General features: G+C 41.5%; 48 protein-coding genes and 1 pseudogene. 36 read left to right on the forward strand and 13 right to left on the reverse strand.

The annotated features are described in order from the left end of the window. Positions 1–66 precede the first annotated feature (66 nt). Positions 67–873, forward strand: a complete 807-nt coding sequence (locus VF06_RS33445; RefSeq protein ID WP_099070497.1) for a Uma2 family endonuclease — start codon at positions 67–69, stop codon at positions 871–873. 92 nt (positions 874–965) lie between these two features. Here the strand turns inward: VF06_RS33445 and VF06_RS33450 are convergent, their stop codons facing one another. Next, the gene (locus VF06_RS33450) at positions 966–2,300 is read right to left on the reverse strand and encodes an AAA-like domain-containing protein (protein WP_099070498.1); all 1,335 of its coding nucleotides are present in this window, start codon (positions 2,298–2,300) and stop codon (positions 966–968) included. Between the two features lie 634 nt (positions 2,301–2,934). Here VF06_RS33450 and VF06_RS33455 point away from each other — a divergent pair. The 8 genes from VF06_RS33455 (at position 2,935) to VF06_RS33490 (ending at position 13,131) form a co-directional block, all read left to right on the forward strand. After that, on the forward strand, positions 2,935–4,518 hold the full coding sequence (locus tag VF06_RS33455) for a mechanosensitive ion channel family protein (RefSeq protein WP_099070499.1): 1,584 nt from the start codon (positions 2,935–2,937) through the stop codon (positions 4,516–4,518). Positions 4,519–4,640: 122 nt separating this feature from the next. After that, on the forward strand, positions 4,641–6,296 hold the full coding sequence (locus VF06_RS33460; RefSeq protein ID WP_244918087.1) for a mechanosensitive ion channel family protein: 1,656 nt from the start codon (positions 4,641–4,643) through the stop codon (positions 6,294–6,296). A 443-nt stretch (positions 6,297–6,739) separates the two neighbouring features. Then, a complete protein-coding gene (locus VF06_RS33465) occupies positions 6,740–7,825 on the forward strand; it encodes an ABC exporter membrane fusion protein (RefSeq protein ID WP_099070500.1) in 1,086 nt (361 codons plus the stop codon). After that, positions 7,822–9,030 carry an ABC transporter permease DevC gene (devC, locus tag VF06_RS33470; RefSeq protein ID WP_099070501.1) on the forward strand — a complete coding sequence of 403 codons (1,209 nt, stop codon included), beginning with the start codon at positions 7,822–7,824 and terminating at the stop codon, positions 9,028–9,030. Before VF06_RS33465 ends, devC (VF06_RS33470) begins: the two co-directional genes overlap by 4 nt. Before the next feature lie 6 nt (positions 9,031–9,036). Then, a complete protein-coding gene (locus tag VF06_RS43435) occupies positions 9,037–10,152 on the forward strand; it encodes an ATP-binding cassette domain-containing protein (RefSeq protein ID WP_099070502.1) in 1,116 nt (371 codons plus the stop codon). Positions 10,153–10,634: 482 nt separating this feature from the next. Next, entirely contained in the window at positions 10,635–11,132 is a 498-nt protein-coding gene (locus VF06_RS33480) for an LptA/OstA family protein (protein ID WP_099070503.1), read from the forward strand. Positions 11,133–11,159: 27 nt separating this feature from the next. Next, entirely contained in the window at positions 11,160–11,888 is a 729-nt protein-coding gene (gene lptB / locus VF06_RS33485) for an LPS export ABC transporter ATP-binding protein (protein ID WP_099070504.1), read from the forward strand. A gap of 127 nt (positions 11,889–12,015) precedes the next feature. Next, positions 12,016–13,131, forward strand: a complete 1,116-nt coding sequence (locus tag VF06_RS33490) for an LptF/LptG family permease (RefSeq protein ID WP_099070505.1) — start codon at positions 12,016–12,018, stop codon at positions 13,129–13,131. Here VF06_RS33490 and VF06_RS41620 read toward each other — a convergent pair. Both VF06_RS41620 and VF06_RS33495 read right to left on the reverse strand, forming a co-directional pair. Next, entirely contained in the window at positions 13,121–13,276 is a 156-nt protein-coding gene (locus VF06_RS41620; protein ID WP_180269961.1) for a hypothetical protein, read from the reverse strand. The genes VF06_RS33490 and VF06_RS41620 overlap by 11 nt on opposite strands. Beyond that, the gene (locus VF06_RS33495) at positions 13,273–13,893 is read right to left on the reverse strand and encodes a CP12 domain-containing protein (protein WP_180267485.1); all 621 of its coding nucleotides are present in this window, start codon (positions 13,891–13,893) and stop codon (positions 13,273–13,275) included. Before VF06_RS33495 ends, VF06_RS41620 begins: the two co-directional genes overlap by 4 nt. Positions 13,894–14,515: 622 nt before the next feature. Between VF06_RS33495 and bchD the strand changes: the two genes are divergently transcribed. Then, positions 14,516–16,549, forward strand: coding sequence for a magnesium chelatase ATPase subunit D (gene bchD / locus VF06_RS33500; RefSeq protein ID WP_099070506.1), 2,034 nt, complete (start codon positions 14,516–14,518; stop codon positions 16,547–16,549). Positions 16,550–16,719: 170 nt separating this feature from the next. Here the strand turns inward: bchD and VF06_RS33505 are convergent, their stop codons facing one another. After that, entirely contained in the window at positions 16,720–17,505 is a 786-nt protein-coding gene (locus VF06_RS33505) for an RNA polymerase sigma factor SigF (protein WP_099070507.1), read from the reverse strand. A 658-nt stretch (positions 17,506–18,163) separates the two neighbouring features. On the opposite strand from VF06_RS33505, the gene VF06_RS33510 reads away from it, so the two are divergent. The 9 genes from VF06_RS33510 (at position 18,164) to VF06_RS33550 (ending at position 24,897) form a co-directional block, all read left to right on the forward strand. Next, positions 18,164–18,892 (forward strand): Bax inhibitor-1/YccA family protein, encoded by a 729-nt coding sequence (locus VF06_RS33510; protein WP_099070509.1) that lies wholly within the window; start codon positions 18,164–18,166, stop codon positions 18,890–18,892. 232 nt (positions 18,893–19,124) lie between these two features. Beyond that, positions 19,125–19,598: a PCRF domain-containing protein gene (locus tag VF06_RS33515; RefSeq protein ID WP_257207633.1), complete on the forward strand. Its 474-nt coding sequence runs from the start codon at positions 19,125–19,127 to the stop codon at positions 19,596–19,598. A 33-nt stretch (positions 19,599–19,631) separates the two neighbouring features. Beyond that, positions 19,632–20,123 carry a peptide chain release factor-like protein gene (locus VF06_RS33520; RefSeq protein ID WP_143861827.1) on the forward strand — a complete coding sequence of 164 codons (492 nt, stop codon included), beginning with the start codon at positions 19,632–19,634 and terminating at the stop codon, positions 20,121–20,123. 137 nt (positions 20,124–20,260) lie between these two features. Beyond that, positions 20,261–21,383 (forward strand): peptide chain release factor 2 gene (gene prfB / locus VF06_RS33525; protein ID WP_099070533.1). Its coding sequence is split into 2 segments (ribosomal slippage): positions 20,261–20,332 and positions 20,334–21,383, totalling 1,122 coding nucleotides; the frame shifts between segments, so codons are not numbered across the junction. A gap of 457 nt (positions 21,384–21,840) precedes the next feature. Beyond that, on the forward strand, positions 21,841–21,996 hold the full coding sequence (locus VF06_RS33530; protein WP_099070512.1) for a DUF3285 domain-containing protein: 156 nt from the start codon (positions 21,841–21,843) through the stop codon (positions 21,994–21,996). Between the two features lie 37 nt (positions 21,997–22,033). Further along, on the forward strand, positions 22,034–22,561 hold the full coding sequence (gene ybeY / locus VF06_RS33535) for an rRNA maturation RNase YbeY (protein WP_099070534.1): 528 nt from the start codon (positions 22,034–22,036) through the stop codon (positions 22,559–22,561). 151 nt (positions 22,562–22,712) lie between these two features. Beyond that, positions 22,713–23,168, forward strand: a complete 456-nt coding sequence (locus tag VF06_RS33540) for a diacylglycerol kinase family protein (RefSeq protein WP_099070513.1) — start codon at positions 22,713–22,715, stop codon at positions 23,166–23,168. Between the two features lie 358 nt (positions 23,169–23,526). After that, positions 23,527–24,126, forward strand: coding sequence for an anthranilate synthase component II (locus VF06_RS33545; RefSeq protein WP_099070514.1), 600 nt, complete (start codon positions 23,527–23,529; stop codon positions 24,124–24,126). Between the two features lie 3 nt (positions 24,127–24,129). Beyond that, entirely contained in the window at positions 24,130–24,897 is a 768-nt protein-coding gene (locus tag VF06_RS33550; protein WP_099070515.1) for an MBL fold metallo-hydrolase, read from the forward strand. Between the two features lie 130 nt (positions 24,898–25,027). Here VF06_RS33550 and VF06_RS33555 read toward each other — a convergent pair whose 3' ends face one another. Next, positions 25,028–26,260 carry an FG-GAP repeat domain-containing protein gene (locus tag VF06_RS33555; RefSeq protein ID WP_099070516.1) on the reverse strand — a complete coding sequence of 411 codons (1,233 nt, stop codon included), beginning with the start codon at positions 26,258–26,260 and terminating at the stop codon, positions 25,028–25,030. A gap of 586 nt (positions 26,261–26,846) precedes the next feature. On the opposite strand from VF06_RS33555, the gene VF06_RS33560 reads away from it, so the two are divergent. Next, positions 26,847–28,157 carry an aminopeptidase P N-terminal domain-containing protein gene (locus tag VF06_RS33560; RefSeq protein ID WP_099070517.1) on the forward strand — a complete coding sequence of 437 codons (1,311 nt, stop codon included), beginning with the start codon at positions 26,847–26,849 and terminating at the stop codon, positions 28,155–28,157. A 380-nt stretch (positions 28,158–28,537) separates the two neighbouring features. On the opposite strand, the gene VF06_RS33565 is transcribed toward VF06_RS33560, so the two are convergent. After that, positions 28,538–29,083, reverse strand: coding sequence for a hypothetical protein (locus VF06_RS33565; RefSeq protein WP_099070518.1), 546 nt, complete (start codon positions 29,081–29,083; stop codon positions 28,538–28,540). A 359-nt stretch (positions 29,084–29,442) separates the two neighbouring features. Here VF06_RS33565 and VF06_RS33570 point away from each other — a divergent pair, with 359 nt between their 5' ends. Further along, positions 29,443–29,844: a nuclease A inhibitor family protein gene (locus VF06_RS33570; RefSeq protein WP_099070519.1), complete on the forward strand. Its 402-nt coding sequence runs from the start codon at positions 29,443–29,445 to the stop codon at positions 29,842–29,844. Between the two features lie 198 nt (positions 29,845–30,042). Here the strand turns inward: VF06_RS33570 and VF06_RS33575 are convergent, their stop codons facing one another. The 4 genes from VF06_RS33575 to VF06_RS33590 form a co-directional block, all read right to left on the reverse strand. Further along, positions 30,043–30,888, reverse strand: a complete 846-nt coding sequence (locus VF06_RS33575; RefSeq protein ID WP_099070520.1) for a DNA/RNA non-specific endonuclease — start codon at positions 30,886–30,888, stop codon at positions 30,043–30,045. A 449-nt stretch (positions 30,889–31,337) separates the two neighbouring features. Further along, a complete protein-coding gene (locus VF06_RS33580) occupies positions 31,338–31,520 on the reverse strand; it encodes a hypothetical protein (protein WP_099070521.1) in 183 nt (60 codons plus the stop codon). A 139-nt stretch (positions 31,521–31,659) separates the two neighbouring features. Next, a complete protein-coding gene (locus tag VF06_RS33585; protein WP_099070522.1) occupies positions 31,660–32,481 on the reverse strand; it encodes a hypothetical protein in 822 nt (273 codons plus the stop codon). Beyond that, positions 32,478–32,723, reverse strand: coding sequence for a hypothetical protein (locus VF06_RS33590; RefSeq protein ID WP_244918088.1), 246 nt, complete (start codon positions 32,721–32,723; stop codon positions 32,478–32,480). The genes VF06_RS33585 and VF06_RS33590 overlap by 4 nt, the downstream gene beginning before the upstream one ends. A 371-nt stretch (positions 32,724–33,094) precedes the next feature. Here VF06_RS33590 and VF06_RS33595 point away from each other — a divergent pair. Both VF06_RS33595 and hemF (VF06_RS33600) read left to right on the forward strand, forming a co-directional pair. Continuing rightward, positions 33,095–33,632 (forward strand): annotated as a pseudogene (locus VF06_RS33595) (hypothetical protein); the annotation flags it as partial. 750 nt (positions 33,633–34,382) lie between these two features. Continuing rightward, positions 34,383–35,387, forward strand: coding sequence for an oxygen-dependent coproporphyrinogen oxidase (hemF, locus tag VF06_RS33600; protein WP_099070525.1), 1,005 nt, complete (start codon positions 34,383–34,385; stop codon positions 35,385–35,387). Positions 35,388–36,049: 662 nt separating this feature from the next. On the opposite strand, the gene VF06_RS41630 is transcribed toward hemF (VF06_RS33600), so the two are convergent. Further along, the gene (locus tag VF06_RS41630; protein ID WP_180267483.1) at positions 36,050–36,208 is read right to left on the reverse strand and encodes a hypothetical protein; all 159 of its coding nucleotides are present in this window, start codon (positions 36,206–36,208) and stop codon (positions 36,050–36,052) included. On the opposite strand from VF06_RS41630, the gene VF06_RS33610 reads away from it, so the two are divergent. From VF06_RS33610 to hemL, 13 genes are all read left to right on the forward strand, one after another. Continuing rightward, positions 36,209–36,784: an L-2-amino-thiazoline-4-carboxylic acid hydrolase gene (locus tag VF06_RS33610; RefSeq protein ID WP_257207632.1), complete on the forward strand. Its 576-nt coding sequence runs from the start codon at positions 36,209–36,211 to the stop codon at positions 36,782–36,784. Positions 36,785–36,789: 5 nt separating this feature from the next. Beyond that, positions 36,790–38,211 carry an FAD-binding protein gene (locus VF06_RS33615; protein ID WP_099070528.1) on the forward strand — a complete coding sequence of 474 codons (1,422 nt, stop codon included), beginning with the start codon at positions 36,790–36,792 and terminating at the stop codon, positions 38,209–38,211. Positions 38,212–38,487: 276 nt separating this feature from the next. Next, positions 38,488–39,915: a glutamyl-tRNA reductase gene (locus tag VF06_RS33620; protein ID WP_099070529.1), complete on the forward strand. Its 1,428-nt coding sequence runs from the start codon at positions 38,488–38,490 to the stop codon at positions 39,913–39,915. Between the two features lie 211 nt (positions 39,916–40,126). Continuing rightward, positions 40,127–41,215, forward strand: a complete 1,089-nt coding sequence (locus VF06_RS33625; RefSeq protein WP_099070530.1) for an aromatic ring-hydroxylating dioxygenase subunit alpha — start codon at positions 40,127–40,129, stop codon at positions 41,213–41,215. Positions 41,216–41,408: 193 nt separating this feature from the next. Further along, the gene (gene hemE / locus VF06_RS33630) at positions 41,409–42,452 is read left to right on the forward strand and encodes a uroporphyrinogen decarboxylase (protein ID WP_099072086.1); all 1,044 of its coding nucleotides are present in this window, start codon (positions 41,409–41,411) and stop codon (positions 42,450–42,452) included. Between the two features lie 27 nt (positions 42,453–42,479). Beyond that, complete coding sequence (hemC, locus tag VF06_RS33635) at positions 42,480–43,466, forward strand: hydroxymethylbilane synthase (RefSeq protein ID WP_099072085.1); 987 nt, start codon at positions 42,480–42,482, stop codon at positions 43,464–43,466. 236 nt (positions 43,467–43,702) lie between these two features. Next, positions 43,703–44,602: an alpha/beta fold hydrolase gene (locus tag VF06_RS33645; RefSeq protein ID WP_099072083.1), complete on the forward strand. Its 900-nt coding sequence runs from the start codon at positions 43,703–43,705 to the stop codon at positions 44,600–44,602. 78 nt (positions 44,603–44,680) lie between these two features. After that, positions 44,681–45,709, forward strand: coding sequence for an oxygen-dependent coproporphyrinogen oxidase (gene hemF / locus VF06_RS33650; RefSeq protein ID WP_099072082.1), 1,029 nt, complete (start codon positions 44,681–44,683; stop codon positions 45,707–45,709). A gap of 131 nt (positions 45,710–45,840) precedes the next feature. Next, a complete protein-coding gene (locus VF06_RS33655; RefSeq protein WP_099072081.1) occupies positions 45,841–47,061 on the forward strand; it encodes an ABC exporter membrane fusion protein in 1,221 nt (406 codons plus the stop codon). A 193-nt stretch (positions 47,062–47,254) separates the two neighbouring features. Then, entirely contained in the window at positions 47,255–48,421 is a 1,167-nt protein-coding gene (gene devC / locus VF06_RS33660; RefSeq protein WP_099072088.1) for an ABC transporter permease DevC, read from the forward strand. 129 nt (positions 48,422–48,550) lie between these two features. Beyond that, a complete protein-coding gene (locus VF06_RS33665) occupies positions 48,551–49,297 on the forward strand; it encodes a DevA family ABC transporter ATP-binding protein (protein WP_099072080.1) in 747 nt (248 codons plus the stop codon). Between the two features lie 110 nt (positions 49,298–49,407). After that, entirely contained in the window at positions 49,408–49,980 is a 573-nt protein-coding gene (locus tag VF06_RS33670) for an SOUL family heme-binding protein (RefSeq protein WP_099072079.1), read from the forward strand. A 346-nt stretch (positions 49,981–50,326) separates the two neighbouring features. Continuing rightward, positions 50,327–51,631, forward strand: a complete 1,305-nt coding sequence (gene hemL / locus VF06_RS33675) for a glutamate-1-semialdehyde 2,1-aminomutase (protein ID WP_371411466.1) — start codon at positions 50,327–50,329, stop codon at positions 51,629–51,631. 280 nt (positions 51,632–51,911) lie between these two features. Here the strand turns inward: hemL and VF06_RS33680 are convergent, their stop codons facing one another. Together VF06_RS33680 and ftsH2 are read right to left on the reverse strand one after the other, a co-directional pair. Continuing rightward, the gene (locus VF06_RS33680) at positions 51,912–55,445 is read right to left on the reverse strand and encodes a WD40 domain-containing protein (RefSeq protein ID WP_099072078.1); all 3,534 of its coding nucleotides are present in this window, start codon (positions 55,443–55,445) and stop codon (positions 51,912–51,914) included. 183 nt (positions 55,446–55,628) lie between these two features. After that, complete coding sequence (gene ftsH2, locus VF06_RS33685) at positions 55,629–57,515, reverse strand: ATP-dependent zinc metalloprotease FtsH2 (protein ID WP_099072077.1); 1,887 nt, start codon at positions 57,513–57,515, stop codon at positions 55,629–55,631. Positions 57,516–57,671 lie beyond the last annotated feature (156 nt).

Genomic DNA, 57,671 nt, shown 5'->3' on the forward strand with positions numbered 1-57,671 from the left:
TTCCCCCTTCCCCTTTCCCCTTTAAAGAGCTAAGTCACGAAAGCGAACTACTAGTGATTAACAGCCATGTCAGAAACCACCCTACCTGCACCTCTAATTGAAATTCCACCCACCCAAGCAGAACTCCCTTATGATGATGGTGTCCCAATGGAAAGCGCACGGCACAAAGTCCAGATAGACTTGCTGATAGATGGCTTAATCCCTTGGCTTTCACACCGAGAAGATGGATTTGTCGGCGGTAATATGTTTGTCTACTACAGTCTGGCGCAGGTGAGAAACCAAGACTTTAGAGGGCCGGACTTTTTTGTGGTGTTGGGTGTCCCTCAAGGCGAACGTAAAAGTTGGGTGGTTTGGGAAGAAGGAAAAGCCCCGGATGTTGTCATTGAGTTACTTTCCGAAAGTACAGCCACCACAGACAAAAACGAGAAAAAGCTGATTTATCAAAATCAAATGCGCGTGCCAGAATATTTCTGGTATGACCCATTTAACCCAGATGATTGGGCGGGTTTTTCTATCCAACAAAGAGTTTACCAACCACTGGTGATTAACGATCGCCATCAATTGGTAAGTGAATCCTTAGGGTTAGCCTTGCAGCGTTGGCAAGGAAATTACAAAGGAATTGACGCCACTTGGCTACGCTGGGCAACTTTGGAGGGAGAATTACTGCCAACACCCGAAGAACAAGAACGCCAACGAGCCGAACAAGAACGCCAACGAGCCGAACAAGAACGCCAACGAGCCGAAAAAGCAGAATCCCAATTATTACAAACAGCACGCAACTTACTAGCCACTGGTATGACAGTGGAACAGGTAGTTAATATCACAGGTTTGGATGCATTGGCGATCGCACCATTACTCCCTACGTCTGACTAGTGACTGGAGATGAGGGAGCAGGGAAGCAGGGGGGATTAGTTTTTCCCCTGGAGCCTCTTCTGCCCCATGCCCCATGCCCCATGCCCTATTCCCTATTCCCTATTCCCTACTATTTTATGTAAATTTGCTGATTCACAATACAAACGATACAATTCACAGGAAAATTTAGCGCGATCGCACTCAAGTTTCACCAGCCCAAGACTTTCTAATTTATAAGCAAGCATAGATTCTAATTTTATATCTTGTGCAGCAATTAACTTCTTAACCGCAGCAGCTAAGTCTGGCTCCTCCTGGAGTGCTGCTAATAGCCGTCGTAAATGGTCGTTATAAATTCCTGATTCTGTGGCTGCTTGTTGTAATAACTGTTTTAAGGTCACTTTTTCCTGAGAAATGTGATACAAAGCTAGGCGCACTAAATAGGGATGTCCCCCTACCATTGACATCAATTGCTTGGCTTCTTTACCATCTCTCCAATCTAGCCCGTGACGCTGTGCTAAATCCTGTACTTGCTTGATTGTAAACGCAGGCAACTTTAGCGGTAATCCGATATTAAAGGGCGATTGATTGAGCTTTAAAGGAATATAAATTTCTGTTGAATAAACTACAAGCAGCCGGAGTTTTTGCCAATTTTCTGTTTGCTTAGCTTGTTCGTGCCAAGAACGCAACAAAGGTAAAAATTCTTGAGCGATGGCCGGATACTCAAACACCCGATTCACTTCCTTCAATGCCAAAACTAAGGGACAAGTAAGATGTTTTAGCAAATACCTTTGAAAATAGTTGGTGCAGCTAACTTTGCTGCCGATATCTTCATCCCAATATTCATCAAGTCTCGATTCTAGCTCTAACTTACTACTGATGTTGGCACAAAACCAACGTAAAAATTTATCCAGGTTGCCAAATACTGTTGAGTCTGCTTGCTGAAAATCCAAGTTAACACTGCGATAGCCAACGGACGCAGCGTAATTAATAATGCGTAGCATCAGAGAACTTTTCCCCATCTGGCTAGAGCCTTTGATGCGAATAACACAACCAGGTTCAGTAATTTCTCTATAAGCAAATTCCTCAATCGGCGGACGAGGGATATAAAAGCGAGAGGATAACATTACTGGGCCGCTGGGAAATTCTAGGGTAGGAACGGTAATGGTGGCGTGTTTTTCAATCTGTTGCTGTTGCACTTTAGTGAGGGGGCGCACTTCTAAAGTGTGGCGGAAGTTGGCTTTGCTAATTGGTTGCTCAAAAATTTTACTAAGTAATTGCCACAGCTGCGAAGCCACTTCTCTGATGCTTTGTGCCCCATAGTGAATTTCGGCTGCCATGTGGTTGTAAGTTTTTCCTTCCCAGGACAAACGCAATACTAATTCTTGTAGAGGTGTTAAAGGTTTTTTTTGGCTGACTGATAGAACTTGCAGCACTTGATCGATATTCATTTTCTGGATGTGTAGGTCGCTTTTCACCTTCATTGAGATCTAGGCAACTCCAACAACCCAAAATGTAGTCAATGTTCGGCTATGTTCTGGAGTTAACAGTAGTATATTTTTTAAAAAACCTACAAAGCAAGTATTTACATTTATTTTGTTGTGTGGTAACCTACAATTGCTTAATATATAGCAATTAACTTGATTTTAACAATTAGCTTTCAAGTTAACAAACAAAATTATGTTAGTTTTTATACTAAAAAATAATTTTGTTTATACAGTTATAAGATACAAAATGTAGGTAATTTTTGTACCTCGAAGCATATCTTGACGGAAATTAAACAACAATTTTCTCTTTACTTAATTTCTGGTTTCATTCAAAAATACTTTTAATACAAAATAACTAGTAACCAAATATCCAGATATTCTACTTTGCTTGTCGCAAAACATATCTAATTTGAATGAATTTAATAATTGCAGACATGAAATATTTTCATCATGTCTAGCGACAGCAAGACTTATTAACATAAATAAAATTAATAAAAATGGATTAAATTTTAAAAGATTGACAAAATAAAATTATATGAAATAATTAACATCTGTCCATTTGGATGTTGTGGAAAATTATTTAAATGTATGCTCAAAAATGAACATATTAATTATTGTTGCTGAAGTTATCCTGATAATCTTTGTTTTCTTACTCATTAACTGGCTTGTAGGTAAAGCATTCAAGCTGTTTTTTAAATCCTCTATATTTAGAAATGACGATCGGAGTATCAAAACCCTACGACGCAACATTACAGGGTTACTTTTACTTACTTGTTTGGTATTGTCGATTTTAATTGTTGGTGGCAATGGTTATTTAATTTATCGTGGTGAAAATCTACAAGAATACACGCTCAACATAATTCGCCGTATTCCCTTAGAATTTTGGATAGATCTAGGAATTGGTATAGCCAAAAGCGCCGCCCTATTGATTGTAGTGGCGATCGCAGTGAAATTCGTCAATTATTCCTTGAAGATCGCTAACATTAGCGCCAAGAATTTAGAAAGAAGTACTGCTGATGATGAAAGTATTGATGCTTTCTTCAAGGCCCTCAATCAAAGAGTCACTGGTGGAATTTGGTTGTGGGCTGCTATTTTGTGTGCGGAATTTCTGAAATTACCACCAGTAGTTTCCCAATATCTCTACATTGCACTGCGGATTTATTTAATTATCGCCGTGGGTTTGCTGATACTTAAAGCAGTAGCGGTGGTAGTTGATAGTCTAGATGCTTTGAGTCTTAGATACTCTAGCCCTGATAACCTCCTGAGGTTTTACGATCGCCTCCGACATCTGATACCCTTTTTAAAGCGATGTTTAGAATTTGTAATTTATGTCTGCATGGCGACATTGGTAATTCAACAAGTGCAGTTAATTGCCAACGTCGCAGTTTTTGGCCCGCGAATCATCAAAATCATCGCCATCATCTTTATTAGTCGTGTATTGTTTGAGGTCGTCTACTTATTTGTTGAAGAGGTACTGTTTAAAAACCAGAATCTCAGTGAAATTCAAATAAGTAGGCGTCTGACTCTCGTTCCTCTGTTTCGTAGTTTCTTACAATACTTTATTTATTTCGGTGCCATTGTTTCCATTCTTTATATCTTGGACATCGATCCTACTCCCATACTTGCAGGTGCAGGTATTGTGGGTATAGCTGTGGGTTTAGGGGCACAAACACTAATTAACGATATTGTCTGCGGCTTCTTTATTCTGTTTGAAAATTACTACTTAGTGGGAGACTATATTGAGGCCGGAAAATCTGAAGAGAGAATCGTTGAAGGTATTGTGGAAGCAATTGAACTGAGAACTACCCGTGTCAGACACCCCAACGGTCAATTACAGATTATTCAAAATGGCAATATTGGGTCAATTACTAATTACTCCAAACAGTACATCTATGCAGTAGTAGAAGTTGGCCTTCCCTATGATTCCAACTTAACTCATGTCTATAAAGTAATTGAGGAGGTAGGACAGCAGTTAAAAGCAGATTATCCAGATGTACTCGAAGCTACACAAGTGGATGGCATCGAAAGCCTTGGAGAGTCTAACTTGTTGTTGCGGACATTGACGAAAGTCAAGCCAGGAAAACATCTGCAAATCCAGCGTATTCTCCGCAAGATTTTTACAGATACTCTATTGAGCGAAGGAATTGTGATTCCCAGTGGTGTTGCAAGTACAGAAGATTAATTTACCAATAATTCCAGAGTCATTTAATTTTAGATTTTACATTGCAGGAAAAATCCCAAATTTCAATCATCCTTTAACAACAACAAACTTTCAAATTACTGAAGATTTGAGGTAAACACCAAATGATTTATACCCTCATTGCCCAAGCGGCAGAATCTACATCAAAAACCCCGATACCACCAGCACCCCCCACTATGCCAACAGCAACACAAATCAATGCTTTTTTATATACATTTGCGGCATCTGTAATTGTTTTTTTTGTCATCTATGTATTAATCTTTTATATACTACGATCCTTTTTTAGGCGTACAGAACAAGATACAGCCCTGCTCATTCTTGCGATTTCACAAACTCCATCCATCGCAATTTTTATATTTGCTAGTCTCAAGGTTTCTCTATTCCAATTAGGTTCAGGAGGAATTATAGATTGGATTGACCGAGGACTCACAGCTTTGCTAATTGCTGCTTTTACTTACTTAGTAACTGTATTTTTTACAGAAGCAGCAGTTTCCTATTTAAAAGACTACGCCCGCAAAACTGAAGCTGTCTGGGATGATGTATTAATTCCACTACTGCAAAACTTTATTCCAGTAATCACATACATAATTGGCATCTCTCTGTTTTTCAGCACCCTTGGAGTAGATTTAAGTGGCATTGGTTTAGCAATAGGTAGTATTACCGTAGTTTTGGGATTGGCAATCAAAGATATTTTAAGCGATTTTTTCAGCGGGTTGGTATTGTTAGTTGATACACCATTTAAATTTGGAGATGTTATCTCCATGCCAGATGGGTCAATTGCAATTATCAAACAAATTGGTATCCGAGTGACCAAACTATATTTGATTAACGAGCATTGCGAGGTTTATGTACCAAACACATCATTGGGTAATCAAAATATAGTCAATCTCAGTCGCCCTACAACCCACTATGCTTATACAATCAAAGTCTCAGTCAGAGTTGATGCCGATGCAGTAATAGCAACAAAAATTTTGCAAGAAATCATCATTGGGCATCCAGATACTTTAGGTGACATTGATGAAAAACTGCAATATTTAGATAGTTTCGCAGCATTAAGAGAAGCAGAGGGTGATAAACTCTCCAAAAAAGAAGCAGGACGGCTGCGTTTATTAATTGAGAAAGATGTTAACGAACAACTGCAAACCCTTGAGCAAGCATTTGAATATTTTGCCTTGGAAATTAAACAATTAGAAAAGGGAGGCTTAAATTCAGAAGAATTGAGAAGTATCCAGAAAAACTATCTAGAAATATTGAACATTGTCGGTCTGGCTGTGATTACAGAACGTAAAGGAAAACGAGTGCGATCGCGCCTAGAAGAACAACAACTGGCTGGAAAACCAACTTTGATTAGTTTGATTCGCAAATGGTATCAAACTTGGCTTCAAGACCCTGATTTAGTCTTTGAAGACCAAAGTATTTTACCTGAAGAATGGGAACAAAAAATTGAACTTTTGAAAATCAAACTCAATAAGATTTTTCAAAAAATTTCCAATCCTGGAGTAGATGAAACTAGATTAGATGACTACTCATTAAAATTTGTTGAATGGTTACATGATAGTTTTAAAGAATCTAATACCGCTTGGAAAGAGCCACAAGTTCAACTAACTGATATCCAAGGCGCTGGTATGCAATTTTCTGTGAGATTCTACGTTGATAATATTCAATTAGAACACTGGCGGCGTGGTAACCGCGTCCAAAATGAGGTGCGCCGAGAAATGGTACGGCGTTTAAGACAAGCTTATATTTACACACTAGGATGATGAAATCTAGTAGTTCGCCAATTTCACTTGGCTCTTTAAAGGGGAAAGGGAAAAGGGTAAAGGGGAAGGGGGAAAAAATCAAAACCTTTTCCCTTTACCCCTTACCCTTTACCCTCCAAAGTTGACTTGCCAGACTACTAGGTGTACACAGACCCAATTTCAGATTTATCCCACACCTTCGTTTGAAATTTTTGTTCTGTTTTAGGTCATTTCATTAAAAATCAGTGGTAAACTCGCTGGCTAAAGCAAGGGAGACGAATTCCTCACTCTAGCCAGCGATTTTTTTGTTTTCAGTATATTCCTGTAGCAAATAATTTGCAGTAACAGTATTTAAAGCATATATTAGAAAGATAAAATTTTTACTAAAAGTTTTGTTTTTATCTACCGATAAACAGGAGATAAAAGCATATATATCTACCATTAAAACCCAAATAGTAGGAATTATGACGCCTTTTTTTATCGCCGATCGCAATCGCAAATATACTAATTTTACAGCAAAAATAATTACAATTTTAATTAGTATAATTACTATCATTGGGTTGATAACATATCGAATCAAAGAGACGAATGAAACAACCAAACCCCAGCCAGAAGTTGTAAATCCGGCGATGGTAGCGGTGACGGCTTTGGGGCGTATAGAACCGGAAGGAGAAGTAATTCAAGTATTTCCACCTGCTTCAACGGAATCAGCTCGCATCCAACAACTATGGGTGAAGCAAGGCGATTGGGTGAAGGCTGGACAAGCGCTAGCAATGTTAGATAATTACCCTCGTCGTCTGGCGGCTGTGAAAACGGCACAAGAAGATGTGAAAGTAGCTCAGGCACAGTTGATGCAGGTACAAGCAGGGGCAAAGCAGGGAGATTTACAAGCCCAGCAAGCGGAAATTGCTCGTCTGGTAGCAGAATTGCAAAATGCCCAAGTAGAAGAATCACGATATCGCAGTTTGTACGCACAAGGAGCGATTTCAGCTTCCCAATACGATCGCCAGCGCTTGCAAATGCAAGCAGCACAACGTCAGGTAAATCAAGCTCGTGCTTCGTTCAATAGTTTAGCGGAAGTGCGTCCGGTAGATGTGCAGTTGTATCAAGCACAAATCAGACAAGCAAGAGCAAAGGTAGTGCAAGCTCAAGCTGAATTAGACTTAAGCGTGGTGCGATCGCCCCGTTCTGGACAAATTCTCAAGGTACATACATTTCCCGGTGAAATGGTCGGGAGTCAAGGGATTCTGAATTTAGGCAATACGACGCAAATGGTAGTAGTTGCAGAAATTTATGAAACGGATATCCACAAAGTACGTTTTGGGCAAATAGCAACAATTACCAGTCCCAGTCTCAGTCAACCACTCTCTGGAACAATTTCCCAATTGGGTTTAGAAATTAGTAAACCAAATGTATCTGATATAAATTCCTCAACGAATATCGATACTCGTGTGATGGAAGTGAGAATTCGCTTAAATCCAGAAAGCAGCCGTATTGTAGCAGCAATGACGAATCTTAATGTTGATGTATCCATAGGTCTTGAACAATGATTCGCCCTTTCATCAATGAACTTCAAAAAATACCCATTGCTTGGTTGCAATTGAGATATCAACGGAATCAAACAATTGCAGGTATTGTGGGAATACTTTGCATTACATTTCTGATTTTTATGCAATTGGGATTGAGAAATGCCTTTTTAGAGGGAGCATTACAGTTAACTTTAAATTTGAATGCAGATATTGTTTTAGTTAGCTCTCTTTCTTCCACTGTACTGCAACCGGTAAGTTTTTCTTCAAGACCTTTATATCAAGCATTAGCACTCAAAAACGTTGAATTTGTTGCACCATTTTATATTAATTCAACTCAATGGTATGACAGAAATCAGCATGTTTATCGCATTAGAGTCAATGTTATAGGCATACCTACAAATGTACAAATACTAAACCTACCAGGAGTTAAAGAAAATCTAGAAAAACTCAATAAACAGAAATTTGTTTTATTCGATCGCAACGCGAGAAATGAATTCAATCCCATCATTGAGGAATTCACAATAAAAGGTGAATCATCGGCAGAAATTTTAGCAGGAACCACTAGCTCATTGCAGAAACTCAGAGTTGTTGGACTATTTGAATTAGGAGTGAATAATGCTTATGATGCAACTTTTTTGATGAATCCTGGAACTTTTAGTGAATTATTCGGACGTGATTTGAAAAAAATAGATATTGGTTTAATTAAATTCAATTCTGGTTTTAATTCAGATATTGAAATAGAACAGAATGTGCAAAAATTAAAAACTTATCTTCCAGCGAATATTAATGTATTCTCCAAAAACGAATTAATTAAAAGAGAAAAAATATTTCACGAAAATAATTCACCGATGGGGTTTATATTTAGATTTATTTTAATTATGGCTGTAGTTATCAGTATTTTTATTTTATATCAAATACTTTATGTAAAAGTTACACATAATCTTGCTAATTACGCTACTCTCAAAGCTCTGGGTTTCAGTCAGAAATCTATCGTTTTCGTAGTTTTTCAAGAGGCAATAATTTTAGTAATTGCAGGATATATTCCTGGTGTAATCGTATCTTATATAGCTTATGATTACCTAATTAGAGTCACAAAAATATTTATCAAAATGACTATAGAAACAGCATTATCAGTTTTAGTATTAGTCTGCATAATTTGTTTAATATCAGCAGCACTGTCTTTATTAAAGGTGAAAGATGCAGACCCAGTAGATGTTTTTAAATAAATTATTATGAGCCAAATTATTGGAATTCAAAACCTGAATCATTATTACCAAGAAGGCAAAAAACAAAAACAAATTTTATTTGGCATCGATTTGCAAATTGAACCAAAAGAAGTTGTGATTTTAACTGGAGCATCTGGTTCTGGAAAAACAACGCTATTATCTCTCATTGGTTGTATGCGTTCCGTTCAAGAGGGTAGCCTGAAAGTTTTGACTCATGAATTGAAAGGAGCCAATGAAATCCAGCGAATGCAAATACGGCGGCGAATTGGCTATGTTTTTCAGCATTTTAATTTACTGGATTTTATGACTGTGGAACAAAACGTCATGGTTTCTTTGGAACTACAAGAGAATTTTAGTCATTCACAAGCAAGAAATCAAAGTCGGGAAATTTTGACAGCGGTGGGATTGGGACAGCACCTAGACGCTTATCCAAGGGATCTGTCTGGCGGACAAAAACAACGAGTTGCGATCGCCCGCGCTCTTGTCCATCGTCCTCGATTACTGTTAGCTGACGAGCCGACATCCGCTTTAGATAGGCAAACAGGACGAGAAGTCACCGAATTGATGACGAGGCTAGCTAAAGAACAAGGAAGTGCAGTTTTGATTGTCACCCATGATAGTCGGATTTTTAGTGCTAGCGATCGCATCGTCCGTATGGAAGATGGCAAACTTGATATAGACTACCAAGGTCAGCTATCTATTGCTTTACCAACCTTAACAGATAAGCAATTATTTGAGTTGATTCCCCAATTAAAAATGTTGACCTTCCCACCAGGAGAAATTGTTATCCGCCAAGGTGAATTAGCAGACAAATTTTATATCTTAATTGAAGGGGAAGTAGAAGTTATTCAAGAGTTACCGAATTCCAAATCAAAACTCTTAAAAACATTGGGCCCTAATACCTATTTTGGTGAAATAGGCTTATTGCAAGAAACAAAACGAACCGCAACTGTAAGAGCAACAACTGACGCAGCAATTAAAGTTCTTGTCATCGAGCGTTACGATTTTTATCAAATGGTTGTCACTTCCAAAATGACTCATGCACTTTTGAACTACCAAGCAATAAAATCACTGCTAATTCGGAAGTTCAAAACATCCTACTACAAAAGCATGACCAATTAATGTTAATCATATGTGGGAATCAGATTTGATTCCAACAACCAGCGCTCTACAAGCCCCGTCTTTGAAGACGATTGCATTGGTCAGGGTCTCAAGCCCCGTTCAATCTTGTCTTCCCCACTTTCTACTCCCTATTCCCTACTCATATCATGTCCGCTTGATTACTTATTAAACCCGAAAAACCCCGAAGAGCCAAAGCTACGCTTTGTCTCACCTCCCCGAACTTCGGGGAGGGGATTAAGGGGTGGGGTGCAATAGCTGTGGGAATCATAACTAATTAGGCGGACATGATATCACTTGTTGTTGACTGCAACGCCAGCATAAGCTGTAGTGGATATAAAGTTTTCTGAAACCTTGAGGTTGGGGGTAGCGTCACTATTTCAGCCACTAGTTATCGTAAATCACTCCAGATTGTACGTTTCATTTCTGGATAGAGTACTTGAGATAATTAAAACACAAGCCCAAATTCTCAACCCCAAATTGCAATGATACCCTGTTACAAATTGCCCATATCCCAAATACGTCGTCTTGGATTAGCCTTATTGATACCAGGTTTTCTCTTAGGAACTTTTGCGATCCCAAACCAACTGCAAACCGCTACTGCACAAACATCTACAGAAAATCGCCCTTTGACTATCCGTGCTGATGTGCAAGAATATGACGCCAAAACTCAAGTCATCACGGCTCGCGGTAACGTGCAAATGTTCTATCCTTCTCGCCAGCTTCAGGCAACCGCCGCCCAAGCACAGTACTTTAGTAAAGAACGCCGCATTGACTTTAGTGGCAACGTCTATATTTTGCAACAGGGAGGTAACAGTATCCGGGCAGAGAAGGTAACCTATTTAATTGATGAAGGGCGATTTGTCGCCTTACCCCAAGCCAACCGTCAAGTAGAGTCCATCTACATGGTGGAGGAATCAAACAATAACGGGCAAACTGCCACACCCGCCCCACAAACACCACAATTTAAGCGTTCTAATTAGCATCTACTACTGAGAAAGGCTGCAACAGTGAAAATTGTTTTAGAGAATATTCACAAATCTTACAACAAGCGAGTCATTGTCAACCGCGTCAACCTTTCTGTTGCTCAAGGCGAAGTCGTTGGTTTATTAGGGCCCAATGGAGCTGGTAAAACCACGACTTTTTACATTGCTACAGGTTTAGAAAAACCCAATCAAGGAAAAGTCTGGCTAGGTAATCTCGACATTACAGCAATGCCAATGCACAAAAGGGCACGATTGGGTATTGGCTATTTAGCACAAGAACCAAGTGTTTTTCGCCAGCTCTCGGTGCAAGATAATATTCTATTGGTGCTAGAGCAAACTAATGTGCCACGATGGGAGTGGTCAAGGCGATTAACAACTTTACTGCGGGAGTTTCGCTTGGAAAAATTAGCTAATAGCAAGGGAATTCAACTTTCTGGTGGGGAACGACGCCGCACTGAATTAGCAAGATCTTTGGCTGCTGGACGAGAAGGGCCAAAGTTTTTATTTTTAGATGAACCATTTGCGGGAGTCGATCCCATCGCAGTCTCAGAAATTCAGCAAATTGTCGCTCAATTGCGCGATCGCGGTATGGGTATTTTAATTACAGATCATAATGTCCGCGAAACCCTGGCCATTACCGATCGCGGTTATATTATGCGTGAAGGACAAATTCTCGCTTTTGGGACTTCTGACGAACTATACCACAATCCCCTCGTGCGCCAATATTACTTAGGTGATAGCTTTCAAGTCTAAAGTCAGAATTTAGGAGTTAAGGCTTTACTTTACCAGGGTTGCAAATATTTAATTTTGAAAGTTGCTTATGATATCAAAGAAAGTCACATCTTTCTACAATCTACACTCGCTGCTGCCTTTTACGATTATGGATCGTTATCTTGCCAGCGAATTGTTACCGCCGTTTTTCTTTGGTGTCGGAGCTTTTTCTTCAATTGGCGTCACCATTGATGCTGTATTCGATTTAGTAAGAAAAGTTGTTGAATCTGGATTACCTGTAGACATTGCTATTCAGGTTTTTTTATTAAAGTTTCCCAACTTTATTGTTTTGGCCTTCCCTATGTCCACACTGCTGGCTACTTTGATGACTTACAGTCGTCTTTCTAGCGAAAGCGAACTAATAGCCTTGCGTGGTTGTGGGGTGAGTGTCTATCGTATGGTGCTAACTGGTGTGATGTTAAGTCTTCTAGTTACAGGAATGACATTTGTATTTAACGAACAAATTGCACCAGCAGCAAATTATCAAGCGGCTATGACTTTAGATCAAGCCCTCAAATCAGATAAGCCAACTTTTAAACAACAAAATATTTTTTATCCTGAATACCAGGATGTTGTACAGCCAGATGGCTCTAAAAATAGAATTTTGACACGCTTGTTTTACGCCGACCAATTTGATGGTAAGCGTATGACAGGTTTGACAATTATAGATCGCTCAACTAAAGGTTTGAATCAAATTGTCGTATCAGAATCCGCCCAGTGGAATCCTTCTCAAAATGTCTGGGATTTTTATAACGGTACGATCTATTTTGTGGCTGCCGATCGCTCTTATCGCAACATTGTCAGATTTGAACAACAACAACTGCAACTACCGCGCACGCCATTAAATTTGGCAGAAAAAAGTCGGGACTATGATGAAATGAATATTGCCGAAGGACTAGATCAATTAGAAGTGGAACGTCTGGGTGGCGATCGCCAAAAAATCCGCAAACTGGAAGTTAGAATTCAACAAAAAATCTCCTTACCCTTTGTGTGCGTGGTTTTTGGCTTAGTGGGTGCAGCAATGGGCAGCATACCCCAACGCACCGGCAGAGGCACTAGTTTTGGCATTAGCGTTATAGTTATTTTTTCTTATTACTTACTTTTCTTTATCAGTGGCGCGATAGCACAAGCAGGCGTCCTCTCTCCCTTTATGGGGGCTTGGTTACCCAACTTCGTTTTTTTAGGAATAGGTATGTTTTTATTGATGCGAGTCGCTAAACGGTAACAAGGACACGGAGACGCGGGGACGCGGTGACACGGGGAAAGAAAACACCGAGAGCATATTTGATAATTTCTTTGCGTCCTCTTTCTCTCCGTGTCCCCGTGTCTCCCACTCCCCGCGTCCTCTTCTTTCCCCATACCTCAATCACGGATGATAATTTCGACATTCTGGCGCATCTGGATTTTCCTGACAATATTTTTCAAAGGTAACTTTGGCTGACACCATACCCTCGGCTTTTTGATGAGCTGCTTCTGCTTGGAGTTCTTCTACTTCATCCCAAGCAGCTGCACAGGCTTTAGAATAAGCACCTTGTTCAGTACAAATAGCACGAGCCTGTTCAATAGCTTTTTGAATTCTCTCCTCTAACAGTGGCACTTTCGGCGCTTCCACAAAATCGCTTTTCGTCAAAATGTCGGTAATGGAGATAATCCCCAACAGCTTACCTTGAATCACAGGCGCTCTATGGATACCAGTATTAGCAAATAACCTTGCTACATATTCCACAGCCAAATCAGGGTTTACTACAATGCAAGGCTTACTCATAATTTCATAAACCCGCACTTGCTTTGGATCTTTACCGTAGGCTGTTACCTTATAGACAACATCTGTTTCTGTGACAATCCCATAGGCATCATTGTCATAGCGACGATCCACAACCAACGCCCGCAATTTTTTTTCTTTCATCACCGCCACCGCTTCCGCCACAGTGGCCGAACCGCGAATGGTAACTACGTTTTTGGTCATGATATCTTCAGCTTTCATCATTGCTGTAGTCTCCTGGAAAATAGTACAGTGCGGCAAATTGCTCTTAGAAGCGTATCGAAGCATTGCAGCGCACAGTTTGTTAACTAGAAACTGAAAACCTTGAATTTTTGCCCAGCTACAACAATAAACTTAGAGCAATTGTCAATCCCTGATGTTATCCAATGTGACCAATGTCTAAAAACTCAGCATCAATTAAGATAATCTTCTTTAAAAGGGAACAGGGAACAGGGAATAGGCAACAGTTCGAGACCCCATGATTAAAATCTCTTGATTTGTACAATGACGCATTGAAACTTCGTGGCTTGCACCATCTCGTTTCAAATATTTTGATTTTTTTCATAAATAAATTTAGCGCTTTTGTTACAGCCAAGGCTTCCTTGGATCTGAACTTCGTAACAGAGGTGCTTGAAACCCAATATTCGGGCAGATTTTTTTGCTGTTCCCTGCCCGAAGGGCTTGGTAAAGTCTAATTGAAAACTAGCCTTAGCACAGGTGCAGCTATACAAATAAAACCCAGTTGGGCTGAGACGGTTGATTAAACAACCAAAGGAAATGGAAGAACTTATTTGAAATGTCCCAGAAATTGATATGCTAAAGGCCGAGACTAACGATTTTTCAAACCATGCCTGCGCCCACTATTAACCCTACTATCACTGCCTTTCCTTTAACAGCCGTAGTCGGTCAAGAAGCGATTAAATTAGCCCTGCTGTTAGCAGCCATCGATCCAGGGTTGGGGGGAGTGGCGATCGCAGGTCGTCGCGGTACGGCAAAATCTGTAATGGCTCGTGCTATTCACGCCCTAGTACCACCCATCGAAGTAGTTAAAGGTTCCATCAGCAATTGCGACCCCAATCACCCAGAAGAATGGGACGATGGCCTTTTGCTAGAGTATGCAGATAAAGACACTCAAGATGTCCCCACTGAAGTCATCGCTGCACCATTTGTGCAAATTCCTTTGGGTGTCACAGAAGACCGGCTTCTCGGTTCTGTAGATGTAGAACAGTCCGTAAAACAAGGCGATACGATTTTTCAGCCTGGTTTACTTGCTAGTGCTAATCGCGGCGTCTTGTATGTAGATGAAATCAATTTATTAGATGACCAAATATCAAATCAACTACTGACAGTATTATCCGAAGGACGCAACCAAATAGAGCGGGAGGGAATTAGTTTTCAGCATCCTTGCAAACCCCTATTTATTGCCACCTACAACCCAGAAGAGGGAGCATTAAGGGAACATTTACTAGATAGAATTGCCATCGCTCTTTCTGCGGATGGCGTACTCGGCTTAGATCAAAGAGTAGCAGCAGTAGAGCAAGCGATCGCCTACTCCCAATCTCCCAAAGAATTTCTTTTACAATACAACGAAGATTTAGACGGTCTGAAAACCCAAATTATCTTGGCGCGGGAATGGCTCAAGGATGTCTGCATTACCCACGAACAAATCGCCTACTTGGTAAATGAAGCCATTCGCGGTGGAGTTCAGGGACATCGCGCCGAGTTATTTGCTGTGCGAGTTGCCAAAGCCGCCGCCGCTTTGGAAGGACGCACCACAGTAAATGCCGAAGATTTGCGCCGTGCTGTGGAATTGGTTATTGTACCACGGGCAACAGTGGTGCAGACACCACCACCAGAACAAGCACCACCACCCCCACCACCGCCACCCCCACCTCAAAATCAAGAAGAACCAGAGGAACCAGAACAAGAAGAACAAGAAGAAGAACAACAACAAGAAGAACAACAGCAAGAACCCCCCAGTATCCCCGAAGAATTCATCTTCGATCCAGAAGGGGTAATCTTGGATGACAGTGTGCTTTATTTTACCCAAATGGCCAAGCGTCAGGGGAAATCTGGTAGTCGTAGCATCATCTTTTCCGATGACCGGGGACGTTATATTAAGCCAATGTTACCCAAAGGTAAAGTGCGACGCATTGCTGTAGATGCTACCCTCAGGGCAGCTGCACCGTATCAAAAAGCACGCAGGGAAAGATACCCAGACAGAAAAGTAATTGTCGAACAGGGTGACATTCGCTCCAAGCGCCTAGTACGCAAAGCCGGGGCATTAGTAGTGTTTGTGGTAGATGCTTCTGGCTCAATGGCCTTAAATCGGATGCAGTCAGCCAAAGGTGCGGTGATGCAACTGTTAACAGAAGCTTATCAAAACCGCGACCAAATAGCCTTGATTCCCTTCCGGGGAGAACAAGCGGAAGTATTATTACCGCCAACACGTTCCATAGCCTTGGCACGTAACCGCTTAGAAAGATTACCCTGTGGTGGAGGTTCACCCTTAGCGCATGGTTTAACCCAAGCTGTGCGCGTCGGCTTAAATGCCCAGATGAGTGGAGATATTGGGCAAGTAGTACTTGTAGCAATCACCGATGGGCGGGGTAATATTCCCTTAGCGCGTTCTTTAGGCGAACAACTAGAACCAGGAGAAAAGCCAGATATCAAAGGGGAATTGATAGAAATTGCGGCGAGAATTCGTAGTTTGGGGATGCAACTCTTAGTGATTGATACGGAGAGTAAGTTTGTTTCCACTGGCTTTGCTAAAGAATTAGCGCAAACAGCAGCAGGTAAGTATTATCATTTACCGAAAGCTACAGATAAAGCCATTGCTGCCATGACTAAAGGTGCGATCGCTGATTTAAAATCTCGATAATTAGTCATTAGTCATTAGTCATTAGTCAGTTGTTTTTCTACTAATACCAATTTAAATAAGGAATACAAAAAGTATGGATTTACATCATACTTAAAGAGAAAGAAATTCTCAACCTAAAATTCAAAATCTAAAATCCTCTCATCCAAAATGGTATAACGACTAACCATTGACTAGGAACCAGTAGGCATAACTTGTGGTTGTAAATAGCAAATTAAATCTTGAATTCCCTTTTGCAGATACCGTGTGACTGTCATCGGACTAGTGCCGATATTCTTAGCAGCATCCTTGCGAGAAAGTTCCTTCAAAAATACCATTTCAACAGCCATGCGGGGCTTTTCTTCTAACATATTGATTGCCCCTTGGAGTTGTTGCCGTTCTTCGTCTAGTTGTTGTTGGGCAGTAGAACGAGGGCAAGGAAGTGCTTCACCCAAGGTGATTTGGCAATCAACATAGTTAACTGCGGTGGCGTCTAAACTTAAAGGTAAACGATTTTGAGCAGCTAGCTTGGTTTCTTGCCACTCTTGCAGAGATACCCGGAGTTCTTTGGCAATTTCAGCATCCTTCGGGGCGCGACCCAAAGACATGGCTAATTCTTTGCGAATCTTTTGTCCTTCATTGTATAGTTCTTGCCAACGGCGAGGAATCTTTAATAGAGTACTGCGATCGCGTAGAAAGTGCAGCATCTCACCACGAATATATGGTACAGCAAAAGAACTAAAAGCATATCCTTGACTAGGATCAAAACGCTCGATTGCCCGAATTAAACCAAAATAACCAATTTGTTCTAAATCTTCATAAGGTTCATTACATTGATGGCTGAATTTATGAGCCATCTTTCTTACTAAGCCAGTATGTAACTGTACAAGTTTATTACGAAGTTTAATAGATGGATTCTGGTGGTACAAGTGTAATAATTCAATACCATCAGTTCGTAGAGAGGACTCACTTGCTGCCATATAAATTCCTTTGTTGTAACCCCTATTTCTGACAAAATGGAGCTGCGTATATCTTATTCAAGGCTGTAATTATTTTCGTTAGCCAAGACTGAATAAGCCATCGTCGTTTCACTGAACTTATCAGGGGTCACACTCCACAATTCAGTAGATGTACGCATGATTTTGCTCTCGGATTTCTTGCAGTTAATTTTTATTTCGCAGGTAATAATTGATCTACGGTAAATCCTTAACTTTTCCCAAAAAACTAGCTATTTATGCTGAAAGATGCATCAGTTAGCCAATATTCATCTGTCATACTGAGTACAACGCGGATCGGTACTAAATTAATCCTGAAAAAAAACTGGGCAATCTGATTTTTTGCAATTGCGTATGAATGGATTTCTACAAGGATATGGTGGTTGACTGGTGACTGTTGACTGGGTATTGTCCCATGCCCCTCCCTCATCTCCCGGTTAGCGAGCGAAAACCGCATCTCCCCACCTCGCCAACCCAAATTACTATCTTTGATTGCAATTGAGTATGAACTTTAGGCATTGCACAACTGTGCTAGAAATGCGTAAACATAGTAGTTGGCACAAAGACAACCTAACTTGGTTGTTAGTTGCAAATATTGGTAAAAATGGAAATAAATTAGGACATTTGCCTGAAAAAAGTCACTATGAGCAATACCAGCAATTTTCGTCAAGCTATCCGCGAGGCTAAGTCTCAAGGACTCGTCGGCCCTAATGTGATTGCTAATGCCCTCCCCTATGTTGGTGGAGGACTGGTACTAACTGCATTGGGAACCTACGGAGGTTTGGGAGTTATCCGTACTAATCCCGGAATATTCTTTCCTACCTTCATTGGTGCGGTGATTCTAGAGTTAATTCTGTTCTTCGTCGCCCAAAATGTTGCTGAAAAAGGTAATAAGGGTCTAGCACTACCTCTGTTAGCAACCTACAGCCTTTTATCTGGATATACCCTGAGTGGTTTGGTGTTTGTTGCTTTGAGAACCCAAGGTGTTGGCATTCAAGGCATTGGTTTGGCCGCCCTTGGTTGTGGCATCACATTCATAGTAGCCCGTCAAATCGGTTCAAATCTTTCTGAAGAAGATGGTATGGCTTTGACCAAAACCATCAATCTCGGCATCATAGCCTTGGTGGTTGTGTGCTTGACACAATTTGTCTTCAGCTTATTTGGCGTTTACACACCTTCTTGGTTAGAAATCGCTATCTCTGGTTTGGGCGTATTTCTGTTTGTTGGTGCTTCAGTTGTTGATTTTTATATCTTGCCCCGCACTTACCGCAACGATCAATATTTGCCTGCTGCTTTATCGATGTACCTGACCTACATCAACTTGTTCGTCTTTATCTTGCGGTTACTAATTGCCCTCAATGGTCGTGATTAATTGCCTGTAGGTATTAGTATAAAGGTTAAGTTTTTAAAGTCAAACCGTGGTTAGTCAAAATTAAACCACGGTTTTTTTCATCTGTTTAGGAGTAGAATATGTAGATAAGTTGAGACTCAAGTGAGCAAAACTATGCTCGAACTCTTAAATATCAAAAGTGAAGTAGAAAGGTTGTCAAATATCTTGGGCAAACCAGAGGACTGTCTTTGACCTTCGATATTTAACTGTAAGAATTCACAACCTAAATCAGCTAATTGCTAAAACGGATTTTTGGGAAAATGTAGCTACTGCTCATCAGACATCTGAAAAAATCAAATACTTTATATCTAAAAGGCAAGAAAAATATCAGCGATCGCTCTCTATCTTACAAGATATCGAGGCTGCTCTAGAACTTTTGGAATCATCAGTTGATGAGCAATTACTCCAAGAGGTGCAAATCAACTTAACTCAACTCCAGCAAGAAATCGAAACAGCACAAATCAGGCAGTTATTGTCTAATCCCTACAATTCAAGGGGGGCATTACTGACTATTACTACTGAGATTGGTGACATACAAGCTCAAAATTGGGCTTCTATTTTGTTCCGAATGTACTATTTATGGGGATTAAGTCACTTACATCAGGTGTGTGGGCTAGACATTAATGATAAAGAGAAAGGTAACATTAGTTATGCCCTAGAAATTACAGGGCGTTATGCCTATGGCTGACTAAAATCAGAACAAGGAATTCATACAAAAATCGTGCGGATTTCTCCTGTTCGTGGCAATGGCAGACGATATATGTGGCCAGCCATTGTAGAAGTCAGCCCGATTCTGGATCGGTCTATGGACTTTGAGATTCCAGAAAAAGATTTGGAAATTACTGTGCCACGCTCCCAAGGCAATGTCAACCGCCCACAAACATGGGTGCGGGTGTTTCACATTCCTAGCGGAATTAGTGTATTTTGCGACCAAGAGCGGCGTCAGATAGAAAACAAAGAGAAAGCCTTGGCTATTCTCAAGAGTAAACTGTTGGCCATCGCTCTAGCTCAAGGTGTCCAGATTAACAAAATTCAACCCCAACAAATACAATCTTTATCCAAAAAGCTCATCCGAGAATATATCTTACATCCTTACCAAAAAGTAAAGGATCTGCGTACCAAAGTTGAAACCACTGCTGTGACAGATGTTTTAGAGGGTGAAATCGATTTATTTCTCAAAGCCTCCATACAACAGCAAAGAAGCTCTGGTTAGTTTCAAGTAATTTTTGTCACTTATATTCAGCCGTGCCAAGAGAATTTGCCCAACTACAGCTAAAATCAAGAAAGATGAGTAAAATAAAGAGCAATTTCCAAATCCAAAGCGCTCTATTTGTAGATTCAGCAAGCACTATGGAAGTTTTAGAACTCAAACGCGAAATCGAAACGCTGTCTAGCCGCCTGGGTAAAACCCAGGACTATCTTTGACGTACCTGCACTGACAGCAAAAATTCAAGACCTGGAACAAATATCTGCTCAGCCAGAATTTTGGAACGACCAAACCCAAGCCCAAAAAACACTGCAAGAACTTAATGACTTAAAAGCCCACTTGGAGCAATACGAACAGTGGCACAACAGTCTAGAAGATACTAAGGCAGTTGTTGAGTTGTTGGAGTTGGAAACCGACGAAGCACTATTGCAAGAAGCGGAATCAACCATCACTAAACTGAATCGCGACCTCGACCAGTGGGAATTACAACAGTTACTTTCCGGCCCCTATGATGCTGAAGGTGCTGTACTGACGATTAATGCTGGTGCTGGTGGCACAGATGCCCAAGACTGGGCGTTTATGCTGATGCGAATGTACACCCGCTGGGCTGAGGCTCACGGCTACAAGGTGACTTTAGCTGAAGAATCGGAAGGTGATGAAGCGGGAATCAAATCTGCAACTCTAGAAATTACTGGTCGCTATGCCTACGGTTATTTGCGGTCGGAAACAGGCACACACCGTTTGGTAAGAATTTCGCCCTTTAATGCCAATGGTAAGCGGCAAACTAGTTTTGCAGGGGTGGAAGTCATGCCGCAAATCGATAATTCTGTGCAGTTGGATATTCCAGAGAAAGATTTGGAAATCACTACAACTCGCTCTGGTGGTAAAGGCGGTCAAAACGTCAACAAAGTAGAAACAGCAGTCAGGGTTGTTCACCTTCCCACCGGAATTGCTGTGCGTTGTACAGAAGAGCGATCGCAGCTGCAAAATAAAGAAAAAGCCCTAGCTCGACTCAAAGCAAAATTACTAGTCATTGCCCAAGAACAACGCGCCCAAGAAATTGCCCAAATTCGTGGCGATATGGTGGAAGCCTCCTGGGGTAACCAAATCCGTAACTATGTGTTTCATCCTTACCAAATGGTGAAAGACTTACGTACAAGTACGGAAACAACAGGGATTACAGATGTGATGAATGGCGAACTTGATGCATTCATCCAAGCTTATCTGCGGCAAGAAAATAAACTAGTGGAAAATACACCTGCTTAATTGGCAATTAGCTCTAGGTACTAAGTAATTATTTTTACTGTTATTTAGTACCTATTGTTTTTGTGAGATTGGGGACTTCCAAGTAAAAAAATATTCCACAGAAGATTGTTGACGGTTGACGGTTGACGGTTGACACTCAGCAGTCAACGACGGGAACCGGAATAATTTATTTTTTGGAATTCCCTTGGAGCAATGGCAATCCCATAGCAGACCCCATACAGTCCGGATAAGCAGTATAAACTTCCCTTGTGGTCTGGGAAAAGGTTAATGGTTCGACCCTTCTCTACGAGAGGCTTCGCCAACGACAAAGCTCAGGACAGGCAAGCTCACCAACCGGGGTAAGGGGATTTGGATGTATTTGAAACCTTTCCCCTTTCCCCTTTTCCCTTTAACCGAAGCGTATTGACAGCAGACCCAACTGTTACAGTTATAGAAGAGTCACCCATTGAACTAACTTATGAGTAATTCTCCTTCATCAGAACCTCAACCAAGCTACGTAAAACTCGCCATGCGAAATATGGTGCGTAAGGGAGGAACTTCCCTAAAACATTTTGCGTTAACAACTATAGGACTTTTAGCCGTCCTAATTGGTCTTGCCTATCTAACTCACTAACCAAAACTGTGAATTCAGACTAGGAGACTGCGTGGCTTTGGGAGTTGAATTGTATGTGGAAGATAATTTTTACGATTTGTCCCTGACAAACTCGGTAAATATTGACGAAAGTTATACCCGAATTACTGCTGAAACTTGGGAAAACTGGTTTAATAGGTGGTTAGAAGTACTTCAGCCCGATATTCCAGCAGCGCTAGGTTATGAAATTGGGCTGCGTTTGACAGATGATTCAGAAATTCAAGAACTTAATGCTCAATATCGCCAACAAAATAAGCCTACAGACGTTTTAGCTTTTGCAGCTTTGGAGGTAGACTTTCCACACAGCGAAGAAATGCTTGACTCTGTACCGCTATATTTGGGCGATATTATTGTGTCTGTGGATACAGCACAACGCCAAGCCCAACAGCAGGGACACTGTTTAACAACCGAGATGGCTTGGTTAACTGCTCACGGCTTATTACATTTGTTGGGATGGGATCATCCTGACGAAGAAAGTTTGGAGCGAATGTTAGAACAGCAAGTAAAATTGCTGAAGTCAATTGGTATTGCTATTGACAAAGAATAGCACAATGAGTCACAGCTTAGTGTTAATTTTGGGTAATACTTTTATAATACCTCTATGGAAAATTGCTTAAACATTGCCTCAAAGTTAATTACGCTATAAATATCGACTAAAATTCCCACTGTAGTAACTGTGTTTGTATATATTTAAGTCTATGTCCCAAAAAATTTCTCCACCACCAACACCTACCTCGTTACAAAAAATTGTGACTAACGAACGGGAATTTTCGTGGAAGGTTGCTTCTAATTTATTTATTAGTTTTAAGTATGCCTGGGCTGGAATTACCTATAGTTTTCAAACTCAACGTAATTTTCGCATTCACACCAGTGTTTGTGCAATGGCTATCGCTTTAAGCGTTTACTTACATCTGCCACCAGTAGAAATAGCAGTAATTGGTATCACTAGTGGTTTAGTTTTGGCATTGGAGTTACTGAATACAGCGATCGAGTCCATTGTAGACTTAACAGTCAAGCAGACCTACCACGATTTGGCAAAAATCGCCAAAGATTGTGCCGCCGGTGCAGTCCTAGTTTCAGCTTTAGTGGCGGTGCTAGTAGCTGCTACACTGTTGCTTCCTCCTTTGGTAGCCCTCATTACATCGTCTTTGTGATTTAGTTGGCGTAGGATAGCAAAAACCGCAGTTATCGCCAACTGATTTCTGAGGATTCAAAATTCCCAATTCAATAATGGGATGAAAGACTTTTTACCCAGTCCGCAATCCCTTATTATACATACAGCAAAGCTTTGCTGATTAACATGCGTCACCTCACTTCGCAGAAGTTGGTAAGCTAAAACACCTCTAAGTAGCATAATTACCTGTGAAGTTCGTTGAAAGCAAACTGTTAACAATCAAGCGTCAACCGTCAACTGCCATTTCTTAAATGTGGGAAAGCTTATCCCTAGTCTAACTTTACAAGTTATGACAGTTTTGTATCTGTCACTTCCAATCTCTAATTTTTTCTCTAATTATGTTAATAGTCATCGATAATTACGATAGTTTTACATATAATTTGGTGCAATATCTGGGGGAATTGGCAGCAGAGTTCCCAGTGGCAGCTGATATTAAAGTTTTTCGTAACGACAAAATATCCATAGATGAGATTCGGACATTAAAGCCAAAAGCCATAGTTATTTCTCCGGGGCCTGGTCGTCCAGAAGATGCTGGTATTTCCTTAGAGTTGATCGAACAACTAGGACAAGAGTTGCCAATTTTAGGTGTTTGTTTAGGCCATCAAAGTATCGGTCAAGTGTTCGGTGGTAAAATAGTTTCTGCTCCAGAATTGATGCATGGCAAAACCTCTCTGGTGACTCACACTGGGGTGGGGGTTTTCCAAGGATTAGAAAATCCACTCACCGCCACCAGGTATCATAGTTTAGTCATCGATCGCGAGACTTGCCCTGATGTGCTAGAAATCACCGCTTGGGTTGACGATGGCACAATTATGGGAGTGCGACACCGGAACTATCCTCAGATTCAGGGCGTCCAGTTTCATCCAGAAAGTGTCCTGACATCATCAGGAAAACAATTATTGCGAAACTTTCTCCAACAGTTACAGTCGAGAGCTTAATTAATGAAACGACGACAGTTGATGGGTTATGCTGGGGCGGGATTGGTCACAGCTTCAGTTACTACCTTTGGTTCCCACCTGCGGGCTAACGCACAATCTAGCGGTTTATCAGTTAAGTGGTTGGGTCATACTTGCTTTCTTTTTGAAGGTAGCAGTGCAAAAATTCTCGTCAATCCATTTCGCGCCGTCGGTTGTACTGCTGGGTATCGCGTGCCAAAAGTAGCAGCTGATTTAGTACTGATTAGTAGCCAATTGCTGGATGAAGGTGCTGTAGACACACTACCAGCCAATGCAAAACTAATTTATGAACCAGGAGTTTACGAATTCAAAGGTATTAGGTTCCAAGGAGTTGCCATAGACCACGATCGCAAAGGTGGTAAGCAGTTTGGCTCCAACACAGCTTGGAGTTGGAAACAAGGCGGAATAAATATCCTGCACTTAGGGGGAGCAGCAGCACCCATTTCCATTGAGCAAAAAATTCTCATGGGTCGTCCCGACGTGCTATTTATTCCAGTAGGCGGCAGTGCAAAAGCCTACAATGCTCAAGAAGCAAAGCAGGCCGTTGAAATATTAAATCCCAAGTTAGTGATTCCTACCCATTACCGGACACAAGCCGCCGATGCTGCTGCGTGCGACATTTCGCCACTCGATGATTTCCTAACCTTAATGCAAGGAGTAACAGTCCGACGCAGCAGTTCAGATACTATTTCCATTAATCCTAAAGATTTACCGGAAAGCAGCGTAATTCAGGTTTTGAGTTACAAATTTTAATGAGCAGGGATTGGGGATTGGGGAGATAAGGCGGATGAGGGACAATAATAACTCCTAACTCCTCACTCTCCACTCCTAACTCCTGAATTCTGAATTCTGAATTCTGAATTCTGAATTCTGAATTCTAATTTTAGAAGGTATACCACTCTGGGGTCAGTCTATCTGCTTCACCGATGGGAGTTTCGACGGCGGTTGTACCATCGATAGTCCAAATGTTGTCTGCACCTGCTGTTTGGTCGCGCCAGTAGATGTCAGTCTTGCCATCACCGTTGAAATCGCCAAGGGATGGTGTCAGAGCTGCACTATTGCTTGGGAGGAAGGCTTGAGTTGCAATGTTTGTACCATCCATTAACCAAGCTGTGTTCTCACCTGTGGTTGTATTGCGCCAGAAGATATCGGTCTTACCATCACCGTTGAAATCACCGATTTGAGAATTCCAAGATGAATCGTATGTTCCCAAAGCACCTTCTGTAACTACGATGCCTCTCATCACCCAAACTTTACTTTCACCTGTTTGAGTGTTTCTCCACAGCAAGTCGGTGGTTAAGTCGCCGTTGAAATCGCCAAGTTGATAAGTCCAAGCTGCGTCTTGTGATTGCAGGCTAAACTCAGTCTTTTGGGCACCATCCATAAACCAAACGCTGTTTTCGCCAGTTGTCTGATTGCGCCAGAAGATGTCACTCTTACCGTTGGCATCGAAATCAACAATGCTAGCAGTTAAGGCTGGGTCAGTGGTGTCTAAAACAGTTGCATTCACAACTGTTGTGCCATCCATTTCCCAAATAGCGTTCTCGCCGGTTTGGCTATTGTGCCAGAAGATATCTGTTTTGCGATCGCCATTGAAATCGCCAATATTTGGAGTCCACGCTGGATCGACGGTGGTTAAAGAAGCTGCGCTAGCAACTCTAGTTCCATCCATTAAAACAATGGTGTTCTCACCGGTTGCTTTGTTGCGTAATAAAAAGTCGGTTTTGCTATCACCATTGAAATCAGCAATTTTGTAATCATAGGCCGATAGATCGAATTGACCTAAGGAACCCTGTTCAACAATTCTTGCTCCATCCATGAGGCGAACAATAATTTCACCTGTTTGGGTATTAACCCAAACTTTGTCTGTTTTGCCATCAGCGTTGAAATCAGGAACGATCGCTGCACTGGTTAAGTATGGATTCGGATTGGGATTTGCTGACACCACCGCAGATTCTTGTGGTTGGGAAGAACTGCTACTGCCAAAAAATGAACCAGAATTTAGAGGATTTGAATTATCAAGACTAGATGCTAATAATGCTTGCGATTTTTGGAAAGATTCTGATGCCAATTGAGATGTATTCAAAGACAAGTCTGAGGAACTTTTTCCAAACATGATGTTTTTTTATCATTAGTTGTTATCTTTTTTTAACTTTTTTGATTAATACCTTTCTGTAATTAAAGAACATTTACCTGGCTTTCCATATTTTTTTATAACTATTTTTTTTTGCTTAATGTCAGTCTTTAAAAACAATTTTGCCTTCTATTTAAATTATTTATTTCAAAAATTCAAGTGCTATACAAACAATTAACAAATACATTTTGTATATGATGATTTATAGATAAATCATGTTATGTTTTGGTCATAATCGTTGTTAACAGCGAACATTTAACAGTCATTTGTCTTGAAAAGTTCAGATTATATTGACTGTTAATAGCGAACAGTTAACAGTCATTTGTTTTGAAAAGTTGAGATTATATTGACTGTTAATAGCGAACAGTTAACCATCAATAATCAACAGTCAACGAACTTAACAAGCAACCATGCAATTTAAAACCCCAATAGCTTATATAACTTGAGTGGAAACAAATATTGGCTAAAATAACTAAGATTGGCAACTACTAGTGAGAAGCATTATCATGTGCATCCTCTAGTTATCAAAAGTGTAAAAAAATACAATAATTTTAGAAATACATCAACTATGCAAACAGAATATCGGCAACGTCGCGAACAGTTAATGGCAAAAATTGGTAATGGTACAGGGATTTTTCGCAGTGCGCCAATGGCAGTGATGCACAACGATGTTGAGTATGTTTATCGTCAAGATAGTGATTTTTTCTACTTAACTGGATTTAACGAACCCCAGGCCGTTGCAGTGTTAGCACCCCATCATGGGGAACATCGGTTTGTGCTGTTTGTTCAACCAAAGGATCGGGAAAAAGAAGTATGGAGTGGTTATCGCTGTGGGATAGATGCAGCAAAGGAAATTTATGGTGCTGATGAAGCGTACCCGATTCAGGAATTAGATGAAAAATTACCCCAGTATTTGGAAAAAGCCGATCGCATTTATTATCACTTGGGACGCGATCGCGCCTTTAATGAGACAATCTTAGGGCATTACCAACGGTTACTACAAACTTATCCCAAACGCGGTACTGGGCCTGTGGCCATTGAAGATACGGGGACTATTATCCACAGCATGAGGCTAATCAAAAGTGAAGCTGAGTTGGAATTGATGCGCCAAGCAGCAGCGATCGCTATTGAAGCACACAATCACGCCCAAGAAATTGCAGCACCGGGACGTTATGAATATGAAATTCAGGCGGAAATGGAACGCATCTTTCGAGTGCGGGGTGGAATGGGCCCGGCTTATCCTTCCATTGTGGCCTCCGGTGTGAATGCTTGCGTATTGCACTACATTGAGAATAATCGGCAAATGCAAAATGGAGAATTGCTGTTAATTGATGCCGGTTGTGCCTATGATTATTACAACTCAGATATTACGCGCACATTTCCTGTGGGAGGGAAATTTACACCAGAACAAAAGACATTATATGAGATTGTTTTAGAAGCACAAAAACAAGCGATCGCTCAAGTGCAACCAGGTAATTCCTTCAAATCAGTTCATGATACAGCAGTGCGCGTTTTGACCGAAGGTTTAGTTGAACTTGGGATTCTCCAAGGAGAAATTGACAAGTTAATTGAAGAAGAGAAATACAAACCATATTATATGCATCGCACCAGCCATTGGTTAGGTTTGGATGTGCATGATGTGGGAGTTTACCAGCATGGTGAAGATAAACCGCAGATTTTACAACCAGGTCAAATTTTAACAGTGGAACCAGGACTTTATATTGTTCCAGATACTAAATTAGCAGAAGACCAACCAGAAACTCACCCGCGTTGGGTTGGTATTGGTATTCGCATTGAAGATGATGTGTTAGTCACACCTAATGGACATGAGGTGTTAACTGCGGGAGTTCCCAAAGAAGTGGATGAAGTAGAAAGATAAAATCAAAAGGAGTCAGAATTCAGAATTGGTGAATACTCTACCCATAAAAGGATAGAGTTTTAACCGTTGAAAAAATTTAATACTGGTTTCCCCCACAAGGGCGAAGGTTTTAAAGCAATATTCATTATCCATAGGACTTACGCAACGCCGATATTGTCATTGCGACCGAAACGGAGTGTAGGGAAGCAATCCCAGCGTCAGGGGGGATTACTTCTCTACGAGACGCTGTGCGTAGCTTGCTTCTGTGTAGGAGTACGCTATCGCTCGTAATGACCCAATTACGTTGTCCCGATCCAGTCGGACTCCAATTCATACTGAATTCTGACTCCTGAGTTCTGAATTCTGTTCAATAAAATCCTAACGCTTAACAATCTCTCAAATCAACTACATCCCTCCACATATTCAACCTCTGGTAGTTTACCTGAGCGAAACTGAGTTACACGCTTACCATCAGTCTCAAATACTACACGATAATTTTCATCGGCTTGTTCTTTTGGTACAAATATTAGGTAATGACCGCCTTGGACATATTTATGAGGAGTAACTTGAATTTGTCCTGGATACAAAGATTTAATCCGCGCTTCAGTATCACCAATTTTTGCACCTTTGAAGGTAGTAATTTTACTATCTCTCCAGACATCCACCCTGGAAATACGTCCTTCTGTCACCATAAATCCAACATTTTTCGGTTTAGATTCCGGCTTTAGGTAGTAGCAATATTTATTTGGAGTTTCACCAACTAAGGGAGTACCAGCAGCTTTGCTGGCTTGAGAAACTGTCATTCCAACTCTTACCTGTCCAATACCATTGGCGAACAATTTAGATTGCTCAGTTAGTTTTGTCTGTGCGATGACTGTTCCCACAGTTACCGATGAAAGAGCAAAAGTTAGGGTGGTAAGAGTCAATAATTTAGCTTTAGTATTCATTTGCTGCAAATAAAAATGGGTAGATATTTATATACAATAGCCATGTTGCCAGTTTCGGATTTTTGTTGGGGTGATTGTTCAAACCAGGTAATAAAGTAATTTTTCATCCAAATGGATGAGGCGAAAATAATTGTTAATTGATATTACTTATGAAATTTATCAATAGAGCGATCGCACTTTTCCGACCTTTCTCTATCTTTTAGTAAATCTTTCGTTAAAATCTGATATTTCCACAGAGTTATTCAGATATAAATCTATCTTTTTAGAGGTAATTATAACTCTGCAAATATGGTAAGATAATGATAGTTATATTGTTGAAAATAATATTAAATTTAAGATATCGTATACCAATAATTTTTATGAATCAGCCAATTACTAAAAAGCTCAAACAAGCCTCAGATAATTTACTCATGATGAGTGAATCAGAATATCCTTTTGAAGTTTTTTTGTGGTCTAATCAAGCTCAAACACCTTTGACAAATCAAAAAATTCTACAATTAACAGAGCATCCTCAACAAACATCAGTTGAAGAAGTAGAACTAGATGATTTTTTTCGCAATTGTGCCCAAGAAAAAGAATGGCAAGATGAAATCCAAAAACAAAATGTATCAAAATTTCAATCGCTTGTCAAAACATTAAAAGATAACCTCACTGATATCAAAGTTTATCGCATAGGTACGATAAATATTGATGTCTATATTGTTGGTAAAACTGCATCTGGGGACTTAGTGGGAATTTCGACAAAAGTTGTAGAAACCTAAGCCAAAAATTATTAGCCAGTAGTGGCGTGACAAAACTAAAATGTTGCAATAAATTTTATTGTGGGATGGGTATCCTCACCCCTCCGGGCGGGCAGGATGCCCACCCCACAAGAGTTTCTTAATGCACTATTTTAGCCCGGTCACGCCACTACAGATACTTAGATTTTTTCTCAAAACCAAATCGAATTCCTAATATTCTTACAAATTGTCAACTCTAGCTTCAATGGTATTTTGAACAGATGTAGAGACATTAGAAAGCAAATTGTAACCAGTGTTTGTTTCAATAGAATCAACACTGACTCTGTAGTTTCTCCAATCCACGTTTCTGATACCTTGTGTGTTAGGCATGTTGACAGCAATTACTCTTGTGTTAGTAGTAACGTTACTAGCGTCAGAATTTGGTGAATTTAATACTACAATCACCTTCCAAGTTCTGGCTGGAACTGTAACATTACCATTAGCAATTGTGCTTCTTGTTCCATTCGACCCAGTTCCACCAGTTCCATAGGAACCCGAAATAATATAAAGTTCTTTCCCTTGGTTTACTAAGTCTCTAGAATAATTTTCTAGCGCAGCCCAAGGCCCTTGATTATTATCGGGTGACTGAGGAATTATATTCGTCATTAAGAAAGTAGCAGAGTTATTGGTAACTGTATTTGTCCTATCTGCTGAAGCAGTCATGTGTCCTCTATCAAAACCGCTACCAGTGTAATCAGAAGAACTGACTCGATAACAGCTTGCAGGTAATGTAGTATCAGGACGAAAATCATCTTGGCGAGGTGCGCTTCCTAGCCATGATGCGTTCAATTGCCAACTCACCCAATTAGATGTACCTCTATAGCAATTATAAGAAACTGCGTACTGAGATTTGCTTAATAAAAGATTGCTGTAACTAGTCCCAGCATTACTAGGATTACCCATTCTTAAATGAACGCTTGAAGTTTGGGCAACTAGTGGCTTTTGTAGATAATTCAGCAGAGTAAAAAATATCGCTGCTGGTAAAGCAATGGGTAGAATAGCCCTGAAAAATTGAGACTTCTTCATTTGTTACTATTTATTTCAACAAACTACAATTGTTTCTGTTAAAGTTACAGAAATTTGGTAAAACTTACCGATCGCAATATAACTATCGTTGTCTAATAAAAGGTTAAAAAGCTGTAAATATCACATTAAAATCTAGTATTTTGGTGAGGATTTCAAATAAAATAAAGTAGTACATATAGCAATCCTAAATAATTTGTGAAATATTACATGTTAGGTTGTTGACTGTTAACCGTTGACAGTGAACAGTGAACAGTCAACACCGATATGTTTGCCAACTGAAATAGGATTGCTATTTACTAGGACTTACGCAACTGGCATATTATTTTAAGTTTGTAGTAAGGACTTTAGTCCTCTCTTCGAGACGCTACGCGAACAAAATAAGGGCTGGAGCCGCTTACTACAAGCAAAAAGCTTTTATTTTTTGTGACACTTGCGTAAGTCCTGTTTACTTAGAAAGAAGCAGGGATATTAAAAAATATTCCTTGGCCGAATTGATTTTTGAGAAAGTCTTCTAGTTCAATTTCATCGTCATTGTAAATTTGAAACCAAGTCTCGATGTCGTACTTCAAGAAGTATACGAAAAATTGCCAAATCAAAAGTTGCTGCCCAACGCTTGCAATTGCGATGTTCATTGTATTTTCCTCAGATTATTTCAAGTGTGTGATTAAGAATTGGTTAAACAAATTAATCTTTTGGCACAGCTTTCTAGCAAAAGCTTTTAATCCAAAATTGGTAAGCTGCTCTGAGCATTTTTCTGTTGACAGTTCACAGTCAACAGTCAACAGTCAACACTTCTCTAGTCTGTAACTTCAACTGATTCAATACCTGTTGTAATTCCACTTCTAAGATGTAATTTTCATTCAGCGAGCTAAAGTACAACAATGCAGTTTCATAGCAGGCAACAGTTATGTTTGTGCGCTCTTCTGAAGTTAGTGTTGCGGCTATTTTAAGTGTTTCCTCCACATGGTTTACGTCACTACCCAAACAACTGTGCATCCGCAAACAACGAGTAGCATCCGTATGAGGTGGTAGTATTGCTTCCACTAGTTGGATATGCTCTGCTTTGATATTCATTGCTAGACGTTCCATCGTATAACAATATCCAACACAACCAATTGGATCTGCTGTTTGCACGCTGCGAGTGAACAAATCTAGCAAAGCAATCGCATTTGGAGGAACCAGTGCTTTGACTACGGCTTGTGCATCATATCCCATTGACTGAATATCAAGCAAGGCGAGGCGATCGTGACCTTGTTCTTCATGGGCTTTGTGTGCGGCCCACTGTGCTAAACTCCAGCGTCCCAATCGAGCAAAACGCCCAGCTGCTTCTTCCATTAATACCTCAGTGGAATGAGTTAAATGGTAGGAAGCGGCGAGTTGCCAGATCCAGCGAGAGGGAGTTAAGGCGGGTGGCTTGCAGTTTGATAATGTATCTTTGGCAGCAGATACTATAGCTCTATCTAGAAGTTTGCGAGTCTGCGATACTTGGTCTGTGTCAAATATTAGTTGGATAAAGGGATTACTGCTCTTGAGAGTGGATTCGTTACTGTTGTTAGGTTTGTCGATGTTAGTTGAACGGAACAATAGATTCATGGCAAGTTGCTCTCATGGGTTCTTTCGACCCATTCACGAATAAGGTTGTAGAGGATAAAGCGTTGCATAACCTCTCTTTGAGCACAAAGAACTTTAAATCGCGTCTTTAGGAAGGAAGGAATATATGCCTTAACATCTGTGATATTGTCTCGGTTCTCATCCAAGGTGTCAGTCATGAAAGAAGAAGTTGGCCCATCAGCCTGTACCCATTCGCTGATTAAGACTTGTAATACTTCACTCATCTTTAATCCATATTGTGCACACAACGCTTTGAACCGAAACTTAAGCACTTTCGGCATAGTACCTTTTATTACCGCATATGCCTCTTGGTTCTCCTTATACATCCAGCTTCAAAAAACGAAAATTCAAAAGCGCTTTGCAATCTAGAGTAAGTTTTCTGAAAAATTTCACCAGTAAAGACTAGTGAAGTTAAGGAAAAAGTTATTGAATAGCGATAAGACTACATGTATTTTTATAAAGCTTCCAGAAAATAAAATATACTAAAAAATAATAATAATCATTATCACTCAAGTAAAAATAGGCTGCCTTTCCTAGCGTCTTCTTCGCTTTTGATAGTAAATTCAATGATGATTGAATTTTTGGATGAACACAGATGCCAGTAGAATTAACAGATTCACTAAAAAAGTTGTTGAAGGAAACCGCACAGCAATTAAAAGGTGCAGAAAAACGTAAATTTATGGCACAAACAGTTATGGCATTAGGACATGGAGGACAGTCTCTAGCAGAACGAGAATTGGGTTGGAATCGTGTAACTATTAGTAAAGGTATTAAAGAATTAACTACTAATATCACTTGTGTAGATAATTATCGCAGTAGAGGCCGTTATAAAGCAGAAATAAAACTGCCAAATCTTTTAGAAGATATCAAAAAATTGGTGGATTTACAAAGCCAGATAGACGCAGGTTCTAAAAGCAAAACTTTGTCTAAACGTCTTTCTGCTGCCCAAGTGAGACATCAATTAATTGAGAAGTTTGGTTATAATCAGGAAGAATTACCAACTTTAGAAACAATTCGTGTCAAGTTAAATGATTTAGGCTATTCCCTCAAGCGAGTTGGCAATATTCCATCTCGAAAAAGTACCCGTAATCAATGTAATTTTTGAGCAATTATTTATAGTAAAACAAGAAGCCATAACAAGGGCGACTTATGAATGTATGTTTGTTTCAGAAGTGGCGATCGCTATTTTTATATTTAACAGTATCTAAATAATTAAATCCCACGCCTGAATAATTTTAATACTACAGCAGTTCTAAATAATTTATCAAATTTTGCTGCCCAGGCTGTTATTTGACTACAGTCAACAGTCAACACCTCCTGGTCTGTGAAAATGATTATCAATTATTGATAATTGTATATTTTATTTTCTGTAATCTACTAAATATTGAAGAAAAGAAAATAATTGGTATAAAGCTTAATCATTCATAACAATATTTTGTCTTCTATCTAAAGATGGAGATATTAATTATGTTGAGGTTAAAAATCAGCTAAAAATAACTTATTGTTTAGTTAAGTAAAAACTGTGGTAAACACTGACTAGGAGTGTAACTAGTTAACCTCATTGAAGTTATGCTGTTTTTCTTCTCAAACCAGTCAGTTACTTTTTAATAATTTTTTTATAATTTTCCTAAAATTCCAGATCTTCACTAGTAAAAACTTAGCTGAAGAAAAAGAATAAATAATGAAAAGATTTAGCTGCTGCGAAAAATTAAAGTAATGAACGCACAAAGCTAGCTCTTTACTGGCGAGACTTTTGCTACAAAGCAAACATACTTAATCGATGAAACCTCAAGATGAAAACTTGAGAAGTAACTTCCAATTTTTATAGATTCCAAAATTTCCTTTTCGCAAATAATTATTTAGTCACAACGAGGTCACTTGTCATGGTTCAAATTCTTGAAAACCCAGCAGTCAAGCAACCACCGGTTAGTAAAAGAGTTGAAAGTTTTTTGTTAGATATGTTTCATAATGTTTGCGAAGCTATTGAGGAAATAGATGGAACTAAGCTTCACGAACAACAGTGGACAAGAAATGAAATCGGTCAATGGGTACAAGGTGAAAACAATGATGGTGCTATCTATATCGACAAGTCCCTACGCAGCGGCAATGTATTTGAAAAAGTAGGCATCAACTACGTGTCAATGCAAGGTGAATTACCTCCTGGTGTCACCTTCCAAGGATCGGATGTTGTGATGGCTGACCCTGCAACCATAGCGCCAGATGCAAAAGGTACTTCTTTCTTTGCTACCAGCACCAGTGTTGTGATTAACGCATTTAATCCAATGGTGCCTACAGCACACGTTAACTATCGCTACTTTCAGTTGGGTGATGGAACTGAACCTGGTTCTTGGTGGTTTGGTGGTGGTGGTGATTTAACACCAATTTACTTATTTGAAGAAGACGCAGTTCATTTTCATCAATTACATAAAGCAGCTTGCGACCAACATGACCCAGAACTTTATCCACGCTTGAAAAAGTGGTGTGATGAATACTTTTATCTACCTCATCGCGGTGAGTGCAGAGGTGTGGGTGGAATTTTCTTTGACAATTTACAACACTCCGATGTTGAAACCCTACTTTCCTTTGTAAAAACTTCTTCTGAAGCTTTTATCCCTGCATATTTTCCTATTGTCAAACAACGCCAGGATATGGAGTTTACAGAACAGCATAAATATTGGCAGCGTATCAGACGCGGACGTTATGCCGAATTTATCCTATTACATGATAGAGGTGTACGATTCGGATTAACAAGCGGTATTGTTAGTACCCAAAGTGTCCTTAATTGTATGCCTGGAGAAGCTTTTTGGAACTATAACGACCAACCCGCCGCTGATAGCGAAGAAGCAAAACTTTTACAGGTACTAAGAAATCCCCAAGAGTGGGTGTAAAGACACTCAACAGCAGCCGATAAAAAATGTTGGCTACTAAATCCTAATACCGTTTCACTGAAGATTGATACAGATAATACTAAAATGTCACACATTTAAATTGCACATTTTTAGTGTTGGCTGTTCGCTGTTGACGGTTAACAGTTAACTGTCAGCAGTCAGCCAAGTTCATGAACAACTCAACTGTGCAATTTAAAAGGCTTAGTTTCCACGGCGATTTGATATCACAAGCTGTGAAGCTAAAAAGTAATTTGTATCAAAAATTGAGTGAAATGGTATGAGAAGCGCCTAACTTTTACTCTTTAAATTTCTTTAGAGACAGCCTCTAAACAGGAAGTAACAAGGTGTTTATGGAAAAATTGCCGACAAGTTTTTTGCTAAAAATTAACAGAACGTTTCGCTGGTCTAATTCAAGTGAATTCGCCAAATTTAAAGCTGAAATTAGCAAATTATTGCAAGTTCAGTTTTCCATTGAAGAATTGCAGGAAATTGACATTGTATTTCTGTGCATGTTTATTAGTAGATACCTAACTTTAACCATCGTTTTACTTTATTTATGGAGTTCGATTCACGCTACTCCTGAATCATTAAAGACATGCTAAACTGCCAACAGGGTTGAGGCTTTGCGTATCTTTTGATTATTGGTTGTTAACTGTTGATAGTTAACTGTCAGTGATGGCGATCGCTGTTTCAAATATAGCAGCGATCGACCGTTGATTACCTTGTTTTTTCATATCATTTAAATCAGTAACTAATGCGGAGAACTGCCAATGGATAACGTAATCGGTATTGGCGACATTACCATGAACGACGTAATGCAAATGGATTCCTCAAAAGCAGTAAATATGTTTAGGAATCGATTTGCAGCTTACAAAAAGCTGGCAGATGAAATTGGAGAAGATGCAGCTTTTGAACAAATGATGTTAGCCTACCCCGCTCATCAAAAGGCGTTCATGGGTGCTTTCATTGACAATACCACCATAGCCAAAGGCTTTACCGATGCAATTCCCATCTTTCGGATTATGGGTTTCAACATGCAAGTCGTAGATATTTCCCAAAATGGAAAAGATGCGGCGTTAGAAATTCAACGAGTTTGTCCAGTGCTTTCAATTGCCAAAGAATATGGACTTGAAAGCCCTTGTCGAGTAATTTGTGAGATGGAACAAGAAGCAACCAGGCAAGCATTTCCTGGGATGAAAGCTGCAATTATTAGCAAGCAGGCAGATGGTGATTGCGTTTGTATGTTCAAGTATGAAAGACCTGCCAAAGAACTAGAATTAAAACCACAGGAAACACCAAGTTTCTTCTCTCATATTTTAGATTTGATTCGCTTGACTCCTAAAATCTTGCAGATTGGGATGAATCTTTTAAAAACATCTCTTTCTAAAGGATCGTAACTTTTATGAATGGCATCGTTCAAGACCTCAAGTGTTTGATTGCAGGTGAAGTCAGCGATAGTTTAGAACTTTTGACAGAAGTTTCCCAAGATTTCGGTGGTATCTACCAAAAATCTCCCCAAGTTGTAGTGACTCCGAAAAATGCTCGCGATATTGCCCAAACTGTTAAATATGCCAGTGCAAAAGGATTAGTAATTTCTTCACGGGCTGCGGGACATTCCTTGGGCGGTCAGTCTTTAAACCAAGATGGAATCGTTTTAAATATGAAAAATCTCGATGGAATTCGAGATATTCAAAAAGACCAACTTTGGTTTAAAGCTGATGCAGGAACTTCTTGGAATCAAGTAGTTGATGCTTGTGTTCCTGATGGTTTAGTTCCTCCCGTATTAACCAATTATTTTGGTGTTTCTTTAGGAGGAACTCATTCTGCGGGTGGTATAGGCGCAGCCTCTTTTCTTTACGGAAATCAAGCTGATAATTGTCTTGGTGTAGAAGTTGTAACAGCAGAAGGCGACATTGTTTGGTGTACGCCTGAAGAAAATAGCGAACTTTTTAATCACGTACTTTGCGGTTACAATCAGTTTGGAATTATTACCCAAGTTCAGCACAAACTGAGAGTTTACCCTTCCCAAACCCGCACGTATTTGCTGTTCTATGATGATTTAGATGCTCTTTTGCATGACAAACGGATTTTAGTAACCGAACAAAGAATCGATCATCTCGTATCTTTTCCAGTTCCCTGTTTGCAAGGAATATCTAGAGCTACGGGATTCATCCAACCTTTGATTCAATGGTTTTATACTTTGCGGATTACTGTTGAAGCCAATTCTCTTGAGGAAATTGACGACAAACAAATCCTTGCTGGCTTAAATTTTTACCGTCATATTCATACTGAAGATTTGGGATTTGCACAATTCATCGAACCCATGATTCAAGTAGATAGTAAAGAAATTGCCCACCCTTGGATGGATGTTTTTCTTGCTGCTTCATCTGCTAAAGATTACATTGAAACCACTCTGAAAAAGTTACCGACTTTCCTCGATATTAGTAAAACGCAAATGGGTTGTTTTTGCTTGGTAAATCGCAATAACACCAAGCCCATGTTTCGTTTACCGCAAGAGGAAGAATTGATTGTTGGTTTTGGAATTTATCCCAGCATTCCCAAATCGCAAGTGCAACCCATTTTGGCTGAATTGAAAAAACTCAGCAACCTGAGTTTAGAAATGGGTGGAAAAAGATATTTAACTTGCTGGATAGATTTTACTATTCAACAGTGGCAAAGCCAATTTGGCGATTACTGGCCGGAAGTTAATGAAATCAAAAGCAAGTACGACCCCAAAGGAATATTTAATTCTGGCTTTTTTGAATACGAACACATCACCCACCAATTCATAGAGGATGTTGCTAAGTCTGCGATCGCAGTATAACTTATGCCATATCTCCTCAAAGATTGATTATCGAAGCTGATGTAGGGACAAGGGGACGCGGGGACAAGGGAGAAATTTTAAAAAGCGATGGCGAGAAATTCGATTCTTTGATTTGGAATATATGTTTCGCTTTTTGTCAACATACTTTTTGAAAAATTTAGATGCGTTTTCCCTGACACATCACCCGCTAACAATGAAATAAATACTTTCTTCCCACACTGCCTACTCCCCACTCCCCATGTTTCTTAAAAGAGGACAAACTTCAAAGGAGGAAACATGAATATCGCACTTGTAGGTCTTAGTCACAAAACAGCTCCAGTGGAAATTCGTGAAAAACTGAGTATTCCAGAAGAACGAATTGAAAGCGCCATTGCCCAGCTGTGTAAATACTCTCACATAGAAGAAGCTGCCATTCTTAGCACTTGTAATCGGCTAGAAATTTACGTAGTTGTCAACAAGATAGACCGGGCAGCTGCTGAGGTGACTGAGTTTCTTTGCGAGTATAGTAAACTGCCCTTTGCGGACTTGGATCAATATTTGTTTACTTTGTTACAGCAAGATGCCGTTAAACATTTAATGCAAGTTGCTTCCGGCTTAGATAGCTTGGTGTTGGGAGAAGGACAAATTCTCGCTCAAGTAAAACACGCCTACCAATTGGTTCAGCAATACAACGACGGTTCCGGACGCATCCTCAATCAGTTGTTCAAGCAAGCCGTCACCGCTGCCAAGCGGGTGAGAACGCAGACATCAATTGGTACGGGTGCGGTTTCGGTCAGTTCTGCGGCAGTGGAATTAGCCCAAATCAAAGTCGAAAAGCTATCAACTTGCCGAGTCACAATTGTCGGTGCTGGCAACATGGCTCGGCGACTGGTGCAACATCTCATTGCTAAAGGGGCGACTCAAATTTCCATTGTCAATCGTTCCATGCAACGCGCTAGGGAATTGGCCAGTCAATTTAGTGATGCGGGAGTGCAATATTATCCCCTGGCTGAATTAATGTCATTAGTGGCAGCTTCCGACTTAGTTTTTACCAGTACTGCTTCAGTTGAACCCTTACTGGACAAAGCTAAACTCCAAGGTGCATTGCAACCACAACAGCCTTTGATGCTGTTTGATATTTCAGTACCTCGTAACGTTGATGCAGACGTTAATGAATTACCCCACGTACAGGTGTTTAATGTTGATGATTTAAAAACCGTCGTTGCCCAGAATCAAGAAAGCCGCCGTCAAATGGCAATAGAGGCGCAAGCATTAATCCACGAGGATTTAGAGGCATTTCAAACTTGGTTGCGATCGCGAGAAACTGTTTCTATTATTAGCTGTTTACGAGAAAAAATGGAAAAAATTCGCGAACAAGAATTAGAAAAAGCTTTTTCTCGTATGGGGTCTGATTTTGCGAAAAAACATCAAGAAGCTGTGGAAGCCCTAACTCTGAGGATTATCAACAAAATTCTCCACGAACCAATGGTGCAATTGCGGACACAGCGCGATGTAGAAACTCAACGCCTTGTCCTCCAGGTTCTACAAGTGCTGTTTAATCTCGATACCAAAGAGGTGCAATCTAATTTTGTGTCTCAAACATCCTCTTTATCAATCAGCACTCTAGAGATGGCAGTGAAAAACATCAATGTTGCTCAAATGAGACTTGAAAGTATTGAAGTCCATACAAAAGTCGAAGAAGTTATTGCTCAAAGCGTAACTTAAGAAGGTTTTAGGGAAGTCCAAAAAATAAATTATTTGGGTTAAAGCGTTGGATGTTGACTGTTGACTGTTAACTGTGAACCGTCAACAGTCAACAGTCAAGGCTTCGACTCCGCTCAGCCTTGACCCTGAGCGAAGTCGAAGGGTCAACAATAGCAATGAAATATTTTTTACTTGGAAGTATTACTCTCAACAGGAATAGCAGGAAGCAAGCATGTTAAAAAATTTCTGGTACGCTTGTGAGTTTAGCGCAGCCGTTACCAAAAAGCCCAAACAAGTCCGGATATTTAATCAGAAATTTGTCTTCTACCGTAATGCTCAAGGACAACTAATAGCCCTCGAAGACCGGTGTCCCCATCGTGGTGCTGCCTTGTCTCTCGGTTGGGTCAAAGATGATTGTATTCATTGCCCTTATCATGCTTGGAAGTTTCAAGCAGATGGAAAATGTATTGAAATTCCTGCTAATCAACCCGGAGTCCCTATTCCCAAGAATGCCCGCGTAGACAGCTATCCAATACAGGAAAAATACGGTTTTATCTGGCTATTTTATGGGGACTTACCAGAAAAAGAACGCCCGCCAATTCCACCCTTGCCAGAATTTTCCGACCAAAGGCTACAAAGAATTTTCTTTGAATACGAACTTAACGCTCACTACACCCGTACCCTAGAGAATGATATGGATATGTCCCACGTATCTATTATTCATTCCAAATCCTTCGGCAATGGGTTTGCATTAGAGCAAAAAATGGAAGACTACGAGTTGAATATAGGCGAATGGGAAGCTCACCTCAAAGTTAATGTTAGAGATTACACCAAAGCAAAAGATATTTTCGCCGTTGTTTTTCGCCCATTGCAAGCCAACGTCAAAGTAACTTTGGGCTTTTATATGCCTAATATCACACGGTTAGTGGTGGACTTTGGTCGTGGCAAACTGATTAATTTTACCGTCCACGTTCCTGTTGACGATCGCACCACCATTACCAAGCGAATTCAGTTTCGCAGTTTTTTAACTTTCCCTTGGGCAAATGGCATATTCCAACGGGCAGCTTACAAAGTTGTCATGGAAGATAAGGGTGTGGTGGAGTCTGAATACCCAATGTCAGTCCCCGATAAATTGTCAGATGAAGTTCACATCCCTTGCGATAACTTATCCATTGCTTATCGCAAACTTCGTCAAAAATGTTTCGCTATGGGATGGGGAATGAAACCCGATGGAAACCAATTAAACCACTCCAATGGAAATTTAATTCAACCTTCTGTTCGGAGGGAAGAGGATTTAACGGCGTTGCTGAATAATGGCTGATGGGGGGATGGGGGGATGGGGGGACAAGGGGACACGGGGATGGGGGGATTATGTCTTGATGCAAATTCTCAAATCATCCCGCAATGGGAGCAACGCCAAAAATTTGAGCCTTAACTGAACCGTATTAAACGAACAATCTCAATTCATCCTGCGTTTATGCAACGCCCAAATTATTCAATCTAGGGAGACATACATGGGAAATTATACATTACTGCAAGCTGCGCGGGGTGAGGTACTCGATCGCCCTCCGGTATGGGTGATGCGCCAAGCAGGTCGCTACATGAAAGTTTATCGAGACTTGCGTCAAAAGTATCCTTCCTTCCGCGATCGCTCTGAGAATCCTGACTTGGCTGTGGAAATTTCGCTGCAACCTTTCCGCGCCTTCCAACCAGATGGGGTGATTATGTTTTCCGATATCCTCACACCGTTGCCTGGTATGGGTATCTCCTTTGATATTATCGAAAGTAAAGGGCCAGTATTCGACCGTCCAATCCGCAGCCAAGCACAAATTGATGCCCTGACTGCCCTCGATCCTGAAGCTTCTTTACCCTTCGTGCGGCAAATCCTGACGACGTTACGCCAAGAAGTGAACACTCAAGCTACGGTTTTGGGCTTTGTGGGTGCGCCTTGGACGTTAGCTGCCTATGCAATTGAAGGCAAAAGTTCCAAAGATTACGCCATCATCAAGAAAATGGCTTTCTGTCAACCAGGAATGCTGCATCAATTTTTAGGGAAACTGGCAGATGCGATCGCAGTTTACGCCCGCTACCAAATTAATGCCGGGGCCCAAGTCATACAACTGTTTGACTCTTGGGCGGGACAACTCAGCCCTGAAGATTTCCAAACCTTTTCTCTACCTTACCTGCAACGGGTAGTGCAACAGGTAAAAGCAACTCACCCCGACACCCCCTTGATTTTATATATCCACAACAGTGCCGGTATCCTAGAGTTAATGGCGCAATCCGGTGTTGATATCATCAGCGTAGACTGGACTGTAGATATGGCAGTAGCGCGCCAGCGACTCGGCCCAAATATTGGAGTCCAAGGAAATATCGATCCCTGCGTATTGTTTGGCCCTCAAGAACTGATCCGCCAGCGCATTCTCGACACCATCCGCAAAGCCGGGAACCAAAAGCACATTCTCAATCTCGGTCATGGAATTTTACAGAACACTCCCGAAGAGAATGTTGCTTTCTTTTTTGAGACAGTCAAACAACTCAGCTACTCCTCAATATAATTCCTCAAAAAATTTCAACTCAAAGGTATGACTTCAGTTCAACCCGCTTCATCTCATATTGCCAGTCCCCACCGCACCATCCGCATCGGTTCTCGTAAAAGCCAACTCGCACTGGTGCAAACTTACTGGGTTCGAGAACAACTGCAAAAGCAGTTTCCCGATATTTCCTTTGAAGTCCACACCATGTCCACCCAAGGAGATAACATCTTGGATGTGGCATTAGCCAAGATTGGCGATAAAGGACTATTCACCAAAGAATTAGAATTGGGAATGCTCAACCAGGAAATTGACTTTGCAGTTCACTCTCTCAAGGATTTACCTACTTGTTTGCCACAGGGGTTGACTTTAGCAGCAGTAACAGAACGGGAAAACCCCGCAGATGCTTTAGTGGTGCATGAAAACCACAAAGATAAGCAAATCGATACATTGCCAGAAGGCGCAGTCATCGGTACTTCTTCTCTACGTCGCCTCGCACAATTGCGTCACCACTTCCCCCACTTTACTTTTAAGGACGTGCGCGGCAATTTAAATACCCGCTTAGCAAAGCTGGATAATGGAGAATACGATGCGCTGATTTTGGCCGCCGCAGGTTTGCAGCGATTGGATATGAGCGATCGCATTCATCAAATTCTACCCACCGAACTTTCTTTGTATGCCGTCGGCCAGGGAGCATTAGGAATAGAATGCCGTGCTGACGATTTACAAGTGCTGTCATTACTCAAAGCCATCGAACACATCCCCACCCGCGATCGCGTTTTAGCCGAACGTGCATTCCTACGAGAACTAGAAGGCGGTTGTCAAGTACCAATCGGTGTTAATACGCAGTTAACTGAAAATAAATTAACATTAACAGGGTTAGTAGCCAGCGTAGATGGCAAACGTCTAGTCAAAGATTCAGTTATCGGCACTGCTAGCGAAGCCGAAAATTTAGGTATCAAATTAGCTCATAACTTGCGCCAACAGGGAGCTACAGAGATTTTGGCGGAAATTTTCCAAACAGTCCAGCGGGGTTAAAAACGTTGACTGATGACTGATGCCGGATTTCTCACCACATCTTTTGAAGTCTGGCTCTTGAGGCAGGGGAAAAGGTTAAAGGGAAAAGGGAAAAGGGAAAAGGGAAAAGGGATAAATTTAATCTTTCCCCTTTTCCCCATGCCCAATGCCCAATGCCCAATGCCCCATGCCCTTTACCCCAGTCAACAGTCAACAAGTTTCGATTTCATATCATTCCTGTAGAGGAGGAATTTATCATGTTCATTCCACTCGGTTTTGTTCAACGCTCTGTTTTAATTAGCTTGGGAAAGATGGCTTATTACACTAACCAAGGTGAACTTTGGGCAACCGATGGAATGGGCGATACGGTATCCGAACGGGAAACTTTGATATTTTTCCACGGTATTGGAGGCGGAGCATCTGCCTACGCTTGGTCGAAGGTGTATCCAGCATTTGCAGGAGATTATAGAGTTTTGGCCCCCGACTTAATTGGCTGGGGGCGATCGGATCGTCTCGAACAAACTTATCTGCCAAACGACTACATCACGATGTTGATTGAGTTCATCGAGCAGACGTGCCAACCTCCGGTAACAATAATTGCTTCTTCGTTAACAGGAGCATTTACGATCCGAGCAGCAGTCCAACGTCCCGACCTGTTTAAATCACTTATTCTGACGCTTCCCTCAGGTATCAAAGATTTTAGGCAATACTACAGCAATAGCTTTTTTGCTCAAATTGCCAGTCTTCCTATTCTCGATCGCGTTCTTTACACAGGCCAAGTCAGCAATTTTGGCATTCGTGATTTTTTTGAGCGAGTGTTTGCTCGACCCAATCGTCTTTCTCCCGAAATTGTAGAAGCTTTCGTGCGATCGGCAGAGCAGCCAAATGCCGAGTATGCCGCCCTATCATTTTTACAAGGTAACTCATCCTTCGATCTATCAGAATACATTCCAAAATTAACAACACCTACCATCTTTATTTGGGGAAGCCAAGCAAAGTTTACAGGCCCCGACGTAGGCCGTCGCCTTGCGAATCTCAATCCCCAAGCCATTAAAGCATTTATAGAACTAGAAGATGTCGGTTTGAATCCAGAACTGGAAGTACCAGAAGTAATCATCGGATTAATTCGCAAGTTTTTGCCTGTGTTAGAGCAGTAAATTCTTGAGATCCAGTCACCATTCAACAATCAACAATTAACGCTATCCCCAGCCCAGTTATTCCCAGATAAAACCACTATGAAAACTACTTTAACTGCTCCAGTAACTCAATCCAAACCTCTCCCCCCAGTTGATGCCAAGGCTAGGGTAAGCCAGTTGATGCGACAGTTGCAAGACGAAATTTGTCAGGGTTTGCAACTTTTAGATGGAGTTGCCAACTTTCAAGAGGATGCATGGAAACGACCAGAAGGAGGCGGTGGTAGATCCCGCGTCATCCGCGATGGTGGGATATTCGAGCAAGGTGGAGTTAACTTTTCGGAAGTCTGGGGTTCTCACTTACCGCCTTCAATTTTGGCACAACGTCCAGAGGCCAATGGACATCAGTTTTATGCCACTGGAACTTCAATGGTATTGCATCCGCGCAATCCTTACGTGCCAACTGTTCATCTCAACTACCGCTACTTTGAAGCTGGCCCGGTTTGGTGGTTTGGCGGTGGCATCGATTTAACGCCTTACTATCCATTTGTTGAAGATGTAGCGCATTTTCACTTGACATTAAAGCAAGCTTGTGAAAAACACCATTCTGAATATTATCCAGTGTTTAAACCCTGGTGCGACGAGTATTTTTATCTCAAACATCGCCAAGAAACGCGGGGCGTGGGTGGGATATTTTTTGACTATCAGGACGGTGAAGGTGAGCTTTATAAAGGCCCCGACGCCAAAGGAGTAGCGGCAAACTACAGCGATGGCGTTGGCAGACCACAAACCCGCAGTTGGGAGGAATTATTTGCATTTGTGCAGGATTGTGGTAGAGCTTTTTTACCTGCTTACACGCCAATTGTCCAGCGGCGGCAGTCAATGGAGTATGGCGATCGCCAACGCAATTTTCAATTATATCGGCGCGGACGCTACGTTGAATTCAATTTAGTTTACGATCGCGGCACAATTTTCGGACTGCAAACCAACGGACGCACGGAATCAATTTTGATGTCTTTACCTCCATTAGTGCGTTGGGAGTACGGCTATCAACCAGAACCCAATACCCCAGAAGCCGAGTTATACGAAGTATTCTTAAAGCCTCAAGATTGGGTCAACAAAAAGGATTAGGGAATCGGCAGCCGGGAGTTAGTAAAATAAGTTACCCTGTTGTGGCTATCTCTTTCACTACTCCCTACTCTTGCCCCAACGGGGGTTGGTGAGTTACACATCTGCTGGGAACAGGGAATTGAAGAATTGACATGAATTTACGATCGCTCTCGAAACCTTCAAAACAATGGACGCTGGCTGTAGTTGCTGCTGGTACTGCCTTCACAGGAATTATCGCTTTCTACGGTATTTCTCAATCAAAACCAACTAACAAACCCGTTGCAGTTGTGCAATCCATACCAGAGATTGAGGACATTACCGCTTTGGGACGGATAGAACCAACAACGGAAGTCATCCAAGTATCAGTACCTACCACCTTAAGCAACGATCGCGTCGCCCAACTACTCATACAACGGGGTAGTAGCGTTCAAGCAGGTCAAGTAATGGCCGTTATGGATTCGCGCGATCGCTTGCAAAATGCTCTCCTGGAAGCGCAAGCACAAGTGAAAGTATCCCAAGCACAGTTAGCTAAGGTGCAAGCCGGCGCTAAATCTGGACAAATTGCCGCCCAAAAAGCTGAAATTAATCGCTTGCAAGAAGAATTAAAAGGCGAAATAGCTACTAGAGATGCTACAATTTCTCGCTGGCAAGCCGAAGTTACAACTGCCAATAGTGAGTATAATCGCTATTCCTCCCTTTACCAAGAAGGAGCGATCGCTGCTTTGGAGGCAGACCGAAAACGACTTGCTTTGAAAACAGCACAAGCACAGCTTACCGAAGCTAGGGCCAACCAAAATAAAAGTGTAGATACTCTACAAAAGCAAATCGAGCAAGCCAAGGCAACCTTAGATGAAATTGCTGAAGTACGTCCCGTGGATGTGCAAGCAGCTCAAGCAGAGGTCAATAAAGCGATCGCCGCAGTCAAAAAAGCTGAAGCCGATCTGGCGGAAGTTTATATCCGCGCACCCATAGCAGGTCGCATCCTAGAGATTAACGCTAAACCCGGAGAAGTCGTCAGTGACAAAGGTATTGCCGAACTCGGACAAACCAATTCCATGCAAGCGATCGCAGAAGTATACCAAACTGATATTGGCAAAGTTCGCCAAGGTCAACAGGTAAAGATTTCTAGCGATTCCTTCTCGGAAGAGTTGCGCGGAACCGTTCGGCTCATTGGACTACAGGTAAAGCAACAAGAAGTAACTAGCGGCCAACCCGGAGAAAACCTCGATCGCAAAGTCATTGAAGTCAGAATTACCCTCGATCCACAAGCTAGCAAACGAGTGGCTAACTTAACTAACTTGCAAGTACAGGTTGCCATTGAGCCGAATAACAATAATGTTGAGAGGGAACAGGCAACAGGCAACAGGCAATAGGGAAAATATTGAATCGTGTAGCAGTTCAAGTCTCCACTTCCAAGTGTTTAATTTTGAATTTTGATAGGACTTACACAAAAACTCTCAGAAACTTTTATTTGTTTGCGTCCTACCCTGCCTTAAGCCACTTGGTGTTTAGGCGTCCTTTGCCGTTAGTTTTTTCATGATTTTGCAATCCCCAATTCCTCACTATATGTTCAAATTATTTCCTAAAACTCCACTTGCTTGGCGGCAAATGAGCCGTCAAAGAAGTCGTTTGTTAGTTGCCATAGCAGGAATCGCCTTTGCAGATTTTCTTATGTTTTTTCAACTGGGAGTCAGGGATGCACTGTTTGATTCCCAAGTTAGTCCTTATACGACACTGAAAGGAGATTTATTTTTAGTCAATAAACTGTCTGATAACTTGCAATCTATCAAAACTTTTTCTAGAAATAAACTTTATAAAATCACAGGTATTGAAGGCGTAAAATCCGTTACTACCTTATATGTAGCTCAAGCATCCTGGCGCAATCCTGAAAATCGAGCCAGTCGTCAAATTTTCGTCTACGGAATCGATCCCAATCAGCCGGCATTTGACTTACCAGAACTGACTCCACAACTGAATAAACTGAAGTTATTAAATAGAGCGCTGTTTGACAGAGCCGGATTACTTCCTCAGCTTGGAGACGTTCCTAGTTTACTGAAAAAACAGAATCCGCTTGTGGTTCAAACTAACGATTATCAAATTCAAATAGTTGGATTATTTCAGCTTGGTTCTTCTTTTTCTGCTGACGGCAATCTCATCACCAGCGATTCTACCTTTTTGCGGCTTTTTCCCCAACGCCAAGCAAACGACATCGATTTAGGTATTGTTGACGTAGAATCAAATGCCTCCATAGACAAAATTCAAGCAGAATTGCGAGCCAAGCTACCGGATGATTTACTCGTACTAAACCTCACTGAATTCACCGCCCGTGAAAGTGCATATTGGGCCACAGGCTCGGCTATTGGCCCCACTTTTAACCTGGGTGTTGCAATTGGGTTTTTAGTGGGAGCAGTGATTGTTTATCAAATTCTCTATAGCGATGTCTCCGATCATTTGCCCGAATACGCCACCTTAAAAGCAATGGGTTACAGCGACATATATTTGATAGGAGTTATCGTCCAAGAAGCCTTCATTTTAGCCGTTTTGGGCTTTATTCCAGGTTTTTTGCTCTCTAGTGGGTTTTATGTATTTTTTCAGTCGGTGACGTTTTTACCCACTGCCATGAAACTAGCTCGCGCAATAACCGTACTAGTGTTGACTTTCGTCATGTGTATTGGAGCCGGAACCCTGGCTATGCAAAAATTACGCGCAGCCGATCCCGCCGATATCTTTTAACTACAGCATTTCCTTGCCAATTCTTTGCGTACCTCTGCGTTTACCTTTGCCTCCTTTGCGTTTAATTTCCAACCTCAATATTACGAATTTTGAGTTGAAATTTATCAAAATACTCGCATTTTGACTCTCATGCTGCAAAAAATCAATCTCGAAACTCACACCTCAAAACTTTCACTTCCAAACGCTTCTCTACAACCCGTTATTTCAATTTCCCACCTTAATTACTACTTTGGGCGGGGAGAACTTTGCAAACAAGTTTTGTTTGATATTAATCTCGACATTTATTCTGGAGAGATTGTGATTATGACTGGGCCATCTGGTTCTGGTAAAACTACCTTACTAACACTCATAGGTGGATTGAGAACCGCTAAACAAGGCAAGTTAAAAGTTTTGGGACAGGAAATGTGTGGAGCCTCTAAGAAACAATTGATACAAGTGCGGCGGCAGATTGGTTATATTTTTCAGGCACACAATTTGTTGACTTTTTTAACAGCCAAGCAGAATGTCCGCATGTCTTTAGAACTGCACGATGAATACCTCAAGCAAGATATGGATCGGCTGGCGACGGATAGTCTTAAAAGTGTTGGTTTAGGCGATCGCATCGATTATTATGCAGACAGTCTCTCTGGAGGGCAAAAGCAACGAGTGGCGATCGCCCGCGCCCTAGCCAGTCATCCGAAAATTGTTCTTGCTGACGAACCTACTGCTGCTCTCGATAAAAAATCAGGCCGCGATGTTGTGGATATCATGCAGCGTTTAGCTAAACAACAAGGTTGCACAATTTTACTCGTCACCCACGATAATCGAATTCTCGATATTGCCGATCGCATCATCCACATGGAAGATGGAAGGTTAGTACAACAAATAAGTGGCTAGTATCGCTACCGAGTCAGTCAAAAGAATTGATGTCCACCCTCGTTGTACTATTCAAATTGTAATTTTCTATTCTTTTAATACCATTAATTTTAGTTATTTGTGAAAGTCTGATGAGTCAAACCGAAGAACCAAAATATTACGTCTTGCAATCCTATGGTGATATTGAAATACGGCAATACGAACCAAAAATTGTTGCCGAAACAGTCATTCAAGCTGAAAGATATCGAGCAAATAAAGCAGGATTTTCTCTTCTTGCCACTTACATATTTGGTGAAAACACCTCTGTAACCAAAATCGCCATGACTGCACCTGTGACGCAATCACAGTCAAGTGAAAAAATCGCCATGACTGCCCCCGTCATTCAACAACAAGCAGGAGAAAATATCGCCACCAAAGCTTGGGTGATACAGTTCGTAATGCCGTCACAATATACATTAACAACCCTACCGAAACCAAAAGACTCCCGCATTACTATCAAAGAAGTTCCCAGCAACAAAGTAGCTGTAATCCGTTTCTCCGGCTTAACTGGGGATGAACAATTAAAAGAAAAGGAAGCCAAATTATATGCTTTTCTCGCTCGGCAAGGTATGGAGGCAAAAGGTAAACCGATTTATGCTTTCTATGACTCTCCCTTTATTTTGCCTGCATTCAGACGCAATGAAATCATGCTCGAATTGAAATAAGATTTTGCTTTTTACTCTTAATCACTATAGTCATCCTATTTGATTTCTGAAACTATTTGTTGACATAGGGAGTAGGAAATAAATAGTGGCGAGTATAAAACTCATATTTGATTTGGTGAAAAAACTCAGTACATCCCTAAATTCCTTTTTTCCTGTTAAGAGTTCCCTTCTTACACAAATATGTTCATTAATCAAATCGGATTCCTATAGATTGATTTGTAACTCATTTACGATTGCTATACCAGTCGTAAATCATTTGTGAAATCTTTCATAGAAGCTGTTAACAGTCAACAGTATTAGTCAATTAATTTTAGAACCCAAGTCAAATATTTCCGGAGAAAAAATAATGATTGCGACGACTCAGTTAAAAACCACCAATTCTGAGGAAATTTTTGCTGCTGCCCAAAAATTAATGCCAGGAGGAGTCAGTTCTCCAGTACGGGCTTTCAAATCTGTGGGCGGTAAGCCAATCGTGTTCGATCGCGTCCTTGGTGCTTACATATGGGATGTGGATGGCAATCAATATACTGATTATGTCGGCAGTTGGGGGCCTGCTATCTGCGGTCACACTCATCCGGAAGTGATTGCTGCTCTGCACGATGCCCTGAATAAAGGAACTAGCTTTGGTGCGCCCTGCTATCTGGAAAATGTACTGGCACAGATGGTAATCGATGCTGTTCCCAGTATCGAAATGGTGCGTTTTGTCAACTCCGGCACTGAAGCTTGTATGGCTGTTCTTCGTTTGATGCGAGCTTTTACGGGGCGGGAGAAGGTCATCAAGTTTGAAGGCTGTTACCACGGACACGCCGATATGTTTCTCGTTAAGGCTGGCTCTGGTATTGCCACCCTTGGCTTGCCTGATTCTCCTGGCGTGCCCAAATCCGTCACTAGCAACACCCTGACTGCTCCTTTCAACGACCTAGAAGCAGTAAGAGTATTATTCGAGCAAAATCGTGATGAAATTGCTGGTGTTATTGTTGAACCTGTTGTGGGAAATGCAGGTTTTATTCCACCTGCTGCCGGTTTTCTGGAAGGTTTGCGAACAATTACCCAACAGCATGGAGCGCTACTGGTATTTGATGAAGTAATGACAGGCTTTCGTATTGCCTACGGTGGGGCGCAGGAAAAATTTGGCGTCATTCCTGACTTGACTACCTTAGGTAAGGTCATTGGCGGCGGTCTACCTGTAGGGGCTTATGGCGGTCGCCAAGAAATTATGTCGATGGTTGCTCCAGCTGGAAGCGTGTATCAAGCGGGAACGCTGTCGGGGAATCCACTGGCAATGACAGCAGGGATAAAGACCCTAGAGTTGTTGCAGCAACCAGGAACTTATGAATATCTCGATGGCCTTACCAAGCAACTCGCAGAGGGAATGCTGGAGATTGCAAAAGAAACAGGTCATGCTGCCTGGGGCGGTCACATTAGTGGCATGTTTGGTTTCTTCTTTAACCAAGGCCCGGTTCGTAATTATGAGGATGCCAAAAAGTCAGACTTGAGTAAATTTGCTCGCTTCCATCGCGGCATGTTGGAACATGGAGTTTATTTAGCTCCGTCTCAATTTGAAGCCGGATTTACTTCTTTAGCCCACACAAAAGCAGACATCGACCGCACCCTAGAAGCGGCGAGGGCAGTTTGTTTTTCATCTATTTAAGCCACAATCCCTGGTAGGGGGGTACAGCTAGCTGTGCCCCCCTACAACGTGGTGTATTTAGTGAAAATTGCTGTATTATCAAAATCTCCTTGCATCGCCGCGTCACCGTGTCCCCGCGTCAGTCCTAATCAGGACTTACGCAAAAATAACGTAATTCCGTCATTACGAGCGATAGCGAAGTAATCTCCCCTGATGCTGGGATTGCTTCCCTACACTCCATTTCGGTCGCAATGACAATATCGGCGTTGCGTCAGTCCTAATGTTCTGTGTTCACCCAGAATTAGATAACAGCTCCTAAGGAGGTCAACGTGGCAGTTGTGGCCTCAGTTAAACCTTTAACTCCGAAAATATTCATTTGCTCATAGGGCTTACTGGCTCTCATGGTTTTTAAGCATTTGCCTGTTACGATATCCCAAAGTCTAATGGTTTCATCGTCACCGCCACTAACCAAGGTTTGGTTATCTGGACTAAAGGCAAGCGACCAAACCAAACCTGTATGTCCGTGCAAAACTTTTAGACACTGACCCGTGCAGACATCCCACAACTTAATTGTCAGATCGTGACTGGTACTAGCCAGTATCCTGCCATCAGGGCTAAAGGCGATGGATTGCAACCAGTTTGTGTCTGCTGGCAAAACTTTGAGGCATTCACCAGTACGTGGATTCCACAACCTGATTGTTCGGTCTGGACTAGCACTTGCTAGGGTATTACCATCAGGAGCGATGGCAATCGACCAAATCCAACTCGTGTGTCCTTGCAAGGTTCTGAGGCACTCACCTGTGTGAATATCCCACAACCTGACTGTTTGATCCCAGGAACCACTGGCTAATATTTCTCCTTGAGAAATGAAGGCAACTGACCAAATGGCAGCTTCATGCCCCTGTAAGGTTTTTAAGATTTGACCAGAACGGATGTTCCAGAGTTTAATCGTAGAATCTTCACTACCACTTGCTATTGTCTGGCTGTCTGGACTCAAGGCAATGGATAAAACTGCTGCGCGATGTCCTTGCAAGGTTCTTAAGGTTTGACCAGACCGAACATCCCATATCTTTACTGTTTTATCTCCGCTACTGCTAATTAGCATATTTCCTTGAGGATGAAAGATTGCGGAATAAACCCAGTTGCTATGTCCTTTTAAAACTTTGAGGCATTCACCAGTGGCGGTATCCCATAACCTGACAGTGCGATCGCGGCTACTACTAGCAACAATTTGACCAATAGTTGACGGCAAACTGGCGCTCACAGGACTAAAGCTAACAGAGAGTATTTGATTGGTGTATCCTTGTAAGGTATTGAGGCATTCACCTGTGTCTACACTCCATAGCTTCACAGTTTGATCGTGTCCGCCGCTAGCCAAAAGCTTACCTTGGGGACTGAAGGCAACTGCAAAGACCCAACTGAAATGCCCTTGCAGGGTTTTAAAACATTCACCTGTATCGAGACTCCATAACTTCACCTGATGATCGTGCCCGCCACTAGCCAAAATGTCGCCTTGGGGACTGAAGGCCACTGAAAACACTCGATTAGAATGCCCCAGAAGCGTTTTGAGACACTCACCCGTTTGGGTATTCCATAGCCTAATGCTTCGATCTTCGCTACCACTTGCAAGTATTTGATGGTTTGGACTGAGGCTAATTGACCTGATTCCACCATTGTGATGTTTTTCAAAGCTTTGAATACACTCTCCTGTGTTGATATCCCACAATTTAACAGTGCGATCGTCACTACCACTCAACAGTTGACTCTCTGCTTTGAAAACAACAGAAAGTGCCCAACTTAAATGTCCTTGCAGTGTTTTCAAGCATTCTCCAGTACTGGTATTCCATAGCTTCACGGTGTCGTCATCGCTACCACTTGCTAATGTGCAATTATCTTGACTAAATGCAACCGACCAAACCTCGTTTGTATGCCCTTCTAAAGTGCGGAGGCACTGACCGGTACTCACATCCCATAGCTTAATTGTGTAATCTGTGCTACCGCTAGCAAGAATTTTGCCATCAGGACTGAAGGCTAGTGATGTTACCCAACTTTTGTGCCGCGTGCAGATTAAGACTGGTTGCACATCCCTCACTTGGTACAGGTGAATTTCTCCATTACTGTCACCTACCGCCAGAAGTTCTCCATCAGGACTAAAGGCTACTGCATAAATAGCGCCAAAGGTTTGACTAAAGGTACACCTTGCTATATTTGCGTAAGCAAAATTCGTGTTTTGTAAATTTACATCTCGTAAATCGGCCTGCCAAATGGTTAAGCCAGAGAAATCATAACCAGTTAAATTAGTTCCTAGCTGATTGAGTAGATTAAGAATATTACCTGCTAAATATCCCGGTTCTAAGGGGGACTTTTCTTGCTGGTGAAGTAAGATTTGAGTCAGTTGATATTCCAAGTTTTTTTTGCCTTGAAACAGTTGAATTAATCGGTCGATGGTGGGATAGAGAATGAGACGAATTTGAGTTTCTCTGACATAGTCTTTGGCAGTAGCTTTAATTAGAGCATGACTTCTAAAAAGAGAAAATTGGTGTTGAGCAATTTCTTCAGACACTTCCTCAACCAAGCGACTTGTCACATACTCCATCACCACTGGCTGTAGGGTAAAACAGACTGCATGTCGTTCAATGAGCGATCGCCGTCCCAAAGATTCCAGGGTTTCTACTAAATTAAGTTGGGGAAAAGGCGAAACTAAATCTTCTCGTAATTTGGAGAGGCTCACTGGTTCGCGATTAATGGCCAGCCAGTACATTATGTGCTTTCCCCCATCAGATAAACGCTCAAATTGTTGTTCTAATAGGTCGCGAAGATCTCCAAATACGGTGGTTTCCTCCTTTAAAAACTCAGAAATATAACCATCGAATAAATCTTGAATCGTAGTTCCGACAATTTTTAAAGCTAAGGCATTACCTCCATAGCGTCTTACCAGTGCGTTGAATTGAGTTTCTGCACCCTTGAGCCTCTTACTTTTAAGAATTTCCTCTCCATCTCCTTCTTTGAGTCCACTCAATCGCAAAGTTCGTACCAGCAAAGCTTCTCCTTCCAAAGAAGCCACCTCTTTGGGTTTTTCTCGCGTTGTCAGTAGCAAACAACTGCGGTGATCTGCTTCACCAACTCGTTCCAGGAGTTCGCCATACTGCTCGTATCCCAGGCTATATTGTCCGGTTCGACTTCCACCACGGAACAGAGCATCTACATTATCGAACACCACTAAGCAGCGCATCTCCTTAAACAAGTTCAGTAACAGAGAAATCTTTTCACTGACGCTTTCTGGCAATTCTGTTTCAGTTTCTTGCTCCTCAGACAAAAACTCGATGATGCCACTTAAGAACGTATCAATTGGTGGAGCGTCATACAGCGATCGCCAGACAATACAATCAAATTTATCCTGCATTAGTTCTGCCAATTTGATGGACAGACTTGTTTTCCCGACTCCACCCATTCCCAAAATGGTGACTAACCGACAGCAATCCTTCAGTAGCCACTCATCTAAAATATTGAGTTCCTCTGTACGTCCGTAAAAGGCTAAGACAGAAACAGCTTCCCCCCAATCTTGACGACAATTGGAATCTGAGGTGGAATAATAGCCTTCGTATAGGGAGCTACCAAAACCAAGAAAGAGAGCCTCAAGTGTTCGCTTGTCAACTCCCTTCCTACGATTCAAAACTTTTCTAATTGTTAGAGGGTCTAAGTTAGTGCGGTGGCTTAACTCTTCAAGAGTGAATCTCTTGCCAAAATTATCTTGAAACTCAAACTTGTGCCTTGCTTCCTCAAACTTCTGTAAACCAATAGAAGTGAGTATAACTCCGCGCTTACGTCTTGGCATACCCAAATTCCTCTAGGAACAAAAATATATTTAGCACAGAACTTAAGTACTTTTTCACCCATAGATATATTTATTTGTAAGTCATATCTCAGCAGTATAAAAAAATGAGGATAGTATGTGCTATCCTCATTTGATTTCTTGGCTATTTGTTAATTTTCTATCAGACCAGAAAAGAGTTAATTATTATAGTTGTGGTACGTACTGTTGTTTTTCTGGAACCTCAGCGTACTCAGCTACAATCTGACGGAATTCTTCGCCGTCGATGGTTTCTTTTTCGATGAGCAAATCTACCAAGCGATCGGTGACAGTGCGATGGTCGCGGATGATTTTCTTCGCAGTTTCATAGCAATCTTCAACGATCGCTCTCACTTGTCCATCGATGCGAGAAGCGATGGATTCAGAATACTCAGACCGGGTTGTCCAGTCACGACCCAAGAACACTTCGCCTTGTTGGCTTTCCAAGGATAAGGGGCCTAAATCTGACATCCCAAACCGGGTTACCATTTGCCGCGCCATTCCTGACAACTGCTGCAAATCTCCACCTGCGCCAGTGGTTACTTCCGCAGCGCCAAAAATCACTTCTTCCGCAGCGCGACCGCCCAAAGCACCAGTAATCCGAGCTTTTAACTGGGAACGAGAAATTAAACCTTGTTCTTCGTTGGGAGTAAACCAAGTCAAACCCTGTGCTTGTCCCCGTGGAATCAAGGTAACTTTCTGCACTGGGTCGTGGTCTTTTAACAAAGTTCCCACTAAAGCGTGTCCAATTTCATGGTAGGCAATTAAGCGCTTGCTCTTGCTGTCTACCAATGGAGTACCTTCCATCCCAGCTACTACCCGATCCACCGCATCATCAATTTCCCGGAGAGTGATAGCTTCTTTGCGTCTTCTAGCGGTGAGAATTGCCGCTTCGTTGAGTAAGTTAGCTAAATCAGCACCAGTAAATCCAGGAGTGCGGCGAGCGATCGCTTCTAAGGATACGCTAGGGTCTAGTTTCTTGTTGCGCGCGTGGACTTGTAGAATTTCCAAACGTCCTTTGATGTCGGGTGAATCTACTGTTACTTGGCGGTCAAATCGTCCGGGACGCAACAATGCTGAGTCTAATACGTCTGGGCGGTTGGTAGCAGCAATAATAATGATGCCTGTGTTACCTTCAAACCCATCCATTTCGGTTAGTAGTTGGTTGAGAGTTTGCTCTCTTTCGTCGTTACCGCCACCGATACCAGCACCCCGTTGTCTACCCACAGCGTCGATTTCATCGATGAAGATGATACAGGGAGCGTTATCTTTAGCTTTCTTGAACAAATCGCGGACGCGGGAAGCACCCACACCAACGAACATTTCCACGAACTCGGAACCAGAAATGCTAAAAAATGGTACGCCAGCTTCCCCAGCGATCGCTTTTGCCAGTAAAGTTTTACCAGTTCCAGGAGGCCCGACTAACAGCACTCCCTTGGGAATGCGTGCGCCCACAGCTGTAAATCTTTCTGGTTGTTTGAGGAAGGTGACAACCTCTTGCAATTCTTCCTTAGCTTCTTCAATCCCGGCTACATCGTCAAATTTGACCCCAGTTTTTGCCTCCATTTGGAAGCGGGCGCGGGATTTGCCGAAGTTCATTGCTTGACCGGGGCCGCCGGGAAGGTTGCTAGAACGGCGGAACAAAAAGAATAATCCAGTAATCAATAAAACAGGAAACACTAGATTGCCCAATAATCCCCAAATTGCACCATCATTCCGCATGGGGTGAGCATCAAAACTAATTGCCTTTTCTTTAAGCTTGGTAATTAACTCAGGGGCGTTAACAGGCAGATCCACCCGCCACCTTTGGACGTGATTTTCCAAGTCTGGATCGCGGGCTTCTAAAATTGCTGTTCTACCGCCTTCGTAGAGATCGACACTGATGACGCGATCGGCATCCAAATATTCTAGGAAACGACCATAGGTCATCCGAGTATTGGCGGCATTTTTAGTCATATCCGCAGGCGCACCTGCGAAAGCCCCTTGCCAGAAGAAAAAGCCAATTACCAAAGCCGGCAACGTCCAGAGTGCCAGGACTTTCCAGGAAAATTTCATGTTAATTTGCCTCTAGATGTTTATACAACTCATTACCCTTAGCAATGTAAGGTTTATGATTTTGTCACTTTGAGCCGTTAAACGGATGTTCATAAATCCATTTTGTTTAATTTGATTTCTTACATGCACAGTTCTAAAGGCACTAGACCATTATGG

The sequence above is a fragment of the Nostoc linckia z4 genome (genome assembly GCF_002608075.1).
GTDB classification, from domain to species: domain Bacteria; phylum Cyanobacteriota; class Cyanobacteriia; order Cyanobacteriales; family Nostocaceae; genus Nostoc; species Nostoc linckia.

Excerpts from the sequence above, each read along its gene's own strand:
- VF06_RS33445 (WP_099070497.1), top strand. The coding sequence starts at position 67 with ATGTCAGAAACCACCCTACCTGCACCTCTAATTGAAATTCCACCCACC.
- VF06_RS33450 (WP_099070498.1), bottom strand. The coding sequence starts at position 2,300 with ATGAATATCGATCAAGTGCTGCAAGTTCTATCAGTCAGCCAAAAAAAA.
- VF06_RS33455 (WP_099070499.1), top strand. The coding sequence starts at position 2,935 with ATGAACATATTAATTATTGTTGCTGAAGTTATCCTGATAATCTTTGTT.
- VF06_RS33460 (WP_244918087.1), top strand. The coding sequence starts at position 4,641 with ATGATTTATACCCTCATTGCCCAAGCGGCAGAATCTACATCAAAAACC.
- VF06_RS33465 (WP_099070500.1), top strand. The coding sequence starts at position 6,740 with ATGACGCCTTTTTTTATCGCCGATCGCAATCGCAAATATACTAATTTT.
- devC (WP_099070501.1), top strand. The coding sequence starts at position 7,822 with ATGATTCGCCCTTTCATCAATGAACTTCAAAAAATACCCATTGCTTGG.
- VF06_RS43435 (WP_099070502.1), top strand. The coding sequence starts at position 9,037 with ATGAGCCAAATTATTGGAATTCAAAACCTGAATCATTATTACCAAGAA.
- VF06_RS33480 (WP_099070503.1), top strand. The coding sequence starts at position 10,635 with ATGATACCCTGTTACAAATTGCCCATATCCCAAATACGTCGTCTTGGA.
- VF06_RS33490 (WP_099070505.1), top strand. The coding sequence starts at position 12,016 with ATGGATCGTTATCTTGCCAGCGAATTGTTACCGCCGTTTTTCTTTGGT.
- VF06_RS33495 (WP_180267485.1), bottom strand. The coding sequence starts at position 13,893 with ATGATGAAAGCTGAAGATATCATGACCAAAAACGTAGTTACCATTCGC.
- bchD (WP_099070506.1), top strand. The coding sequence starts at position 14,516 with ATGCCTGCGCCCACTATTAACCCTACTATCACTGCCTTTCCTTTAACA.
- VF06_RS33505 (WP_099070507.1), bottom strand. The coding sequence starts at position 17,505 with ATGGCAGCAAGTGAGTCCTCTCTACGAACTGATGGTATTGAATTATTA.
- VF06_RS33510 (WP_099070509.1), top strand. The coding sequence starts at position 18,164 with ATGAGCAATACCAGCAATTTTCGTCAAGCTATCCGCGAGGCTAAGTCT.
- VF06_RS33530 (WP_099070512.1), top strand. The coding sequence starts at position 21,841 with ATGAGTAATTCTCCTTCATCAGAACCTCAACCAAGCTACGTAAAACTC.
- VF06_RS33540 (WP_099070513.1), top strand. The coding sequence starts at position 22,713 with ATGTCCCAAAAAATTTCTCCACCACCAACACCTACCTCGTTACAAAAA.
- VF06_RS33545 (WP_099070514.1), top strand. The coding sequence starts at position 23,527 with ATGTTAATAGTCATCGATAATTACGATAGTTTTACATATAATTTGGTG.
- VF06_RS33550 (WP_099070515.1), top strand. The coding sequence starts at position 24,130 with ATGAAACGACGACAGTTGATGGGTTATGCTGGGGCGGGATTGGTCACA.
- VF06_RS33555 (WP_099070516.1), bottom strand. The coding sequence starts at position 26,260 with ATGTTTGGAAAAAGTTCCTCAGACTTGTCTTTGAATACATCTCAATTG.
- VF06_RS33560 (WP_099070517.1), top strand. The coding sequence starts at position 26,847 with ATGCAAACAGAATATCGGCAACGTCGCGAACAGTTAATGGCAAAAATT.
- VF06_RS33565 (WP_099070518.1), bottom strand. The coding sequence starts at position 29,083 with ATGAATACTAAAGCTAAATTATTGACTCTTACCACCCTAACTTTTGCT.
- VF06_RS33570 (WP_099070519.1), top strand. The coding sequence starts at position 29,443 with ATGAATCAGCCAATTACTAAAAAGCTCAAACAAGCCTCAGATAATTTA.
- VF06_RS33575 (WP_099070520.1), bottom strand. The coding sequence starts at position 30,888 with ATGAAGAAGTCTCAATTTTTCAGGGCTATTCTACCCATTGCTTTACCA.
- VF06_RS33580 (WP_099070521.1), bottom strand. The coding sequence starts at position 31,520 with ATGAACATCGCAATTGCAAGCGTTGGGCAGCAACTTTTGATTTGGCAA.
- VF06_RS33585 (WP_099070522.1), bottom strand. The coding sequence starts at position 32,481 with ATGAATCTATTGTTCCGTTCAACTAACATCGACAAACCTAACAACAGT.
- VF06_RS33590 (WP_244918088.1), bottom strand. The coding sequence starts at position 32,723 with ATGAGTGAAGTATTACAAGTCTTAATCAGCGAATGGGTACAGGCTGAT.
- hemF (WP_099070525.1), top strand. The coding sequence starts at position 34,383 with ATGGTTCAAATTCTTGAAAACCCAGCAGTCAAGCAACCACCGGTTAGT.
- VF06_RS33610 (WP_257207632.1), top strand. The coding sequence starts at position 36,209 with ATGGATTCCTCAAAAGCAGTAAATATGTTTAGGAATCGATTTGCAGCT.
- VF06_RS33615 (WP_099070528.1), top strand. The coding sequence starts at position 36,790 with ATGAATGGCATCGTTCAAGACCTCAAGTGTTTGATTGCAGGTGAAGTC.
- VF06_RS33620 (WP_099070529.1), top strand. The coding sequence starts at position 38,488 with ATGAATATCGCACTTGTAGGTCTTAGTCACAAAACAGCTCCAGTGGAA.
- VF06_RS33625 (WP_099070530.1), top strand. The coding sequence starts at position 40,127 with ATGTTAAAAAATTTCTGGTACGCTTGTGAGTTTAGCGCAGCCGTTACC.
- hemE (WP_099072086.1), top strand. The coding sequence starts at position 41,409 with ATGGGAAATTATACATTACTGCAAGCTGCGCGGGGTGAGGTACTCGAT.
- hemC (WP_099072085.1), top strand. The coding sequence starts at position 42,480 with ATGACTTCAGTTCAACCCGCTTCATCTCATATTGCCAGTCCCCACCGC.
- VF06_RS33645 (WP_099072083.1), top strand. The coding sequence starts at position 43,703 with ATGTTCATTCCACTCGGTTTTGTTCAACGCTCTGTTTTAATTAGCTTG.
- hemF (WP_099072082.1), top strand. The coding sequence starts at position 44,681 with ATGAAAACTACTTTAACTGCTCCAGTAACTCAATCCAAACCTCTCCCC.
- VF06_RS33655 (WP_099072081.1), top strand. The coding sequence starts at position 45,841 with ATGAATTTACGATCGCTCTCGAAACCTTCAAAACAATGGACGCTGGCT.
- devC (WP_099072088.1), top strand. The coding sequence starts at position 47,255 with ATGTTCAAATTATTTCCTAAAACTCCACTTGCTTGGCGGCAAATGAGC.
- VF06_RS33665 (WP_099072080.1), top strand. The coding sequence starts at position 48,551 with ATGCTGCAAAAAATCAATCTCGAAACTCACACCTCAAAACTTTCACTT.
- VF06_RS33670 (WP_099072079.1), top strand. The coding sequence starts at position 49,408 with ATGAGTCAAACCGAAGAACCAAAATATTACGTCTTGCAATCCTATGGT.
- hemL (WP_371411466.1), top strand. The coding sequence starts at position 50,327 with ATGATTGCGACGACTCAGTTAAAAACCACCAATTCTGAGGAAATTTTT.
- VF06_RS33680 (WP_099072078.1), bottom strand. The coding sequence starts at position 55,445 with ATGCCAAGACGTAAGCGCGGAGTTATACTCACTTCTATTGGTTTACAG.
- ftsH2 (WP_099072077.1), bottom strand. The coding sequence starts at position 57,515 with ATGAAATTTTCCTGGAAAGTCCTGGCACTCTGGACGTTGCCGGCTTTG.